Genomic DNA, 57,671 nt, shown 5'->3' with positions numbered 1-57,671 from the left:
GCAAGCCGGTACTCGGGACCAGCAACGAGCCTGTCCTGAAGCGTATTGTCGACGACCAGATAGCTCTGCTCTACGGGGTAATGTTGCGCTCGGTGCCGTCATTTTTCCTCAGTGATGACCACGACATGTTTGAGAATGACGAAGCGCACGAAGACTTCTTCACGCTGCCACCGGATCGGCACATGTTGAACGCGGCGCGGGCAACGCAACGCCTCTACTATCCCGAATTCCTGCCGGATCAAACCCGCGACAACTGGCTCCCGGGCGCGTTGACCTGCCGGGCCGACGATCTCTCCGAGTCCTTTGGCACATTGCGCTACGGCAAGCTGTTCGAAGCCCTTCTTTACGATACCAAGCGTTACGTGTCGCTCCAGGGACCGGTAGCAACCATGGTGCCTCCGGAAGTCGAGGCTTGGCTTGCCCGCAGGACCACGGCGACAGACACTGCGCATCTCGCCCATATTCCCTCCACGCCGCTCGGCTGGTCTGCGGGGAAATGGGGCGAATGGTATCCCGATGTGCTGCAGTCAAATGGTTCGTTGGGCACGACTACGCCGAAGCCGTATTGGCCGGGCGGCTGGTGGCATCAGCATCAGCGCATCGTGGAGATGCTGGCGAAGCAGCACTCGCGGCCGGCGCTCATCATGTCGGGCGACATTCATGCGTTGGCCTGCGGTCAGATCACTGCGAGCGGCGAGTTGAAGTTCAGCGAAAATCCGGTCCATGCGCTATGTGTCGGACCGATTGGCGCCACGGGACCGGGGTTCCCAAGCCGTTTTCGCGGCACCGGCGCGACCGTACCAGGCGCCCTGCGTGTCGAGGAATTACTTGCGCCGCTCGAGAAGAACGGATTCTCGATCATCGACGTCACGCGCCGGAGCATGAAGGTTCGCTTCTTCGGCTGGTTACGCGAAGAATCCGTTGCGCGAATTCAAACCATGCAGCCGCTGTTCGAACACGAGATAGCGCTGTCGTGACCCTGCGTTGGGCGAGTGGACGTCGACCGGACAAATGCTTTACACCCAAAACTTTGCTGTATAGCGTATCCTGAGGGTGCGAAGACAGCCGCAACCACAAGGAGCTGCCCGTGGATCGCAGAAGATTTGTCGGCTCGGCCGCGCTTGTCGCTCTGGGACCCCTCGCGAACTCACTGCTGTCGGGGTGTTCGACGAAGGATGCAGCCTCAGTCGAGCCCACGTACAAGTCATTGTCGGCACGCCAGGCGAAAACACTGTTTGGGGTATCCCGGGCCTTGTTTCCCCACGCCGATGCACCCGATACGCCCTACCTCGATGTGATCGCAACCCTGGATGGAATGGCGTCGGGCAACGACGACACGAGGAAGCTACTCGTCGCGGCGGTCGACGATCTCGATGCACGGTCCGCGGCTGGATGGTTGGACGAATCCGCTGCGACGAAAGTCGCCATTCTTGAGAATCTTCAGGACAAACCGTGGTTCGATCCGCTGCTGCAAACATCGCTCAACACGATCTACAGGCATCCGGACATCTGGGCGATGATCGGTTATGAGGGTTCATCGCTGGAGTTCGGCGGTTACCTGAAGCGGGGGTTTGACGATATCGATTGGCTTCCGAACGCTGCAGTCGAGGCAGTCTGATGAGGCAATTCGATACGCGGGATGCATCGGTCATCGTGGTCATCGGCTCCGGGGCAAGTGGTGGAGTCATCAGCAACGAGCTTGCACAGCGAGGCATGCCCGTGGTTTGCCTGGAAGCCGGACGTCGACTCGAACCTGGCGAAATTGTCACTGATGAAGCGAAGATGTTCGAGCGCATTACCTGGCAGGACCGGCGACTGGGCGAGGGGGATGCGGTGCCACCGTTTCCCGTCTGGCACTGCAAGACCGTCGGCGGAACGACGATGCACTGGACAGGCACCAGTCTTCGCCTGCAGCCGCACGAACTGAAGGCGCGCTCCACCTACGGTGACGTCGATGGCACGACAATCGAAGACTGGCCGTTGCGTTACGACGAACTGACGCCCTGGTATGCGCTTGCCGAGAATCGAATGGGCGTCACGGGTACGGGCGATATCGGATTCCTGCCCGGAAACAACAACTACAGGGTTCTCGAAGCGGGCGCGCGCAAAATCGGCTACAGGCAAATTTCGACAAACCATGTCGCGATCAACCCGGCTCCGCGCGACGGCCGCCCAGGCTGTCAGCAGCTGGGCTTCTGCACCAGCGGTTGCGCGATTGGCGCCAAGTGGTCGACCTATGCGTCGGAAATTCCCAAGGCCGAGGCGACGGACAGTTTCGAACTTCGTGAGCAGTGCATGGTCACCCGCATCGTTCACGACGACAAGGGCCGCGCAACCGGCGTCGAGTACCTGGATCGCGAAGGCACGAGCATTTTTCAGGCGGCCAAGGCAGTCTGTGTCGCCGGCAATGCGGTTGAGACGACGCGACTATTGTTGAACTCGACGAGCAGCCGGTTCCCGAACGGTATTGCGAACTCGAGCGACCAGGTAGGCCGGAACTACATGCATCATGTGGTTGCGGCGGCTGTCGGCGTCATGCCGGGCAAGGTGCATTTGCACCGCGGCACGCACCAGGCCGGGCTGGTTGCAGATGAGGCACACAGCGACCCGAAACGGGGCTTTCTCGGCGGTGTGTTGTTCGAGACAGTACCGTTTACCCCCGAGATATTCGCGCGACTCCTCATGCCGGGAGTGTGGGGCGAGCGAATCACTTCGGTCCTCGAACGGTATGACAGTCTCGCCGCCATGCTGATTCACGGTGAAGATTTTCCGGCGGCGACCAACCGCATTACGCTGCACGCTACGTTGAAGGATGGCTACGGACTACCGGTGCCCGTCGTCCGCTACGACAATCACCCCAATTCGGTTGCCCTGCGGTCGTTCGCACTTCAAAAGGCACGTGCCATCTATCAGTCCCTGGGTGCCATCGACGTCTTTGACATGATCGGTGTGTTTCCGGCTACCCACAATATGGGCACGGCGCGCATGGGCAGGAATCCGAGAACAAGCGTGTGCAACCATTGGGGACAAACGCACGATATCGAAAATCTCTACGTCTGCGACGGCAGCCTGTTCCCGACGGCTGGTTGCGAAAACCCTACTCTCACGATAGTCGCGTTGGCATTGCGGCAGGCCGAACACCTCGCCAGGCAGTTCGGCTGAATCGGATCCTTCCGTATCCCGGAAACACCCGTCAGCGCCTTGGAAGACCGTTCACCGCAAGCTGGCTAGTTTCGGGCACCTGCGTGACCCCTGGAATCATTTGATTCGATCGAATGGCGCACTTTGACCAATAACGCCTGCAATTGCTGCAGATCCTTCTGGCTCAGAGCGGCGAGCAGCTTGTCGACCCATTCAGCATGGCGACTCGCCATGCGCCGAAATTCCTTCGTACCCTTCGACGTCAGAACGATCTGTTGAATACGACGATCGTGATCCGGTCGGCTGCGTTCGACCAAACCCATTCGCACCAGGCGGTCGATCACGCCCGTGATGTTGCCGTTCGAGAGTTTGAGTTCGCGCGACAGCTCCGACATGGTCGGCGGGTGATCCGCGCGATCGAGTTCCGACAGTACGTCGAATTGGGGCAAGGTCACAGTGAAGTTGTCACGGAACAGCGATCGCAGCTTCTGCTCCATGACACTTTCACAGGACAGCAGGCGCAGCCAGGTTCGCAATGCGTCCTTGCGGCGCGATCGGGTCGAATCGGCGGGCATCGGTATGCAAGCCTCCATGGGCAAGCAGGCAAACAGCCCCCAGAATAACACCCTGTTGCGTTGGCAGCACTCCAAAATAACTCAGCCTTAATACTTTGTATATAAAATATTTGCGCATGAAACACGATGTACCTACCATGTGGACGTGTCGGCAGCCTTCGGCCGCCGCTCGGAGAATCGATGCCGGGACAACGAGAGAGCCAGAAAGTGCGCTTTGCCCATGTCGACCGGGCTGGAATCGTTTTCTATCCGCGTTACATCGAGATGCTCGCCGGAGCATTTCCAGGGTTTGCCGAGGAGGCAGTCGGCCGGTCAGTCGAGTTGGTATTTCGGGCGCCGGCGCGTCTCGGCGAGCGGCTTGAATTTCGCATTAGGGACGGCACAGACGACGCCGCTCCAGGAATTGACGCCTTCCACGACGAGCGGTTGATATTCGAATGCCGGCTATGCGGGCTGACCCGCCCGCCCGGGCGGCTCAGCGAAACAGGGGTGTTTCGGCAGGAACGCGAAATCGCCGGCTGGATGGTCGGTCCGGATCGGCGCTTGCACCTGTCCCGCTACTATGAGTTTCTGAGCGACATGGTCGAGGACTGGTTTGCCGATCGGGTCGGCGTCCCGTTCGCCACGATGTTCGCAACAGGAGGGGTATCGACTCCGACGGTGCGGTTGGCGAGCGAGATCCGCCAGTTGCCGGCCGTCGGTGAAAGAGTCACCATGATTCTCGACACCGCGCGCATTGGCACGAGTTCGATCACGCTCGATGTTCGTTTGTACCGCGGGGATCGCGAACTGCTGCGCACCGAACAGGTTCTGGTCACGGCACTTCGCGATCCGATGCGCGCAGTGCCGATTCCCGAGGATATCGCGGCCGGCATTCGCATGTCGGCGCAAGGGTCGGGGGACGATCTTCAGGAACGCGGAGCGCGCAGTTGAGCTATCGAGCGGCATCCTGCTGCATGAGACCGCAGGCAGAGGAAATTCGCCGGCAAGCCTCTTTCAACTTCGATGCGGGTATTCCAGTCAGATTGTCGTCGAAACTGTTTATTCGCCCCATCATCGTCAGTGCGCCCACCACCGTCCTGGAAAAGTCGAATATGGGTACGGAAAGTGCGGTGTAGTCCGACAGCAGTCCCTTGCGGCAGCGACTGATGCCGTCGGTGCGAATCCTGGCCATGGCTTTCTCGAAAGTCACCATGGTCTGCGGATCTTCGATCGTGTCGGAATCGAAATCGCCAGGTTTCACCTGCTCGATTTCCGCGACGGCGATCGGGCGAACAATGCTCCACGGCAGGTGTGCGGCAAGATTTCTGCCCACCGCCGAGCGCAGTATGGGCAGGACGGAACCTACGCGAATGTCGAGAACCGCCTGGCTGAGCGGGCCGTCGACCCGGTAGATGATGGTCGGTCCATGATTGCCCCAGACGCCGAGGAAAACGGTCACGCCGATGTCCTCGGCAAGCCGGCTCATCTCGGGGCGGGTTGCGGAGAAAAGGTCGAACTGCTCCAGGAAACTGAGCCCGAGTTTCAATGCAAAAGGGCCGAGCGAATACAGGCCGCTCTGGCGGTCCTGTGCAACGATATCGAGCGCACAGAAACTCACAAGATAGGAATGCACCTTGCTCGGCGACAGGCCGCTCTTGCTGGCAATGCTCTTCAGTGGCAGCGGACGTGTCGATTCCATCAGGACGGAAAGAATTGAAAATCCGATTTCGATCGACTGGATGCCCTTGCGGGTGGATTTGCTCGCTCGGGTACTGCGCACACGTAGCTCCGGGGACGGCGGCGCCGTTTCCGGCGGTAGTATAGCTTTCATGTCCATGCGGTCACGCGCAGCAAGCTGCGGTCAAGGCGCTCCGCGTTGAGGGCAATGCGCGTCGAAATACGTCTCATTGCGCCCAACAGCAACCTGCACATTAATAAGAAGGCACCAGCCGTTCGCTGCCTCGATGTCCCGTCGAATCGCCCGACAATCGTGTCGGGATGGTCGACACGTCGTTTTGGGGCAACCCAGGGTGCCGGTTTAGGAATATGCATGTCGTTTATCTATATCAAATATACTTGAATTGGGCGTCTGTTCGCCCCGCAATTTCGCTTGCTTTTTTGTTGATGTAGACTAATGTAGCGAATGCATTCAGCTAAAATGAATGTCGGCAACTAGGGGGAGAGGTTCCGACGGCAGCCGGATCGCCGCGGCCTCCGCAAGTATTAGGGATGCTGAGGAGAATGCCATGCTAACCAGTAGATGGATCAGGCCGTGCCAAGGCGCGGTCATCGCCTTCCTTTCCGGCTGCGTAGTCGCCGGCCCTGCCTTTGCGCAGGAACTCGAGGAGATCACCGTCACCGCCCGCAAGCGTGCAGAAGGCCTGCAGGACGTGTCGGTCTCAATCCAGGTCGTCTCTGGCGAGCAGTTGCTCGAGAAGGGCACTGTCGACATGAACGACCTGTCACAAACCCTGCCGGCTGTCACGGTGGTCAAGGGCGGCGCATCGGATCAACTCTATATTCGAGGAATCGGCTCCGGGTTCAATGGCGGTTTTGAGCAGGCAGTCGGTACCTACATCGACGGTGTCTACCTGGGACGCTCACGCGGATCGCGCGCCATGATGTTCGATCTCGACCGAGTTGAATTGCTGAAAGGCCCGCAGACGACGTTCTTTGGCAATAGTTCGATCGCCGGTGCCTTCAACATCACGACAGCGACGCCGACCGTCGGCGAAAAATTCAATGGCCACATAAGCGCCATGGGCGATTTCAATCATGGCGAGAAGAATCTCGAAGCTGCGTTGAATATCCCGCTGGGTGATCGATTCGCTGTCCGTCTGGCTGCCCGCAAGTACGACATGGACGGGTATATCGACAACACCTGGTTTGGCGGCCAGGAAGGCGGTCACGATGACAAATTCGGCCGCATTACCGCCGTGTGGGAGCCGACCGAGTCGTTCAAAGCCGTACTGAAGCACTCTTTCGGCGACATGGAGCAGACGGCGCCATTTGCGAAGGAAGTCATCCAGTGCAATGCCCCGCCGCCAGCCAATCCGAATGGTCGGCCGGGATCATCCTGCGCGGTTCATGCGGGTCTGTTCGACAACCAGCTCAACTATGCGGTGCAACACAGCAGGTTCGAGATGAGCTGGGCGGATTTCTCCAATACGTCACTGCAGCTGGACTGGGACGCCGGCGGCGCGACGGTCACCTCGGTAACGGGCTGGATCAAAAACGAAAACCGGGACCTCATGGACCTCGATTCCGGTCCATACACCAACTTCAATACCAACCAGTACGACGAGATCGACCAGTTCAGCCAGGAGTTGCGCCTCACTTCGAACACCGAAGGAAAACTCGACTGGATGTTCGGCTTCTACTTCCAGGATGGTGACGTCACCCTCGACGGCAACAACAACCCGTATTTCGTCGCCGCGCCGCCGTGGCAGGCGGCCATCACCGCAACGCAGGCCGCCGGCCGCGAGGCCGGCACGATGTCACTGCGCAAGCAGAATGAGAAGACCAAGTCTGCATTTACGGCAATGACCCTGCATGTCAACGACGCCAATCGTCTGCTATTCGGCCTGCGCTGGATCGAGATCGAGAAGTCGATGTCCCAGCTCGCAAGCTGGGCGACCTTTTCGGACGTCACTCTGACGCGCGAATCACGGCAGCTGATCCCGCCGCCATTCGGAGGTTTCATCACCGCCGGCTCGTCGAATTCGTCGGCGAGCTGGGATGACCTGCTTCCGAGCGTCATCTACGAACACGATTTCAGCACCGATAACATGGCCTATCTGAGCTTCTCGCAGGGTTTCAAGGGCGGAGGTTTCGATTTCTCGAATCGCGACGGCAACGTCAATCCGATCTTCGACGAGGAAACCGTCAATGCCTACGAGCTTGGTTTCAAGACGCGGGCCTTCAACAATCGACTCATTCTCAATGGCGCCGTATTCTTCTCGGATTACAAAGGCGTCCAGCAAAGTGTGCTGAATCCCGCGAACTTCACGTTCTCGGTCTCGAACGCCGCCGGGTCCTCCACTCGCGGCGTCGAGCTGGACACGACATTTTCCGCAACCGACAATCTGACATTGTTCGCCAACCTGACCTTCATGGATGCCCAGTTCGATGAATTCCTCGGCGCCTGCAACCAGGTGCAGATCGACGCGGGGCAGTGCGCCACCGGATTCCAGGACCTGGCCGGAAAGGAGACGACGTTCGCGCCCAACTTCTCCGGCTCCATCAGGGCGGAGTGGGCTTTCGATGCGGGGTCCTTGCTCGTCAGGTTCAGTCCTTCGGCATTCATAACAGACTCCTACTACCTGCAAAGCGACCTCGACCCGTTCAACCGTCAGGATGGCTATATCCGCTGGGACGCGAGACTCGCCGTCGGCGACCACGATGGCAGATGGGAAGTCGCTTTGATCGGCAAGAATCTCTCGGACGAAAAGGTCATGTTCTTCGCCAACGATCTGCCCGGGTCCCCGGGCAGCTACATGATCGGTCTGGAGCGCTCGCGGAGTGTCGGGCTACAGGCAAGGTTCAATTTCTAGGCGGCCTCGCTGCCCGAGTCGCTGACGCGGCCCGGGCAGCGCCCGTTCGTCGCTTGCCGCGCCGTGGCGCTCATTTATTTTACATATAAAATAATCTAATATAAAATAATCGCGCATACAGATCCTGTCCGCTCAGGGGTTACTTTGTTCCGCCAATGAAGATGCCTGCCCTTGCGTTCCGTACAACGAGATCGGCGAAAATGCAATACGCCGGTTCGCTGACATATCTGCCGATCCTTCTCGCGACGGCCGGTGCCTGCATCGCCGGGACACCGCAGGAAGTGGCACCACGTATCCATCCCGAACTCGCACGCCACACCGATCTATTTGCGAAAAAGATCTACAAGGTTGCCGACAATGTGTACTGCGCTGTCGGCTGGAACGTCGCCAACATCGTAATGATCGTCGGTGACGATGGCATCATTCTCGTCGATGCGCAGCTGAGTCCCGTCACGAGCCATGCGGTCCTGGAAGAGTTCCGCAAGATCACCGACAAGCCGCTCAAGGCCATCATCTACAGCCATTTCCATCATGATCACATCGACGGCGTGAAAGGCCTCGTGTCTGCCGGCGAAGTCGAAAGCGGCAAGGTCGCGATCTACGCACATTCGAGCATGATGGCCAATCTCGTGGACGAAAGTGCAACCCTGGGTCCGATCCTGGGTGTGCGCGCTGGATACTCCTTCGGTTTCTTCCTTGGCGACAAGGACAAGGAGGGCATGAACGCCGGCACCGGTCCGCTGCCGACCGGCGGTGGTGGTTCGTTCATTGCGCCGACGCATACGGTTGACGACTACCTGAAAACGACGATTGCCGGGGTCGAGCTCGAGATCATCCATGTCCCCAGCGAAGCGCCGGACGAGCTGGCCATATTCCTGCCGTCGAGCGGGGTGTTGATCGATACGGAGGTCATACAGGGCCCGGCCTTCCCCAATATGCACACACTCAGGGGTACGAAGTATCGCGATCCGGTTGCCTGGGTCGCCAGTATCGACAAGCTCCGCCGGCTGAAACCGCAATACCTTGTACCGACACACGGCCAGCCGGTTTATGGTCCCGAACGCGCCGAGGAAGTCCTGCGCATGACGCGCGATGGCATCCAGTACGTCCATGATCAGACGGTGCGCCAGATGAACAAGGGGCTGACGCCGGACGAGCTGGTTGAAGTGGTGAGGCTGCCGCCGCACCTGGCCGAATACACGCCCTATCTTCGCGAATACTACGGGACCGTCAAACAGGCCGTTCGCCAGATCTACAACGGCTACCTGGGCTGGTTCCAGGGCGACCCTGTTGACCTGGACCCAGTTCCGCCGACGAGCCGCGCGCAACGTCTGGTCGAGCTGATGGGTGGCCGGGACCCGGTACTGAAGGCAGCGCGAAAGGCTTACGAGGATGGCGAATATCAATGGACTGCGGAACTCGCGACGTACCTGATACGCATCGACCATGGTGATTCCGATGCACGCCATCTGAAAGCGAACGCATTTCGCCAGCTCGGCTATTCCAGCATCAACATCAACTGGCGTAACTGGTATCTCACCTCGGCAATGGAGCTGGATGGTGCGCTGGGCGACGGCGTCAACGCCGCTCGAATGGCCAGCATTTTCACTCCCGCCGACATCGTCACGGAAACCCCTGCGGCCATCAGTATCGCTGGCTGGACCAGCCGCCTGCGTGCCGAGGATGCGCTCGATACCCGGATGTCACTCGGTTTCGTTTTCACGGATCTTGAAGAGAGCTACACGCTGACGATCCGCCGCGGCGTATGCCAGTTCGATGTCGGGCTCACCGATCCGGACATCGTCATTACGCTGACCAAAGCCGCTTACAACCGATTCCTGCTGGGCACGACAGGCCTGCTGGACGCAGTCAGGGGCGGCGACGCGGGCCTGCATGGCGAACCGGCGGACCTGCAGAAATTCCTGAACCATTTCGAACCGGCCGGCAACAGCCGAATATCGCTCACCGTGCACTGAGCCGCAGACTGTCTTCGGCAGGCTGGCACGCGGCCGGGACCGGCCTATCCAGGAGGGGTGCAATCGATGCGCATATCCGTACTCGGCGGAGGACATGGCTGTTACGCTGCGGCAGCTGATCTAAGCGATCAGGGCCACGAGGTCACCCTGTGGCGCCGAGATGCCGCGGCGTTGATCGAGGTTATCACGCATGGCTCGATCACCCTCAAAGACGCGCGTGGACGACGCGACGTTCCGATTTCAGCGGCTACTGACGACATCGGAACGGCCGTGCGCGGCGCAGAACTGCTCCTGGTGCCTTTGCCGGCTTTCGCACAGGTCGACATCGCCCGGGCCATTGCACCGCATGTCCGCGACGGTCAGGTCATTTTTCTTCCCCCGGGAACATTTGGTAGCTATGTCATGGCGAAGGCCTTGCACGATGCCGGTCAAGGGGCGAACGTCAGCTTCGCCGAAACCGGCACGCTTCCCTACCTTGCGCGCAAACATGGCCCGCGCGAAGTGGCGATTACCACCCGGGCATCGGATCTGCCCACAGGCGTTTTTCCATCGCGCAACCGCGACGCTGCTTTCGAGGTGCTGCGCAAGGCATATCCGTCCGTGCAGCCTGTCGAAGACGCACTGTCCGGCGCGCTGATGAATGCCGGGCCTATCATTCACCCTCCACTCATCGTCATGAACGCGGGTCCACTCGAGCACTTCCCGGAATGGGACATCCACAACGAGGGAACGCAACCGGCGATTCGCCGTGTCACCGATGCGCTCGACCGGGAGAGAATTGCAGTGCGGGAGGCGCTTGGCTACGCGCCGCCCCATTTCCCGCTCAGCGACCATTATGAGAAGGACGAGTGGATGTACAGCAATACGCGCAAGGCTCTTGTCGACAGCGGCGACTGGCGGGAGAAGATCGACCTTTGCACGCACCGCTACATGCGCGAGGACCTGGAACTGGGCCTGTCGTTCCTCGTTTCGCTGGCGCAATGGGCGGGCGTAGCCGTGCCCATCGCGCAAGGACTGCTCGCGATGGGATCGGCGATTTGTGGGGAGAATTTCCGCAGCAGCCCGCGCACCTGGGAATCACTCGGGCTCGCAGGCCTCGACCGGGCAGCAATCCGGGTACTACTCGCCGAGGGCATTTCATGAAAAACAAGTGGACGATTTGCTCCATAGGCGCCGGCCGGATGGGGCGGGGCATCGCCCATGCATTTGCCTATGCCGGGTTTCCGGTGCAACTCGTCGATCTCAAAGCGCGCGAGAAAGACGCCACGCGCGCGCTCGAGGAGCAGGCGTTCGGTGAAATTCGCTCCAACCTTGCGGTTCTGGCCGCACTCGGCATGTTCAGTGAGTCGCAAATCGAGCATGTTCTTGCGCGTATCTCCTTCGTGCCCGCGGAGCGAATCGCCGAAGAATTGCCAAAGGCCGATTTCGTGTTCGAAGGCGTGCCTGAGCGAATCGATGCCAAACGCGAGGCATTCTCGGCGACAGTCCCGCATCTGCGTGACGATGTCGTTATCGCATCAACGACTTCGACGATCCTGTCCACCGAGCTGGCCAAGCACGTTGATCACCCCGAGCGGTTCCTCAACGCGCACTGGCTGAATCCTGCATTCCTGATCCCGCTGGTGGAGCTTTCCCCGCACGCAGGCACCGACGAGCGAACCGTGAAGCGCCTTTACGATCTGTTGAGAGGCATTGGCAAGGTTCCGGTCCGCTGCGCAGCGGAACCCGGCTATATCATTCCGCGGTTCCAGACCCTGATCATGCTCGAGGCGGCGCGGATGATCGAGCAGGGTACTGCGACGGCGGAGGATATCGACAAAGCCACGCGTTTCGGTTTCGGCATCCGATACGCAGGGATGGGCGTGGTGGAGTTCATCGATTTCGGCGGAAACGACACGCTCTACAACGCAAGCAATTATCTGGCCGATTCACTGCAGGCCGACCGCTACCGGCCACCCGAAATAGTATCGACGCTGATGAAGGAAGGCCGCAATGGTCTTCGCGACGGGCGGGGGTTCTACGATTGGGCCGGGCGCGACATTGATCGCTACCGCCATGACGTGATGCAGCGCTTGGTGAACCTCCTCCGCCTTCAGGATTGCCTGCCAGTACCGGCCGACGACGAAGTTGATCAATGATTCATCGGGCGGATCGGATCGTCGAGCCCGTGCGGGAACCGAGCCAGGTCAGCGCGACGACGGAGATGAGCAGCGGCGTCGACAGCGCGAAGAAGTAGGTCGAGCGTTCCCACCCGGCTCCGATCACGATGCCCGCAACATACGGTCCAATCACGGCGCCCAGTCGCCCGATTCCGAGCGCCCAGCCCGTGCCGGTATTCCTGACACGGGCAGGGTAGAGTTCCGGCACGGTTGCGTACAGACTGATCATCGATGCGGCGAGGCAGAATCCGATCAGGAAGGTCGTCGCCAGCATTGCTGTCAGATCGACCTCGAGCTGGCCGAACGCCGTCATTGATACGACCGCGAGGAACATGAAAATCGCGCCGAGCAGGCTCACACGCACACGCGTGGACAACCAGCCGAGGGCAAGGCCGCCAAGCATTCCACCCACGCTGATCAGCATGCCGCCGGAAATGGCCGCATCGCGGGACAAGCCGGAGTCCACAAGAATCTTCGGCGTCCAGTTCACGACGAAATACCACGACGACATCACCATCAGGAAGCATATCCAGATGGCAAAGGTCCGGCTGCGAAAGCCGGTGTCGAATATCTCGATTACCGATGCTCGCGCCCTGCGTCCGGCCGTCGTGGGCGGCAATTCGGTGACGGTCGCCATGTTCATTCGCCGTAGCAGCTGGTTGATTCGATCCAGTGCATCGGCTCGCCTGCGGTTCATCAGGAAGTCGATGGACTCGGGCAGTCGCCAGAACACGGCGGGAATCATGGCGAGGGAAATCAGGCCGCCAGCAATGAAGATGGAGCGCCAGCCATACATGTCGAGGAGGAACGCCGACGACAGCGCGGCGATGATACCGCCAGCCGGATAGCCGGTCTGCAGGATGCTGATGGCGAATTGCCGTCGACGATCGTTACTGTACTCGGCCACCATCGTCGTGAGGCTCGACAACATCCCGCCGACGCCGAGACCGGTCGCAAACCGTGCGGCAACAAGGGCGCTGACGCCGCCGGCGACTGCAGACGCGAGCATTCCCGCACCTATCACGAACAGGCACGAGAGGATGAGCGGTCGGCGGCCATACCGGTCCGCGAGCGGTGACAGGAACAAGGCGCCGAGAACCATGCCGGCAAGCCCTGAGCTGAAGACCGCGCCAAGCATGGTGGGTTCAAGGGCCCAGTCGCGTGCGATCTCAGGTGCGGCAAAGGACACGGCGATGACATCGAAGCCATCGATTAGGTTGATGACGATACAGATCGCGATGGCTGCGTACTGCAGGGCCGACATCGCATTGGATCGAATCCGTTCGGTTATCGGATTCGACTCGCTGGGTGTTGCTTCAAACAATGTATTTTTTCCCCTGCCAGTGCATCACCGGGTTCGGTACTGCCGCGTTCCGGCATGGGACGCCGACTGCATCGTCAATAGCGCCCCGAAAGCAACGCCCCTGCGCCGGGAACCTTCGTCGGCAGGCCAAGCGCCCGCAGCATGCCGAAGGTCGTGCAGACCGCTGCGGAAACTACCGAAATCCCGCAGGCATCCTCGACCCTTTCGATGGCAGGCAGAGACGGCATCTGCACACAGGCCGACAGGACGAGTGTATCCACGTTACCGAGGTCGAGCCGTCGATAGTGCTGCAGCAAATTCTGCGGATTCTGCGCCGCGACCTCGAGATTGTCGGGGATTTCGAGTGCCAGCGAGTCACATACTTCGAATCCTTCCGAAGTGATATACGAGACGACCATTTCGGTCAGTGGCTTCATGTAGGGTGCGATCACTGCGACACGCCTGGCTCCGAGAGCCTGTAGTCCTTCTATCAGCGCCCCGGCGCTGGTGACGACCGGGGCCGGCTTGCCGTTTTCGACGGTACGTTGGTGCAGCCTTTGTTGCGACTTGCGGTGATACCCATGACCCATGCTCATGATCGCCACGAGACATGCATAGCCAAGAACGTCGACCGCGGCATCCGACAATTCGAGGGCGCACCGATCGGAGTCCTTGTCCATTGCGGCCAGCTCCGCAGCCGTCACGGTCTTCATGCGCATGCGGCTCGAGTGAAATGTAAATCGTTCCGGCAGCAATTGCTCTCGTGCGCGCAACATCGCCGGAATCTCCGTCTCCATGGTGACGTTGGAGCTCGGTACGATCTGGCCTATTCGAAAGCTGGATTTGGTCACGTCGTTGCGATCCTGCATCAGGCGGCTACGATTGGATTCCGCAGGGTTCCGATGGGCTCGACCGCGGATTCCAGCACATCGCCGGGCCACATGAATTCCGGGGGTGTTCTGCCTGCGCCCACACCATCGGGAGTGCCGGTGGCGATGATGTCACCGGGCTCCAGCGTCATGACCGAACTGATGTCCGCAATGAGTTCGTCGATTCGAAACAGCATGTGGCGCGTGTTCGAATCCTGTTTGACGACGCCGTTGACCTTGGTATACAGGCGCAGGTCGTGCGGATCGGGTATTTCGTCGCTTGTGACGATACATGGTCCCATAGGCGCAAAGCTGTCCTGACCTTTGGAGACGATCCATTGGCCACTGCGTCGGCAATCGCGAGCGCTGATGTCATTGATGACCGAGTAGCCGAACACGAAATCCATGGCTGCACTTCGATCGATCCGTGACGCCCTGCGACCGATGATGACCGCGAGCTCGGTCTCCCAGTCGAGTTGTTCGGTGACGGCGCGATTGTGGATGATGGGATCACACCAGGAAACGACGCTAGTCGGTGGTTTCGAGAAGATGACCGGTTTGTCGGGGCGTTGCGCTGCAGTGTCCAGCGAGCGCGCCGACTCCTCGACATGCTTTGCATAGTTCAACCCAATCCCGAATATGTTCTTGCGGGGTCTGGGAATTGGGGCCAGCAGGGTGACGTTACCCGCAAACGTACTGGCGCCGGCCAGTTCCCTTGGGCCGCTGTCCTGCAGCAACGCCTGCAAGAGCAGCGTTCCCTGCTGGCCCAGGTCGATGAATTCGAGCATGCCCGCCGGCAATTCACACTGTTGCTGCCGGGCGAGCCGTGACGCGTCGACGACCAGGTCACGATGCAATACACCGAGACGTGCCTCTCGTTCACCAAGACGATATGTTACCAAGCGCACATCCGACCCCTTTCTCTTCTATTCGACGAAATCATAGACGACGACCTTCTTGACGCGACCGACGGTTTGCTCACGCAGGAACTGCTGGTGCACGGGATGTTGCAGGTACGCGTTCATGGCGGCCGTGCTGCAGAAGGTGAAGTGAGACGCGACGTCGAAGCTCGAGTCGACGATCGCGCGATCACTTGGCAGCACGCGACCAACGGACAATGACACGAGTCCAGGGATTTCCCGCAGGACCTCGTGCGCAGCCACCAGTCGTGCGACGCCAGCGTCATTTCGAAACTCATCGTTCAACCATACGACAACGACATGATTGACGGTCTTCTGTTCAGTGCATTTCCGGGCGATCCCGGATGCGCAACCCATGGCGCCGAGCGTGGCGATCAGTACCGGAATGATTCGAATTGTTCTCACGTCAGGCCTCCACGTATTTCGTAACGAGCGAATGGCTCGAGGACATCGATTTGCTCCTCCTGCTGGGGCGGTCGCCAGGCATGGAACGCGAAATGCATGGAATCGCGCCGCACTTCGATCATTGTGAATCCGTTCTTCTCAACGGGTCCGACTGCTTCCGCTACGTGCATCGCCAACGGCGGTCGCGGCAGAGTCCCGCGGTGGGTTGACGGAAATGCCGGATCTCCGGTACCGATCGGGCCGACAACGATGCTGTGCAGGGGGTTGGCAAACTCGAGGTCGCCGCTGCGCGAAATGCTGCCGGCCGAGAACATGTGCAGATCGCCGGAAATGATCGCACCGGGGCGACGTGTCTGGCCATCGAGCGCCTTGAGCAGACGCTGATGCTGGCTCCACCATCCGGCCGGCCAGTATGGCTTCGGTTTGCTGACGCTGAGCGCACCGGCTTGATCGAGCATATCCGGATACCACTCGCCCCACTTGCCCGCGGTCCAGCCAATTGGCGTCGATGGGCAGTGCAGGAGCTGCGCGCTGGACCTGTCGAGCGTACGCTCGGTCAGCCAGCGCTCGACGCTTGCCGGCACCATGCCGGCTGCCGGGTCGTCGACGGCGGCGTAGCGTTTCGTGTCGTAGCAGAGGACTTCGAGCAGGTTGCCAATTCGAACGCTGCCGAACGCACGATTGCGTTGATGGCCTGCCGCATCACGGAAACTACCTGGCAGTGGCGGTGTTTCCGCTCCGGCGGGCAGGAATTCCGGGTAATAGAGTCTTTGCAGGGTCTGCGCTGCTTCGAGTCGCAGTGACGTCGGCGGCAAGGTCGCACCAGCGGCCGTCGCCTCGTCGTTTTCGAACAGATCGTGGTCGTCATTGACCCAGAACGAAGGGATCGACCGCAGGCTGACGCCATAGAGCGCGGCGATCTGGCGGTCACCAACCGTCGTCAGCAATGCTTCGTTCGCACTGCCGAGCAGCGGCAGGCCAGGCTGAAGCCTGCCGAGTCGATCCAGCAGGCTGCGCCATGCGTCGATTACGAGCGGCGGCTTGTTATGAAGCATCGACTCCTGGTCGTAGTAGATGTGATCGCCGTTTGCAATCAGCACATCCGGTTGCAGCGCGAGCGCGCGTGCCAACAAGCGGCGGCGAACCGCGAGAGGCAATACGATTCTCACGCCATCGGACTGGACGAGCGCCTCGTCGCCGCCCGCGCAGGTGTAGGTCAGTACGCGCAGTGATCGTGGCGATCGCGCTTGATCCGGCAGAGTCGACAACGGCCACCAGTCGCATATCGGCCGTCCGTCGCGCTCGATCAAACGCAGATCATATGTTGTGCCCGGCGCGAGTCCATCGCAGCACACTTCCCAGAATCGCCCTGCGGTATCGTTGCGCAATGCGACGATCCGGCGCCGGCCGATCTGCAGGCGGGGCGCATGTCGCCGACGCCTGGTGAATGAAAATTTCAGCAGGAATTGCTGTTGCGTGGCAGTCGGAATCAGGTGCGCCAGGTCGCCGCGATGCCATTGCGTCGGCGCAGGCGCCGCTGTCGCGCGCAGGCCGGATACCGCGGCGGAGGCTGCCGCAAACCGTAGAAACTGACGTCTGCCTGGCACAGCCCTATCTGCCCGGCAGGCCGTCCAGCCAATTCAGCATCCGCATGGCGATCTCGCGGCTGTTGTTTTCCATCATCATCAGGTGGGAATTGCCACGAATTCCAAGCGCCGGCAGATCGAGCAACTGCGCCGGCATGCCGGCGGCCTGTGTCGCGGCAACCAGCTGCCGGCACTCCTCCCTGCGCGCTGGCATCTGTGGCCGCACTTCCATGTGATCACCGAAGATGGAAAGCGTCGGCAAGGCAGTGGTCCCGTTGACGGCGAGCAGACAGCCGAGCGGTTCGACGCTGATGACAGCCCGCAATAGTTTTGGATTTCGCGCTGCAATCGTGTACGCGGCTACGCCCGACGCAGAGTGCGCGACCAGGATCGCCGGCCCGATGCGCTGCAGCAGGGCGACCAGGCCGGCCACATTGCTCTCCAGCTGATAATCGATCTGGTGAGCGCCTGCAATTCTGTCGGTCTCGATTGCAGTGAACGCAGCGACGATCCGGGGATAGTCTTCCAGCCGCCAACGGCTGTCGTCGAATTGCTCGCCGTATCGCGGTCCGAGTCCCCAGCGCGGCCAAACGGACTTCGCGCCCCAGCTGAATAATTGCGGCGTGTCGCCATTGGCGTCCTTGCGCATGTAGAAGCCGGAATCAATTCCCGATCGCGCGGTATGCGAGGGTTCGACGACATAGACTGGATGTCCGTCGCGAACAAAATCCATCGCCCAACCCTCGCGTCCGTCCGGTGTCTGGAGGTACGTGTCCGCGACGATTCCGAAGCCGGGAAGCAGCACGATGGGCCAACTCGGTTTCGCGACAGCGGGGTGCAGCGATAACACCGCGATCTGATGCGCGCGAATCTCGTCGGGCGTATCACCCAGTATTCCCGTGGCCGGTCTCGCCACGGTTTCGCCGCCAACAAACTCGAAACCGACCCGATCGATGTTTGCAACATTGCCGGTCGTTGCGCAGGCGCCGAGGAGGCACGAGCCGAGCAGACACGCGACGGTGACGCCCGCGTCGCGGCGATTTCGCGACGGTCGCGCTTCGATCGCGGTATCAGAAGTGGAATCGATGTCGCCTGCATAGCCCATTGGAGCCCTGGTGCTGCCTTCGACTGGAGGATTCAACAGTGCTGGACGCATTCAGCATTATCAACTAACATCGACCTGTGTCAAGCTGACACGTTTTCCCGACCGGTCAAGCAGGAATACATCATGACGATCGAGGTACGCAGTCGCGTCGACAACGGTGTCGAAACGTTTGAGGCGACCATCAACGGCGAGCGTATTCACTGGGATCGCGGTTTGACCTATAGCCGCCATATCCAGACTGATCAGCTCCTCGGCGCGCAAATCCCGGTTTCACCGGAGCCCGATGAAATGCTGTTCATCATCATGCACCAGTCGATGGAATTGTGGCTGAAGCTGGTGCTGCATGAAGGAAAGATCGCACACGAGCAGATTCGCGCGGATCGGCTGCCGCAGGCGTTCAAGACGCTCGATCGGATCGCCACCGTCATGCGCCACATGATCCACTCCTGGGAGGTGCTCGCAACACTGACGCCCCATGACTTCCTGACCTTCCGTGGCTATCTTCGCAAGGCATCGGGCTTCCAGTCATGGCAGTACCGCATCCTGGAGTTCATGCTCGGTAACAAGAACGCCGATCTGATCATCGTGCATCGCGACAGCCCGGAGCACACCGCGGCTTTGAATGCCGCGTTGCAAAATCCGTCGATCTATGACGTTAGCCTGCAGCTGCTGGCCCGGCGCGGATTCGCCGTGCCGAAAGAATTGCTGGAACGCGATTGGACGCAACCGTATCAACCGCATGCAGCCGTCGAGAAGATCTGGATGGACATCTATCGCGACGTCGAGCCCAACTGGGACCTTTATCAGCTCGGCGAGCGCCTGGCGGCGCTCGAGTACTACCTGCAGGAATGGCGCTTCAAGCACATGAAGACCGTATCACGCGTGATTGGCGACAAGCGCGGGACAGGAGGGTCATCCGGCGTGAGCTACCTCGTCAAGGCGTTGGACCAGAAGATGTTTCCGGAGCTCTGGTCGATGCGAACGGACATGCAGGCGCCGGTCATGGGTACGCCGTCCGGCTGTCCTGTATAGGCCCGAAGTGGCGCGCCTCATCGACATAACGCAGCGTGTGGATCGTCGCTTGCCGGTCTGGCCGGGCGAGCAGGCCTACGAATGTCGCCGCACCGCAGACATCTCGCCCGCTTGCCCGGTGAACCTGTCGGTCGTGAGTTTCTCGAGCCACGTCGGAACTCATGCCGACGCGCCTTTGCATTATGCCGCTGATGCGCCCGACAGCGCTGCCTGCGAGCTCACTCCTTATATCGGACCCTGCCAGGTCGTCGACGTACGCAATGCCCGTGGCCAGGTCAACGTCGGTGACTTCGATGTCGCCGCGCTCGGCAAGGATCTGCGCCGTGTGTTGTTTCGCACCTACGACCGGTTTCCCGGCGATCGTTGGGACCAATCCTTCACCGCAATCGCCGCAGCCACGGTCTCGATGCTGGCGCAGCGCGGGGTCATCCTGATCGGCACGGATGCCGCGTCGCTCGATCCACAGAATTCGAAATCCATGGATGCACACCGTGTGGTTCTGGCGAACGACATGCGAATACTCGAAGGGCTCGTGCTCGATGACGTTCCGGCCGGAAATTACGAACTCATCGCCCTGCCATTGCCTCTGGCGGGCGCGGATGCCAGCCCAGTGAGGGCCATACTGCGACCGATCTGAAACGACCTGTCATGGCAGATTCCGAATCCATAGAAAATCTCGATCGCTGCGACCCGCTGGCGCCATTGCGCGGCGAGTTCGCGCTGCGCGACGGACTCATCTACCTGGACGGCAATTCGTTGGGGCCGCCGCCACGGACCGCGGCGCAGCGCATTGCCAGGATGGTCGATGTGGAGTGGAAGGACGGGCTGATTACTTCGTGGCTGGCGGCTGACTGGTCTTCGTCGCCGCGGCGCGTCGGCGACAAGATCGCGCCGTTGATCGGGGCCGCGCCCGGCGAGGTGATCGCTGCCGATTCGACGTCCATCAACCTGTTCAAATGCATGGCCGCGGCGCTCTCGTTGCGTCCCGGGCGCCGGGCAATCCTGTCGGAAGCCGGCAATTTCCCGACCGATCTTTACATGATGCAGGGCCTGGAGAACTTCACGGACGGCCGGATCGCCGCAAGAATCGTTGCCGCCGACCAGGTGCTGGAGAGTCTTGATGACGACGTGGCCGCGGTCGTGCTGACCCAGGTGCATTACAAGAGCGCCTCGATCCGCGATCTAGCTGCCGTGACCCGCCGCGTACACGACGCCGGTGCGTTGATGATCTGGGATCTGAGCCATAGCGCTGGATCGATTCCGGTGGATTTGAATGCCGCCGGTGCGGACTTCGCGACCGGCTGTGGCTACAAGTTCCTGAACGGGGGGCCCGGCGCACCGGCGTTCATGTTCGTTGCGGCGAGGCACCAGGGACAGTCGCAGGCCGTACTGAGTGGTTGGTTCGGTCACCGCGATCCATTCGCGTTCACGGATGACTATCAACCGGCCGCAGATATCCAGCGCTTTCTTTGCGGAACACCCACGGTGCTCGGCTTGATCGCACTCGAATGCGGGGTCGAAGTATTCCACCAAACCGACATGCAGGCGCTGCGCCGCAAAGCGCAACGGCTCGGTCGCTTGTTCATCGACCTGATGAGCGAACGATGTAGTGGATACGGATTCGACTTGGCCAGCCCCGACGATGATGAGTTGCGCGGCGGTCACGTGTCGTTTCGGCATCCGCATGGCTACGAGATCATGCAGGCGCTGAAGGCGAACGACGTAATCGGCGACTTTCGCGCGCCGGACATTCTGCGCTTCGGAGTCACACCGCTGTATCTACGCTACATGGATATATCCAATGCAGTTGACATCATTCATGACACGATGGCGAAGAGTCTCTGGGATCGCGATGCCTACAGGATCCGCACCGGATTCACCTGAGACGAAACCGTTGAGGAGTGCAGCCTGATGCTCAGTTTCCCAAAGGTCCGTGTAGCAGCCATACAGGCGGCACCGGTCTATCTGCAGGTCGATGCCACCGTCGACAAGGTTTGCGAACTGATACGTGAAGCCGCTACCAACGGCGCTCAGCTGATAGCATTTCCCGAGGTCTTCATTCCTGGCTATCCCTATTGGAACTGGCTGCTCAATCCAATCCAGGGGAGCCCATGGTTCGACCGGCTTTATCGAAACAGCATCGAAGTACCCGGCCCGGAGACCGAGCGCATCGCAGAGACTGCGCGCGAATGCGGGTGTTTCGTCGTGATTGGCTGCAACGAGCGCATTGCGCGCAGCATCGGCACGCTCTACAACACCAATCTAATTTTTGGAGCAGACGGAAAATTGCTCGGGCGACACCGCAAGCTGGTGCCAACCTGGGCCGAGAAGCTGACCTGGACGGGCGGCGACGGATCCAGCCTGCGAATCTACGATACGCCGGTCGGCAAGCTCGGCACTCTGGCCTGCGGGGAGAACACCAATACACTGGCGCGATTCGCGCTCCTGTCTCAAGGAGAGCAGATTCACGTCGCCAACTATATTTCGCTGCCGGTCGCGCCGGAGAGTTACAACATGCTCGAGGCGATCAAGATCCGCGCCGCGGCGCATTCCTTCGAGGGCAAGATCTTCACAATCGTCTCCTGTTCGACCATTTCGCAGGAAATAATCGACATGATGTGCGACGCGAATTCCGAGGCACGCAGCCTGCTTGGCAGGCGCAACAGTGCCTTCAGCGGCATCATTGGCCCGGATGGTTGCCTGATTGGTGATTCACTCGCCGACGATGAAGGAATCTGTTACGCGGACATCGCGCTCGATGCATGCATACAGCCGAAGCAGATGCACGATATCGTCGGCAGCTACAACCGATTCGATATTTTCAACCTCACCGTCAATCGCGCGCGACTTGATCCGGTGTCCTTCGTTCAGGGTTCGCAACAGGACGAGCCTGCCTTGCCCCTGAATGCCACGGATTCAAGCACCTGACGCGACAACTGCGCGGAGCGATCCCACAATGATCCAGGCAGACAAACGACCCGACAATCCCGGCGCGGATCCACGCGATGACGTACTCGGAAGATCGCGGGTAAAGGATACGGCCGAGCTCAAGCATTATTACCAGGAGCTGGCGAAGTATTCGACCGTCGCTTTCTGGACGCGCGCAAACGATATCGAACCCTGGGAGCCGGTCACGCGCTACCGGCCGACCATCTGGCGCTATGCAGACATGCGCAAGCTGGTGCTCAAGTCAGCAGACCTGGTTCGCCCCGAAGAGGCGGGCCGCAGGGTCGTTGTACTGGTCAATGACTCGGATGCGGGCCGGCAACATACGGCCGCCGTAGGGTGGTTGTTCAGTGGGTTGCAGGTCATGCGGCCTGGGGAGATTACACCCGCACATCGTCACACGGCATCCGCACATCGATTCATCATGGAAGGCGGTGGGGCCTATACCGTCGTTGACGGTCATGAAATCACGCTCGGCGCGCGCGACTACGTGCTGACGCCGAACGGCTGCTGGCATGACCACGGCGTTCGAGCCGATGGCAAAACCTCGATATGGCAGGATGGGCTCGACATACCGTTGATGAACAGTCTCGAGACCAATTTCTACGCTGTCTATCCCAAGCCGGCCCAGACGCCTGCGCACGTTTGCAACGACTCACCGCTTACATTCGGCGCGCCCGGCGTGCTGCCAATTGCAGCGGCGGCCTGGGACAGACCCTACTCGCCGCTGATGGTTTATCGCTGGGAGCACACATGCGCTGCGCTGCACAACACCGCAAAGGCACAACCGGCTGATCCCTATGATGGCCACATCGTGCGATTCACCAATCCGGCCACAGGTGGCTGGGCCATGTCGACCATGGGCGCGCATATGCAGATGCTGGCGCCGGGCATGCACACAAAGAGCCATCGCCACACCGGCAACGTCGTGTACAACGTAGCCGAAGGCGAGGGTTATTCGATCATCGGTGGCGAGCGCATCGAATGGCAGCAGCACGACATATTCTGTGTCCCCTCCTGGGTGTATCACGAGCATGTGAATACCGCCAAGGACTCGCCGGCCTATCTATTCTCATTCAACGACTTTCCTGTCATGGAGGCGCTCGGCGTGTTCATGGTGCAAGGCGCCGGAGAAAAAGGCGCCTACCAGGCAGGCTGACGACGCGCCACGCGCACCGGCCGCGGCAACTTGTGTCATCATCGGTCGGGTGCCTGTCACCGGAGCCGAGATGGCTGAACTGACCGACAAGCAGGTTGCCTGTATCACCGAGTGCGTCCGTCGATTCGATGGTCATCGCGGTGCGCTGCTGGAAATCCTGCGCGCCGTACAGGCCGAGCTTGGGTGCATTCCGCCGGCTGCGGTGCCAACGATTGCCACGGCGCTCAACCTGTCGCGTGCCGACGTGCATGGTGTCATCAGCTTCTACGATTACCTCCGCAGTTCGCCCGCGGGGAGACATACCGTCCGAATCTGTGTGGCCGAGGCCTGTCAGTCGATGCAAGGCGCCGCGCTTGCGAGCTCAGCGCAAGCCGAGCTCGGCGTACCTTTCGGCGGTACCACGGCCGATGGCCGTATCACACTCGAGCATGTGTACTGCCTGGGCAATTGCGCCTGCTCACCCGCCGTACTGATCGACGACGAGCTGTATGGACGGGTCGACGCCTCGCGCTTGCGGGAGTTGCTCGCGGGACTCGCCGGCCCGTGAGCGTAAAGGCCTATCTCGCCTCGGATGCCGCCGCGGTGTCGCTTGGAGCGGACCGCCTTGCATTACGCCTGCAGCAACTGGCCGATGAGCACGGACTCAAACTCGATCTGCGGCGCACCGGCAGCCGCGGCATGATCTGGCTCGAGCCGCTGCTCGAAATTGAAATCGGCGCCGGTCGCCTCGGTTTCGGGCCGCTCGCAGAGGCGGATCTGCCCGGTCTGATTGCGAGTCGCTTCGAGACGTCGCATGCGCGCTGCGTCGGCTTGATCGACGAACTCGACTGGATGAAGCGCCAGCAACGCGTGACTTTCGTGCGCTGCGGCATCATCGAGCCCACCGACTTCGCGCAGTACCGCGCCGCTCGCGGCCTCATTGGCCTGCAACAAGCGCTCGCCATGAAGGCGACGGAGATCGTCACGCTGATCACCGAGTCCGGTCTTCGCGGCCGGGGCGGCGCGGCTTTTCCAACCGGCAGGAAATGGGAGACGGTACTCGCCCAGGACACGACCGAAAAATTCATCGCCTGCAACGCCGATGAGGGCGATTCGGGAACCTTTGCCGATCGCATGATGATCGAAGGCGATCCGTTCGCACTCATCGAAGGCATGGTGATCGCCGGTCTCGCAACCGGCGCGCAGCGAGGCTACATCTATCTGCGCGCCGAATATCCTCGAGCAGCCCGGGTCATGCAGCGTGCGCTCCTCGAAGCACGGCGCAATCAACTCATCGGCGGCAATATCCTGGGCAGCCGGCATGCTTTCGACATCGAGCTACGCGTTGGTGCTGGCGCCTATATCTGCGGTGAGGAGACTTCGATGCTGGAGAGCCTCGAGGGGCGCCGAGGCGAGGTGAGGGTGCGGCCGCCCATGCCCGCCGTGAGAGGGCTCCATGGCCAGCCCACCGTCGTCAACAATGTGCTGACACTGGCGACCGTGCCCGCCATCCTGGCCGATGGCGCCGCGAGCTACCGAGGCCTCGGCCGCGGTGAGTCGCGTGGCACGCTCGCGTTGCAGCTCGGCGGCAATGTCGCTCGTGGCGGCCTGCTCGAGCTGCCTTTCGGCCTGACGCTCGAGGACGCGCTGTTCAGTCTCGGCGGCGGCAGCGCAACCGGCAGGCCGTTGCGCGCTGCGCAGGTGGGCGGGCCACTCGGCGCCTATCTTGGCAGGGAGGAGTTCGACGTGACGCTCGACTACGAATCGCTGGCAGCGCGCGGCGCCATGCTCGGTCACGGCGGTGTCGTGGCTTTCGACGATCGTGCCAATCTCGGTCTCATGGCACGTCATGCGATGCAGTTCTGCGCCGACGAGTCCTGCGGCAAATGCACGCCCTGCCGCGTCGGCTCGACGCGCGCCGTCGCCTTGCTGGATGCCCTGCGTGCCGGCACGGCAGGCCCTGATGGCCTTGCCGAACTCGAGGAGCTCTGCCAGATCATGTTGCAAGGCTCCCTGTGCGGCCTCGGCGGGATGGCGCCGATCCCGGTGCAAAGCATCATCAAACGATTCCCCGCCGCGCTGGGTCCAAACCAGACCGAGGGACACTGAATGCACGCCATCGACCATCGGGATCTGGGTACACCGGCCGCCCTTGGGCAAGCGACGATCGAGTTGTGGATCGACGATCGCAAGGTCGCAGTTCCCGCCGGCACGTCCATCATGCGCGCGGCCGCACTCGCGGACCTCGCTGTGCCGAAACTCTGCGCGACCGATACGCTCAAGGCATTCGGCTCCTGCCGCCTGTGCATGGTCGAAATCGAAGGACGCAAATCGCTCGCCGCCGCGTGTACGACGGCTGCAGAGTCCGGCATGCGGGTGCGCACCCGGAGCACGGCCCTGCATCGATTGCGCCGCGGCATCGTCGAGCTATACGTGTCAGAGCACCCGCTCGACTGCGATCGCTGCCGGGCGAATGGCCATTGCGAGCTGCAGGACGTGGCGCGCGAGCACGGAATCACGACATCCCGCTGGGCGCCCAAGGTGCCGGCGTCGGCGCAGGCGATCGACACCAGCAATCCGTATTTCGATTTCACGCCAGATCTTTGCATCACCTGCTCGCGTTGCGTGCGGGCCTGTGACGAGATCCAGGGTACGTTTGCGTTGACGATTGCCGGCCGCGGTATGAATTCCCGTGTTACCGCCAGCCAGGCCGAAACATTTCTCGGCTCCGAGTGCGTTTCCTGCGGTGCCTGTGTCGAATCCTGTCCGACGGGCGCGCTGCACGAGAAGTCTCTCGGTTCCGGCAGCGCGCCGACTCGCGCCGTTACGACCACCTGCGGCTATTGTGGCGTGGGGTGCTCGTTGCAGGCGGAAGTGCGCGAGGGTGACGCGGGCCCGGAGGTAGCACGTATCGTGCCGAATCGTGATGGTGCGGCGAACCATGGCCACGCCTGTGTCAAGGGCCGTTTTGCCTACGGTTATGTCTCGCATCCGGAGCGGATATTGCATCCCATGATCCGCGCAAGCCGCACCGACCGCTGGCAGGAAGTGAGCTGGGATCAGGCATTCGCGCACGCGGCGCAGGAGTTCCGCCGGATCCAGAATCGTTACGGCGCTGGCGCGGTCGGTGGCATCACCTCATCGCGCTGCACCAACGAAGAGACTTTTCTTGTTCAGAAACTGGTTCGCGCCGCGCTTGGCAACAACAACGTCGACACCTGCGCGCGCGTCTGCCATTCGCCCACCGGCTATGGCCTGAAGCACACGCTCGGCGAATCGGCCGGGACCCAGGCTTTTGATTCGGTGCAGGTGGCCGATGTGATCATGATCATCGGTGCGAACCCGACCGATGGTCACCCGGTATTCGCCTCGCAGCTGATACGTCGCCTGCGCCAGGGCGCACGATTGATCGTGGCCGATCCGCGGGCGATCGGACTTGTCAGGTCCGCCCATATCGCGGCGGACTATCACCTGCAACTTCGCCCCGGCAGCAACGTTGCACTGATCAACGCCCTGGCCCATGTCATCGTGACCGAAGGATTGTTCTCGCGGGAATTCGTGGCCGACAGATGTGAGCCGGATTCCTTCGAGCGCTGGTGCGAGTTCATCCGGCGCTCCGAGAATTCGCCCGAGGCGGTCGAAGTCCATACGTCGGTTCCGGCCGGCCTGGTGCGGGGCGCGGCCAGGCTCTATGCGCGCGGGGGCCGCGCCGCCATCTACTACGGACTCGGTGTCACCGAGCACAGCCAGGGCAGCACGATGGTGATGGGCATAGCCAATCTTGCCATGTTGACCGGCAATCTTGGTCGCGAAGGCGCCGGCGTCAACCCGCTGCGCGGCCAGAACAACGTGCAGGGCTCCTGCGACATGGGTTCGTTCCCGCATGAATTCAGCGGCTATCGACACGTCGGCGACGATGCGGTGCGCGGGGCGTTCGAGCGTGACTGGCAGGTGCAGCTCGCGAGCGAGCCGGGCCTGCGCATTCCGAACATGTTCGATGCGGCGCTCGACGGGAGTTTTCGCGCCCTGTACGTGCAGGGCGAGGATCTCGCGCAATCGGATCCGAATACCGCGCATGTCACGGCAGCACTCAGCGCGCTCGAGTGTCTCGTCGTGCATGACCTGTTCATGAACGAAACCGCGAAGTTCGCCCATGTGTTCTTCCCGGGCTCGTCGTTTCTCGAAAAGGACGGAACCTTTACCAACGCCGAGCGGCGCATTTCGCCGGTGCGACGCGTACTCGAGCCGCGCGCCGGACTGCAGGACTGGCAGATCACAATGCGATTTGCCAACGCGCTCGGGCTTCCGATGCATTACGATCATCCGTCGCAGATCATGGCTGAAATTGCGCGGCTCACCCCGACCTTCGCCGGTGTCGATTACGAGAAGATCGACCGTCTCGGGAGCCTCCAGTGGCCCTGCAACGATGCGGCGCCGGAGGGAACACGGACGATGCACGTCGAGCAGTTCGTGCGCGGCAAAGGGCGGTTCTATGTAACGGCATTCGTACCCACGGCCGAGCGCAGCTCGAGCCGCTATCCGTTGCTGCTCACGACCGGGCGGGTCCTCAGTCAATACAATGTCGGCGCACAGACGCGGCGCACGGCGAACCTGCGTTGGCATGACGAAGACCGGCTCGAGATCCACCCGGACGATGCCAATGATCGCGGCATCGCGAGCGGCGACTGGGTCGGTGTATCAAGCCGCGTTGGCGCGACCGTGTTGCGCGCCGAAGTAACCGAGCGGGTGTTGCGTGGAGTGGTGTACACGACTTTCCATTTCCCGGAGTCGGGTGCCAACATCGTGACCACCGAGAACTCCGATTGGGCGACCAATTGTCCCGAGTACAAGGTGACTGCCGTTCAGGTGGTGCGCGTCGAGCAGCCGGAGCAATGGCGCGCACGCGCGACGGGCGCGCGCGGCCATGACCTGAAGGCACGCGGCCAAAGTGAACACGCCTGAACGGCGCCCAACCGGCGAGGTGACCGCACAGCCCGTGAGCGTTGCGGTCCAGCGCTGGGGGCGCGACGGCACGCGGTCCGGGCGCGACATGATCGCAAGCGAGTTGCCTGTCGCGCTGGAATTCAACGGTGTTGCCTACGCCGTGATGATGGTGACACCGGTGGATCTCGAGGACTTCGCGGTCGGATTCTGCATGACCGAAGGGTTGGTCGAGCATCCAGCCGACATCCGCAGCATCGAGATCGAAACGCAGGCGCTCTCGGCCAGGTTGCGCCTGACGATCAACGCGCGCCAGTTTGCCGCGCTGCTGCGGCGCCGCCGCGCCATGGCTGGTTTTTCGAGTTGCGGCATCTGCGGAGTCGAGAGCCTGGACGATGCGTTGCGCAAGGTACCGCGTGCCGGGTCGACGCTGCGAGTGTCGGCGGCGCAGGTGCAGCAGTGGCTCGCTGATCTGGCCGCATGGCAGCCCGTCAACGCAGTCACAGGCGGCATGCATGCCGCCGCGTGGATCCATGATGGCCGTTTGCGGCAGGTGCGAGAGGATATTGGCAGGCACAATGCGCTCGACAAGGTGTTGGGCGCGGTAATGCGCAAAGAGGCCGCGGATTGTGCAACGGGACTGTTACTGGTGACCAGTCGCGCGAGCTATGAAATGGTGCTGAAGGCTGCGCAATGCCGGATCGAAATCCTCATTGCAATGTCGGCTCCAACATCCCTCGCCGTGCAGAGCGCCGAGAATTGCGGGATGACCCTGGTCGCGTTCGCACGGCCTGGTCAACACGTCGTCTACACACATGCGGAGCGCATCGGTGGATAAGCGGCACCTGGCGGCCATGGTCGAGGACATCGCGAGCTTCTTTCGTTCCGCGTCGGTGTCCGACCAGATAAGCGCCGATATCGGCAGCCACCTGCGGCGGTTCTGGGAACCACGCATGCGCAGCGAACTCATTGCAGCCTGGCGCAGTGGCGAAATCAAGCTGAGCGACGCAGCGGCCGCTGCGGTTGCGCGCCTTGCCGAGACTCACGACGCCTGCGGCTGACGCATCGCCGCGATCCAGGTATCTATCTTGCGCTCGAGGATAGGCAGCGGCAGGGCGCCGGTGTTGAGAACCTGGCGGTGAAATTCGCGCAGGTCGAACTTTGAGCCGAGTTCCTTCTCGGCCTTGCGGCGCAATCGTTGAATCGTGAGCGCGCCGATCTTGTACGCCAGTGCCTGGCCGGGAATAGCAATGTAGCGTTCGACCTCGGCTGTCGCATCGGTCTCACCCATGGATGAGTTGTCGAGCATGTAACGGATGGCTTGCTCGCGCGTCCAGCCCTTGGTGTGCAAACCGGTATCGACGACGAGGCGCATGGCGCGCAGCATTTCAGAATCGAGATGGCCGAAACGCTGGTAGGGATCGTCGTACAAACCCATCTCATAGCCCAGTGTTTCCACGTAGAGGGCCCAGCCTTCCACATAGGCGGTGTTGCCGCCAAAGCGCATGAAATTCGGCAACGCCGTATTCTCCTGCGCCAGGCTGATCTGGAAATGATGACCGGGAGCGCCTTCGTGCAGATAAAGCGAAGTCATGCCCGGCGAGGTTCGCGAGGGCAGGTCGTAGGCGTTGAAATAGAAGATGCCGGGCCGCGACCCGTCCGGGGTACCACGCTGGTACGATCCTCCGGCCTGGAATTTCTCACGGAACGGCTCGTAGGGGCGGATCTCCAGGGCCGCTTTGGGAAGATCCGTGAAAAACCTTCCGATCTGCTGATCGACGCGCCGACCGAGCGCGTAATACGCTTCGGTCAGGCTTTCACGCGATGAGGGTTTGAATTGCGGGTCATTGCGAATGAATTCGAAGAACTGTGGCAGCGTTCCCTCGAATCCGACGGCCTCGCGCACCTTCATCATCTGCTCGCGTATACGCGCAACTTCCGTCAAACCCAGTTCGTGCACTTCCGCCGCCGTCAGTGGCAAGGTCGTGCGCGCCTCGATCAGGCGGGCATAGAGCTCGGTGCCACGGGGCATGGCCGCGAGGCCAACGACCTCGCGCGTCTTCGGCAGGTATTCGTCACGCAGGAAATCGCGCAATCGCGTCAATGCCGGATAGATCTGCAGCCGGATGGCGTCGCGATAACGCTGCGTGTAGCGCTCGCGGTCCGCGTCCGTGAATTCGGCGGGAAAATCACCGACAGGCCCGAAATAGGTCGACTCATCGACCGGCGCCGCCAACTGCGTGTCGAGTTGGGCGATGACATTGTTGATGGTCAGGCGTGTCTCGACGATGCCGCTCGCCATGCCCTCGCGGAAACGCCCGATGGCCCGATCGATCAGGTCGGCGTACTGCGCATGTCGCAGGAGCGCATTGTCGTAATCGGTGGCGGTCTTGAAGGGCGCCGCTCCCTTGCCGGATGAGATAACCGGATAGAAAACATGGATACCGTAGAAATGATTGAGTGGGCGCACCTCCGTCAACTCGAGCATGTCCGGTCTCAAGTCGATCAGGGATTGCTCCTGCTCATACTCGAAGACATCGTAGGCGATGCGGTCGGTGGCATCGAGTTGCGCGCGATCGATGGCATGCAATCGGGCAAGTTCGCGCATTGCGGCTTCGCGCTCGGCGTCATTGTGCGCATCGGTGAAGATGTCGCCGAGCTGGTCGGCGTACCGCAGGTCGCCACGAAACAGCGCCGACAGCGGATTTCGCCGGAGGCTGTCTTCATCGCTCGACGCAAAGAGTGCGCGCAGCTCGGCCGGTGCGTCGGCTGGCCGGGTGGTAGCGGATGTTTCGGGTGCAGTGGGCTTCGCCGCGGGTGCACCGGCACAGGCGCAGAGCGTGGCGCAAAGCACCACCAGAATCGTTCTCGATATCACTTATTGGCTCCGTTCTGTCGGCGTTGTTTACAACGCTCAATGGCCGCGAAGGCTACAAGGCTGAGACGCGCATCACAACCGCAATCCGTTTTGTGACGTCGTGCACAACGTTAAGTCAGGTCAGGGTCGTGCTGTCGGCCGAAGTCGCTGGCCGCGGCCCGCAATCGTCGCCGCGCATGACAATGCCGGTGCCCTGGGCAGCCCGGTTGGGTCCCGGAGCCGGCGTGCAGAACCTAACTAATTGAAAACAAAAAATTAAATTCGAGTTGGCCCGGATCCTGCTTTGGCAGGGGGACTCGCAGGATCACTGCGTGGACGGAGTGAGCTGGATCGTGAGACGTAACTACACACAGACAGATCGCCCAATCGGCAATGGCCCGTCACGGATAGGCAAGACGCTTGCCGGCGCCTGCCTGGTCGCAGCCATGCTGGGCGGTGTCGCAAACGCCGGACCGCTCATGGTCGGCGAGCAGGTCGAGGTTGGCAACCAGAATGGCAATGCCTTCACGCCGAGCCCGGTCAATGGCGACACCAATGGGCTTTATAGCAATATTTCCTTCCTCCTCGATGGCGAGCGCGGCGTCAATGCCGCCGCCGGGGCATTCGTGCTCGATTACCGCCAGAGCGGTGGCGAGTGGGAACAATTCGTCAGCTTCTGCCTGCAGCCTGACGTCTATCTGATGCCGTTTTCGAATCCCTATGAAGTGACCGGCCTTTCGGCTTCGCCTTACCAGAACGATGCCTGGATCGCCGAACTCTGGGGCCGTCACAGGAACGACGTGACCAACGATATCGGCGCAGCCGCCTTTCAGGTGGCGCTCTGGGAGCTCGCCTACGGCGTGAGTGACCGAAACCTCGGCAGCGGCGCGTTTCGGCTCACGAGCTCCGGCGCCGTGTTCGATCTGGCGCAGAGCTGGCTCACGGAAATCGATGGCAGCGGCCCCATGGCCGAGGGTCTGATGGTGCTCGTCAACAATCCGCAGCTGACCGATCGGCAGGATCTGCTCACCGCGAATCCGACTGTGCCTGAGCCCGGAACCCTTGCGTTGCTCGGGATCGGCCTGGTTGGCATTGCCGCCGTGCGCCATCGCCGCAGACGCGCAGTCGCCTGAGCCGAATCAGCGAAGGAAGTCGCCAACAAGAAATGCGGGCGCGATAACCCGGCGCAAGATCGGGGTCGCGTACTGCAGCGCCGCCATCAGGCAGCGGCGGTGGCCAACTGGACCTGGTTGCGGCCACCATGCTTGGCGGCATACACCGCCGCGTCGGCTCGCGCCACGAGCTGCTCGCCCCAGATACCCAGCATGTCGCTGCTCGCGATACCAATGCTGCAGGTGAGCTCGATGGGTTCGCCAAAGCCTCCGACCCGCATCTGCGCGACACGCGCACGAATGCGCTCCGCGATCAATTGTGCTGCGGCGACATCGGCGCTGCTCAGCACCACGATGAACTCCTCGCCGCCATAGCGACCGATGACATCCGACTGGCGCAGTTCGGACTGGATCGGCGCGGTAATTGCGCGCAGGCAGGCATCGCCCGCCGCGTGGCCGTATCGGTCATTGATCTGCTTGAAGTGGTCGAGGTCGATGAACAGCAGCGCAATGGGCAGGCCGCGGGCCTGTGCGCGAAGGCAGGCGGCGTCGAGACGTTCCATGAGCGAGCGCCGGTTGAGCATGCCGGTCAATGGATCGGTCTGCGCGCGTCGCTCGGCGTCGGTCAGCGCCAGCCGCTGCTCGCGCAGACGGTCGGCCACGCCGAGCGCGACCAGGATGGCAGCAGCGACCATCGCCAGGGGCAGTCCCAGGTAGGGCAGGTTGCTGCCATCGAATTGACGGTCGACGAGCAGCCGCGCGGCGGTCGCGATCGTGAAGACTTCGAGCAGGCCCCAGGCCAGCAGAAACCAACCGGCGCCCCGGCTGCCACGGCGCCAGGCGAGGAAACACACGATGAGCGTGAAGATCGCGGTGCCGAGAAAGATGATATTGCCAACTGCCGCGACCTTGGTGCCAAGGCCGATCAGCTGTCCGACATTCGCGACGGCAAGCACCAGGAAGACCAGGGCCAGGACGCCAAAGATGCGGTGTACCCGCGGCCAGTAGCGCTTGAGATCGGCGATTTCACGCACGAACAGTGCCGCGGCTGCGCCGCTCAATGCGGCCGGTATGTTCCATGCATTCGCGTTCAGGGGCGTTGCGATGCGCAGCAGTGGCCAGTCAAAACCCTGTCCCGACAGATAGGCGATATAAAGCGCCTGCAGGCTGAACAGGACCGCATATAAAAGGAATATCGAGCTCTTCAGGATGGCCCAGATGAGCAACGACGCGGTGGCCATCGCCATCAGCGCGCCGAAACTGAGCGCAATGACCCGGCTGTTGTTGTTGGCCTCGGCGAGCTTGTGCGCAAGCGGCGCGAGCTCGAAGCCGAGGGACTCGGAGCCGCTGCCCTCGGGTGTTATCTCGGCGTAGAAGGTTTGGCCGCCGACAAGGGTCCGGTCGAGTGCGAATACTGATTCGTGCATGGCGCGAAATCCGCCGGCGGAAAATGCCGGCGCGATGGCAGAGTCGGCCGATGCCGCGGCGGCGAACAATCGCAGCTGCAAATGCCGGCCTTTGCGAATGATCAACGCATCGTGATTGAGATGACGGTCGCCGATTTCGATACGCACCCAGAATGCTGCACGGGTCGAGCGCAACGCCGCGAAGTCGAACGGGCGGAAGCGCTGATCCAGGCGGCCACTGGCGACCTCGGCAGGCGCCGCCTCGCCTGCAAGTGCGGTCAGCTGCAGGCCCTCTTCGGCGAACGCCGGAACCATGCACGCGAGAAAAAGGAGTAACGCAAGCAGGAGTTTTCGCGGCGCGGTCATGCTGGCAATCATCGTAGACAGTCCCTGCGGCAGTGTCACTGCCGTGAACAAAAAAGGCCCGACTTTCGGTCGGGCCCTTGTGGGAGCGGATCCACGTGTGTCAGCGCACGGGTTAGTCCATACCGCTCTACCGCTGATAACGATAGCGTTGCCGGCCGCGGCTTGCAAGTGACACGTCTCCTGTGTCAGCGCTACTCCACGGGTTCGATAGAATGCAACGCATGAGATTTTGCATCGTGGGTGCAGGAGCACTTGGCAGCATACTTGCCGCGGCGCTCATTCGATCGGGTCACCAGGTGGCGGTGGTGGCGCGGGGACGGCGGGCGGATCAACTGCGCTCGCTTGGACTGTCGGTGCGCGGCCTCATCACAATCGACCTACCCTGCCATGTGGTCGAATTGCCGTCGCAACCTTCCGCCTGCGACGTGCTCATACTCGCGACCAAGGCGATCGACACAGAGGCCAGTCTGCAGCCGTTTGCCGGTATCGGCGTCGATTGCGCCTTTTCGGTGCAAAACGGCATCTTGAAGGACGATCTGCTCGCCGGTGTGCTTGGACAGGGTCGCGTCCTGGGCGCGATGGCGGATTTCAGCGGCGAGTTGACGGGATCCGGCGAGGTGTTGTTCACGCGCAATGTCTGCCTGCACCTCGGTGAACTGTCTGGCCAGTCGAGCCCGCGCCTCACATCCATTGCCGCGGCGATCGACCAGGCCGGCGTCCGTACGGCGGCGGTAACCGACATACGAACCCGCGAGTGGTCCAAGTTCGTTGGCTGGCTGGCGTTGGTGCCGGTTGCCGTGCTCACGCGCCTGCCAACCGCACAGCTCCTGTGCGATGCCGGTTGCGCGGAGGTACTCGTTCGCCTGGCACGCGAAGCGGGCGCGCTGGCGCGAGCTGAGGGCGTCGAAATCATCGACCTCTCGCCGCTCCCCTCGGCCTGCCTGCAGGACGGGGACATCGCGCCGGCGATCGAACGCGTGCAGGATGTGGGCCGCCGGATGCGCTCGAGCGTGCCGGGGCACCGCATGTCCTGCCTGCAGGATATCGAGCGCGGCACGCCGCTCGAGATCGAAGAAACGCTGGGCGATGCACTCGAGCGCGGCCAGCGGCTTGGCATCGACATGCCGACCCTGCGCAGTTGCCTGCAATTGCTGCGGGCCTGCGATCCGGGCAGGGACCTCAGGCGCGCGAGCAGTACGCCAGTGCCGCGATGATCGCTCGCGCCCAGGCGTCGGGTTCATCGAAGGCCATGTTGGATGACTGCCCGACCAGCCGCTGAAACCTGAAATCCGGCCGCAGCGCTTTCACGCGCTCGAACGTGAAATCGAGCAGGTCATCGGAATTCGACAGGACCACGACCGGGCCGGCGAGTGTCGCAAGGCTGCCCGCCATGTCGTACTTGAATACGGCGTGGTGTCCATACCATTCCATCGGACCCGCGAGATACATGGCCAGCACGGACCAATGCAGCGCCTGCGGACTGCCCACAACCCGTTCACGCAGGTAACGGTACCGGTTTGCCAGGTACTCGCCCTGCGGGTCAGGCGTCTGCTCCCAATGCGGCACCGCCAAGCGCTTGTCGCGCTCCTCGTCGCTGTACAAAGGTACCCCGTGCAACACGAGGCACGCAGTGCGCGCTGGCGCGATGCGCGTCATTTCCGTGGCTACGGTCGCGCCGGTGTGGTGGCCGACGATGGCGATGCGCTCGATGCCAAGTCCGTCGAGCCCGCCATGCAAAGCGCGCGCATAGTCATTGATGCCGGGCGGCGATGCCGGCCTGTCGGAAAATCCATACCCAGGCAGGTCGATCGCGATCGAACCGACTCCGAGGCGGGCCAGCGCCTCCTGCGCGCGAGTAAAATAGATATGAAACCAAGGCACCTGATGGATCAGCAGTACACGCGCTTCGCCGCCCATGCGCTGGTAGTGCAATTGACCAAGCGTGCTGTCGACATAGCCGCGGCGCGCGGCGAGCGCAGCATCGAGGGGTCCGGCCGGCGTGATCGGCAGGTCTCGCGGTTGCCCGGCGTCCGTTGCCATGCCCATCGGCAGCATCGCGAGCGCAAACCAGCACGCGCCGACGCAGAGGCGCCTCATGCGTTCATCGCAGCGAGCGGTAATTGGCGCCCCAGGTAGCGGCCGAAACTCAGCGCCGGCGTGACCATCATCCCGCCTACGAAGGCGTTGCCCATGGTCTGTCCGGCGCCGAGCAGTTCGCCGGCGGCATACAGATTGCGGATCGGCGCGCCACCGGGGCGTATCACGCGCAGCTGCCCATCGACAGCGACGCCAACCGTGGAGGTGACCGAGTGGCCCTGGTGGCGAATGGCATAGAAAGGAGGCTGCACGATCGGCCGCGGCAGATGTTTGCGGCCGAGCGCGTCGCGGCCCCTGCGCACGCCCTCGTTGTAACCTGCTACGGTGGCCAGGAGCCCGTCGCGGTCGATGCCGCAGGCGTCGGCGAGCTTCGCAATGCTGTCGGCGCGGGTGAACATCATCTGTGTCGCGAAGGCTTCACGGATATCGTCGCGTGACCAGTTGCGCACCCCTGGGGGTGCACCGGCAAGTATCGCTTCGTCGAAGATGATCCAGCAGCGCAGGTCGGGCTGGGCGAGCAGTGCGTGTTCGCGCCGGTCGACACTGGGTTCATCCTCGCAGATGAAGCGTTTGCCATCGACGTTGACATAGATTTCCCAGGGTGGCCGGTCCTGGGGCACGGTGTTGAACCGGCCAAGAATCTTCGCAGGATACAGGTCGTTGACCAGAATCGAACCGAAGTTGCACAGATAGTTCTCGCGACCACGCACGTAACCACCTACCGCGAGCGCGAGCTCGATTCCCGCGCCCTTCGAGTAGCCATAGGCCATGTCACCGTAGTGCCGATACCCCGAGAGCGCCTCGAACAGCTGCGCATTGGCGGCATAGCCACCGCAGGTGAGTACGGTGCTGCGGCCGCGATGGATGGTCTCGCGGTCGGCGGATTTGACTCGCACCCCGCTCACCGCACCGTCGCGATCGGTCAGCAGCGCCGTTACCGATGTGTCGAGGGCAAGGTCGATGCGTCCCGCGGCGACCTGCGCGGCAAGCGGCGCCGTCAGGACGCCCAGAATGTCGCGCCCGCCGTTGGCACCCCATGCGTAACGCGCAACGCTGTAGGGTTCATGGGCCGCTCCGAGGATGGGATGCTCGGGCAGGGGTTTCAGGCCGAGGTCCATCAGCCAGTCGAAAGTGGCCGCAGCCTCGTTGACCGCAAGACGTACCAGCACCGGATCGGCCGTGTTGCGGCTGATGCGCATGACATCGTCGTAGTGCTGCTGGGGACTATCCTCGATGCCTTTGCTGCGTTGCAGCCGCGTGCCTGCCGCGCTCATCTGTCCCGTCGACAGGAACAGCGTGCCACCAACGGCGGGCGCGGCCTCCAGCAGCAGGACCCGCGCGCCGCGCTCGGCCGCCACAATGGCCGCCGGCAATCCGGCCGTTCCGGCGCCGACGATGATGACGTCGTAACGGGTGCCCGGGGCGATCTTTGCGCGCAAGCGCGTTGCGAAAGCGGCCAGTGCGCCACCGGCCAGATAGTGCAGGAAACTGCGGCGACGCATCGTCAGTGCCTGCGCTTGGCTGTCTTGCGGTAGGCGTGCAGCAGCGGCTCAGTATAGCCGTTTGGCTGAGCGGCTCCTTGGAACACGAGGTCCGACGCGGCGCGAAACGCGAAGCCGTCGAAGCCGGGCGCCATCGGCCGATAGGCCGGGTCGCCCCGGTTCTGGCGGTCGACCACGGCCGCCATGCGCCGAAGCGTCTCGCGGACCTCCTCTGCGCTGCACACACCATGTCGCAGCCAGTTGGCGATGTGTTGACTCGATATTCTCAAAGTCGCTCGATCCTCCATCAGCCCGATATCGTGAATGTCGGGAACCTTCGAACAGCCGATACCCTGATCGACCCAGCGAACGACATAGCCGAGTATGCCTTGCGCGTTGTTGTCGAGCTCGGCACGAATCTCTGCTTGCGACCAGTCGCGTGCCGTCGCGACCGGCACGGTCAGGATGTCGCGAAGTTTCGCTGGCGCACGCCTGGCAAGTTGCTGCTGCACAGCGAGCACATCCACTTCGTGATAGTGCATGGCGTGCAGGGTCGCCGCCGTGGGTGAGGGCACCCAGGCGCAGTTCGCGCCGGCGCGTGGATGGGCGATCTTGCTGGCCATCATGTCGGCCATGCGATCCGGCATGGCCCACATGCCCTTGCCAATCTGCGCACGCCGATGAAAACCGCAGCGCAACGCGACGTCGACGTTGTTGTTCTCATAAGCCGTCAACCAAGTCGCCGATTTCATCTCGCCCTTGCGCAGCATCGGTCCCGCCTGCATCGCGGTGTGGATCTCATCGCCCGTGCGATCGAGGAAGCCGGTATTGACGAATACAACCCTCGCGCTGGCGGCACGGATACACTCCTTGAGGTTGACGGTCGTACGTCGTTCCTCGTCCATGATGCCGACCTTGATGGTGTTGGGTTGCAATCGCAGCAGTTTCTCGACCTGGGCGAACAGATCGTTGGTGAATGCCACTTCCTCGGGTCCGTGCATCTTGGGCTTGACGATGTAGACCGAGCCGGCGCGCGAATTGCGATAGGGGCCCTGGCCCTTGAGATCGTGCAAGGCGATCAACGAAGTGATCAGCGCGTCGATGATGCCTTCCGGTACTTCGCCACCGTTGGTCTGCAGGATCATCCCGCTGTACATCAGGTGGCCGACATTGCGGATGAAAAGCAGGCTGCGGCCGGGAAGACGCTTTAGCCGGCCATCCGGATCAAGGTAGTCGCGATCGGCGGCCAGGCGACGCGTGAGCGGCTTGCCTCCCTTGTCGAATTCCGCGCTCAGATCTCCGCGCAACAATTGCAGCCAGTTGCGATAGATTTGCACTTTGTCGGTGCTGTCTACCGCGGCGACGGAGTCCTCGCAATCGACAATCGTCGTCAATGCCGACTCGAGCACCACGTCGGCGATGCCGGCAGCATCGCTTGCGCCGATCGGGTGACTGCGGTCGATGCGCAATTCGATGTGCAAGCCGTTGTTGAGAAGCAATATGGCCTCTGGCGCGCGGGCCTCACCGCGGTAACCTGCGAACTGGGTCGCGATACGCAATGTCGTTTTCCCGCCGTCGGCGAGCGTCACCTGCAGCCGGCCATCCTGCACGGCATAGCCCTGCGCCGTGTGATGGGATCCTGCCGCCAGCGGTGCGCAGCGATCGAGAAAATCACGTGCGTAGGCAATGACCCGCGCACCGCGCAGAGGGTTATACCCGCCGGCGCGCGTCGCGCCCTGCGTTTCGTCGATGACGTCATTGCCGTAGAGCGCATCGTAGAGACTGCCCCAGCGCGCATTCGCGGCGTTCAGGGTGTAGCGTGCATTCGACAGCGGCACGACGAGCTGCGGTCCACACAAGGAGGCGATTTCGGCATCGACCCCGGTGGTCGTAATCGTGAAATCCTCGCCTTCCGGAACCAGGTAGCCGATCTCGCGCAACATCGCCTCGTGCGCCGCGACATCGAAACCGGCATCGGCACGGCCCTCGAACCAGCGATCGATGGCGGCCTGAAGCTCATCACGCCGTGCGAGCAGGGTCGCATTGCGAGGTGTCATGGTCGCAATGATCGCGCCGGCACCCGACCAGAATGATCCGGCGTCGATTCCCGTGCCCGGCAGGACTTCATCATCGACGAATTGCGCGAGCTCACGCGCGACGCGCAGTCCCTCGTACTCGACATAATCGGTCATGCGGCGCGAATCCCCTGCGGCCTGTGCTGACGAGCCTGAAGTCTAGCGGACTTGGTCGCGCTGCGCAGGCGGAGCGGGTCAGGGGGCGACTGCGACGCGATGCATCACCCGGCGCTGCGGGTAGTAGTCGGCGGCTGCATAGTGCTGAGTCAATAGATTGTCCCAGATCACCAATGAGCCTTGCTGCCACCGGTATCGCATCTGGAAGTCCGGACAGGCGACGTGCTCGAACAGCATGGCCAGCAGGTGGCGGCTCTCATTGCGGCTGAGGCCGACGATCTCGCGCGTGTAGACGCTGTTGACATACAAGCAGGCACAGCCTGAGACGGGATGGCGACGCACCACCGGATGAATACTCTCGCGGTCCGGCATGGCCATGACCGCCTCGAGCGGATAGCCGTCGACCGGGAGTCGATGCACAGCCTGCAACGGTTCGATCAACCGCTTGATCGCCGGGGATAGCGCATCGTAGGCCGCCGCCATGCTCGACCACAGCGTATCGCCGCCGGTTGCTGGCAGTTCGATGCAATGCAGGACGCAGGCGAGTCCAGGCTGCGCCCGAAATGTCAGATCGGCGTGCCAGACATTGATCTCCGGCGGATTCTTCTCGTCGTTGATCACGATCGATACCTGCGGATATCCGTCGACATGACCGAATTTCGGATGCGGATCTGCGACCGGACGGCCGAACAATGCAGCGATCTCGACTTGGCGCCCGGGTGACAATGACTGGCCACGCAGGCTGAGCACGCCAAAGCGCGCCAGTGATTCGCGCAGGAATGCGGCGATCGACTCATCGAGCGGTGCCGCCAGATCGAGTCCGGACACCTCGGCACCGATCGCAGGCGTGATTGGACGGGCAATATGCGTCACCTGGGATATTATGCGGTTTTCGGGGAGGCTCTGTGGCGGCGAACAGCTCGACCATCGCCATGATGGTCCTTTATATGGGCTTTTGTCTGGTGCTCGGCTTCATTGCCTACCGGCGTACGCAGAATCTCGGCGACTTCATCCTCGGGGGCCGCAGTCTCAACAGCTGGGTGACGGCGTTCAGTGCCCAGGCGACCGACATGAGTGGCTGGCTGTTGATGGGACTGCCCGGACTCGCCTATGCCTCGGGTTTCGACTCGGTGTGGTTGCTCGGCGGCCTGGTGATCGGCACCTGGCTCAACTGGCGTTTCGTCGCGGCGCGACTGCGCACGGCGACCGAGAAACTCGACGATGCCCTGACGCTGCCGGATTATTTTGCGCGCCGCTTTGGCGACCGGCGGCTGCTGCGCTCGATCGCGGCCTTGTTCATCCTGGTGTTCTTCGTTTTCTACACGAGCTCCGGATTCGTGGCCGCGGGCAAGCTGTTCGCCACCCTGTTCGCCCTGCCGCATGCACAGGCGATGTTCTGGGGTACGGTCGTGATGCTCAGCTACACCTTTTTCGGCGGATTCCTCGCGGTCAGCTGGTCCGACGTGTTGCAGGGCACGCTGATGTTCTTCGCATTGATCGTGGTGGCGGCGCTCGGCGTGTCGCTGACGGGTGGACCTGACATGCTCCTCGCCCGGCTCAACGTGCTCGACCCGGTGTTGCTGAACCCGTTCATTGCCAATGATGGCGAGCGTCTCGGCCTCATTGGCATCCTGTCACTTGCCGGCTGGGGTCTGGGCTATGCCGGCCAACCGCATATTCTCGCTCGTTTCATGGCGGCACGCAGTGCCGCGCACCTTACGCCGGCGCGTCGGATCGCCATGATCTGGGTGATCATCGTGCTGGTCGCGGCGGTACTGGTCGGCCTCGCGGGCCGATTATTGCTCGATCCGCCGCTCGCCGGTGCCGACAGCGAAAAAGTATTCATCGTCATGGCGACGACGCTTTTTCATCCGGCCATTGCCGGCGTCTGTCTCGCCGGTGTCATGGCGGCGATCATGAGCACGGCATCGGCCCAGCTGCTGGTCGCGTCGTCCGCATTCGCCGAAGACATCTACAAGGGCCTGTTGCGCCAGGCCGCGCAGCCGCGCGAGCTCCTGTGGGTCGGTCGCGGTGCAGTACTCGGTATCGCCATCATTGCCTATCTGATCGGGCTCGACCCGACAAGCCGCGTGCTGGAACTGGTCGGCTGGGCCTGGGCGGGTTTCGGCGCCGCATTCGGACCGGCCATCCTGTTGTCCTTGTACTGGCAAGGCATGACCCGCCGCGGTGCATTGGCGGGCATCGTGGTGGGCGGGCTGACTGTCATTCTCTGGAAGCAGGGCCATGGCGAGCTGTTTGCCCTCTACGAACTCGTGCCAGGATTCCTGCTGTCGATGCTCGCCATCGTGCTGGTGAGCCGCCTCGACGGCCCGCAACGCCCGCATGGCTGAACGCCGACCCATCGCGACTCGCAATACCGCCTGGGCGGCGGCATTGGCGCGGCGCGTGGCAGCGACGGGCCTTACTGCCAACATGATCTCGACGCTTGGCCTCGTCATCGCGCTCGCAGGCGGTTGGCAGCTCGCGAGCTTCGCCGACGCGGCCGGCCACTGGCGTTGGTCCCTGTTTCTTGGAGCGCTATGCATCCAGTTGCGACTGCTGTGCAACATGCTCGACGGCATGGTCGCCGTCCTGCATGGCCGGGCTACGGCGCTGGGTGCGCTCTACAACGATGTCCCTGATCGCATGGCCGATGTAGCGCTGCTGGTCGGCGCAGGCCTGGCGCTCGGCGAAGACGCCCACGGGCCGGCACTCGGCGCCGCGGCCGCTATGGCCGCACTGCTCACTGCCTATGTGCGGGTACTCGGCGGATCGCTCGGTACGAAGCAGCATTTCTTCGGCCCGCAGTCGAAGTCGCAGCGCATGGCGGTGCTCACCGGAGCGACGCTCCTGGGCGCGCTCGGGCCAGACCGTGCCTCGGCGAAGTGGTTGCTGCTCGCAGCGCTCGTCATCATCCTGACAGGATCGCTCCTGACATCGATACTGCGCCTGCGCGCCATCGCCGGTGAGCTGCGAGGCCGCGGATGATCGCCGCCGGCGTGGGCGGCGCATTGCGACTGCTTTGTCGATTACTGACCGGTGCCGCGCCCGTCTGGCATTGCGATCCAGCGGCGGTCGGCGCGCGCATTTTTTTCGCCAACCATGGTTCACACCTGGACACGCTCGTGATCTGGAGCACGCTTCCGCCCCAATTGCGCGCGCGAACCCGGGCCGTTGCGGCACGCGATTACTGGGAGCGCGGCGCCTTGCGCCGCTACCTCGCAACGCGTGTGTTTCGCGCGCTCCTGATCGATCGCAAACCACCGGCGAATCCGCAGTTTCAGAATCAGCAACGCGAGGCCGGTATGCGTGCCATGACCGACGTGCTGGATGCCAACGAGAACATCATCATCTTTCCGGAAGGCACGCGCGGCGACGGCGCGGATCTGCTGCCCTTCCGATCTGGCCTGTTTCACCTGGCGAAGAACAGGCCAGACGTGCCGCTGGTGCCGGTGTGGCTCGGCAACCTCGCGCGCATACTGCCGAAGGGCGAGGCCTTGCCGGTGCCCGTCCAGGGCCGCGTGATTTTCGGTGAGGAATTGCGGCTCGCCGCAGATGAGGACAAGGACGGCTTCCTGGCACGCTGCCGCGAGGCGCTGCAGGCACTCGAGCCGCGACGGTCATGAAGCCATCGGTCGATCTCGAACTCCTCTGGCTCGTGGCGGGCATCGTCGCCGTACTGGCCGCGGCGTCGCTGATCGGCTGGCTGATGCAGCGGCGTCAGCCAGACAGCGCCACGGTATCCAATCTCAATGCCAGGATTCGTGCCTGGTGGGCGATGGTGGTGGTATTCACCGTTGCGATCGCCACCGCGCCCTATGGTTCGCTCGTGATGTTCGCCCTGGTGTCGTTCATGGCGATGCGCGAATTCGCGGCCCTGTTGCCGGCACGGCGCGCGGACCATCGGGCCATGTTCCTGGCATTCTTCGTATTCCTGCCATTGCAGTACCTATTGGTTGGTATCAACTGGTATGGCTTGTTCGCACTGCTGATCCCTGTCTACGCCTATCTGCTCCTGCCGCTGCGCCAGGCGCTGTCCGGTGATACCCAGGACTTCCTTGCACGCACTTCGATGTTGCAGTGGATGCTGATGATCACCGTCTTTTGCGTGAGCCACGCACCTGCGCTGCTGATGCTCGACATCGAGGGCTACGCCGGTCAGAACGCCAAGCTGCTGCTGTTCCTGGTTCTGGTGACCGAGATGTCGGACGTATTGCAGTATGTGTTCGGCAAGCTCTTCGGCAAGCGGCACATTGTGGCGAAATTGAGCCCCGGCAAGACGCTGGAAGGTTATGCGGGCGGTGGGTTATCGGCGGTTGCACTGGGGGCAGCGCTATGGTGGGCGACACCGTTTTCGCCCTGGCAGGCAGCGGCCTTTGCGCTGCTGATCGTGATAGCCGGTATCTCGGGCGGGTTGGTGATGTCGGCGGTCAAGCGGGATCGTGGAGTGAAGGACTTCGGTACCGCCATCGAAGGTCATGGCGGCGTGCTCGATCGCATCGACTCACTGTGCTTCGCAGCGCCGTTGTTCTTTCACGTGACGCGCTTCTTTTTCGCCTAATTTCCTTGCGGGCGGTCGAGGCCCAACTGCCGTCCAATGCTCGCGACCATGTTGTCCCCGGGATAGAGTTCGCGCAGCTGTGCCAGGAGCTTCCGCGCCGGCTCGGGTTGCTTGAGCGCACGCGCGAGCAGATCGACGACCAGGAGCGCAGCACTCAAGTGCATGGGGTGCGATCGCTTCTCCTTGACGAACGGTTGCAGGATGCGCAGCGCAAGTTCCGGTCGCCGCTCCTGCGCCAGTCGCTTGGCAAGCGCGACGGTCTGGTCTTCACGTTCGAGGAAAAAACGCGGATCGAGTGCGAGGCCCTGTTCGACGGCTGCGGCCACCGGTGCCTTGCGATCTGACAGCATGACTTCCGCAACCTGTGCAGCGGCTTCGACAGTGCTCGTGGGTGACGCGGCCGCATCGGCCGCTGGCGCTGGCGCTGGCGCAGGCGCAGGGGTGGGCGCTGGCGCAGACGCGCGCATCGGTGTCGAAGGCCGCGGATCGGCAGCTGCGTCGTAGTCCTCGTCCATGCCGAGCTCGGGTGCGTAACAGCGTTCAATGACGAATGTGAGCGCGACGCCGAAGCCGACGAAGGCGCTGCTGAACAGGAGTCCCCAGGCCGTGCCGGGGCCCACGATGCTGATCAGGCGCAGCTTCATGAGTGCGAAAAGCACTACCGCCATGATCGCCGCGATCAGATAGGAGGGCAGGAGAATGCGCCATTTCTGGCCCCATACCCGCGCGAGCGAACGCAGCACGGCATCGACGCCCGATTCGCTTGCGCGTGCAACCCGGGCATGGGACAGCAGTGCCGCAACGGCAAAGAAGACCCACAGGGGTGCCAGCAGGAACGTAAGGATGGGCAGGGCAATCAAGCCGTATACGGCGACGAGTATCAATACGCCGACACCCTTGGCACCGATGGCAGGAATCATGGCGACGACCAGTTTCACGAGCAGAATAAGGAGCGACGTGAACACGGCAGCGAAAATCGTCCAGAACATGCAGATCTCGAGGCTGCGACCCACCATGGCGGGTCGTTCGTTGACCCGTCCACAGCCATGTAACGCTCCTTCGCGCCCAGCCAGCATGGCGTAGGCCAGCACCGCGACGATCGTGAGCGCCGCATACTCGAGCGCCCAGGGCAGGATGAGGCTCCAGACGCTGCGGGTGAGGACGTTGTCGGGCATCATCAGCGACGCCAGCCACTGTGCCAGGAAAGCCAGCGCGGTGGCGGCGAGCACGATTGGCCAGTGCTGCAACGCAAGCCGCGACGCCGGCGCGAACCAGGCGAGCAGGTTGCGTTGGCTCAAATTGCGATCGAGTGGATGAACCGCAAGGTCCTGCATGGCGCGGCCAGTGTAGCCGCTCTGGTGACGCCGCCCAAGCGACGCCGCAAACAGGTAGAATCAGGTCTCATTTCAATGATTGCCAGAGGGAGAGGCGTCGCGGATGAACCTCATCGAATCAGTATTGGCAGCGGGCGGCGGTTCGCTCGTTTCGCAAATGGCACGGCAGTTCGGTACGCAACCTGGGCAGACCCAGGATGCCATCGCGCAGATCACCCAGGTGCTGGGCCAGGGGCTTGCGCGCAATAGCCAGTCCTCGGGTGGTCTCGAGGCATTACTCGGAGCGCTGGCCGGCGGCAATCACCAGCGCTATCTCGACGATCTGTCGTCCCTGGGATCGGCTGCAGGCATTGCGGACGGCAATGGCATTCTCGGGCACATTCTCGGTAGCAAGGATGTCAGTCGCTCGCTTGCAGATCGCGTTGGCAGCAACACCGGTGTCGGCGCTGCGGTCGTCAAGCAGATGCTGCCCATGATCGCGGGCCTCGTGCTGGGTTCGCTCGGCAAGCAGCACTCGCAGGGTGCGCTGGCTGGCCTGACTCGAAACGCACCCGCCGCGGGCCGCTCGCCCTTGGGCGCGCTGCTCGACGCCGACGGCGATGGTTCCATTGCCGATGATCTGCTCGATCTTGCCGGGAAATTCCTGCGACGCTGAATGGCGAGGGTCGTCACCCGCTTTGCGCCGAGTCCGACCGGCATGCTGCACATCGGCGGCGTGCGCACGGCGCTCTTCAGCTGGCTGTACGCGCGCCATTGTGGCGGCGAGTTCATCCTGCGCGTGGAGGATACGGACCGCGAACGATCCACCGACGAGGCGGTCAGGGTCATCCTCGATGGCATGCGTTGGCTCGGCCTCGATCACGACAAGGGACCGTATTTTCAGAGCCAGCGCTTCGATCGCTACCGTGAGGTCATCGCCGGCATGTTGCGTGACGGCCATGCCTACCATTGCTATTGCACACGTGAGGAACTCGACCAGTTGCGTGCGCAGCAGCAGGCACTCAAGCAAAAGCCCCGCTATGACGGGCGCTGCCGCGACCGTACCGAACCGCGCCCCGGGGTCGATCCGGTGGTCAGATTTCGCAACCCCCTCGAGGGCAGCACGGTGGTCGACGACCTGGTACATGGTCCGGTCAATTTCGACAACAACGAGCTCGATGATCTGATCATTGCGCGTTCCGACGGCACACCGACCTACAATTTCTGCGTGGTGGTCGATGACCTCGACATGAACGTAACCCATGTCATCCGCGGCGACGACCACCTCAACAACACGCCGCGACAGCTGAACATGCTGCGCGCACTTGGCGCGACTCCGCCGGCCTACGCACATGTGCCGATGATCCTGGGGCCGGACGGGGCGAAGCTGTCCAAGCGTCACGGCGCAGTGAGCGTCCTGCAATATGAAGAGCAGGGCTATCTTCCCGAAGCCCTGCTCAACTACCTCGTCCGGCTCGGCTGGTCGCATGGCGACCAGGAGGTGTTCACCATGTCGGAGTTGATCGACGCTTTCGACATCGCTGCCGTCAACAAGTCTGCGGCGGCTTTCAACCCCGAGAAGCTACAGTGGTTGAACCAGCAGCACATCATGCGCGCAGGCAGCGAGCGACTCGGCGCGGCACTCATCCTGCAGCTGGCGCGCATCGGCGTGTCGGTGACGGATCGCGACTATGCGGCGGCCGTCGCGGATGCGCAGCGGGAAAGGGCGAAGACGCTGGTCGACATGGCCGATGCCAGCCGCTTCTTCTTCGTCGAGCAGGTGGACTACGACCCGAAGGCACTGGCCAAGCATGTCGATCAATCCGGTCGCGAAGTGCTGGCAGGGCTCCTCGGGCGTTTCCGGGCACTGGCCTCCTGGTCGAAGGCCTCGATACACGACTGCCTGGCCGCTCTCGCAGCAGAGCGCGGTGCAGGTCTTGGCAAGATTGCGCAGCCATTGCGGGTGGCGCTTGCGGGTGTGGCTGTCTCGCCACCGATCGACGTCACCGTGGAGCTGCTGGGCCGAGAGCGCACGGTGGCGCGAATCGAAGCTTTGCTCGCGCGCTACTGATCGGACTGCGGCAGCTCGGCGACGCCGGGCGCGGCCGCCTTGACGAGGCCATGTTGCACGGCAAACATCGTGATCGCCGCCGTGTTGTGCAGCGAGAGCTTTCGCATCAGGTTCGAACGGTGCTTTTCGACCGTTTTCGTGGAAAGATCCAGTTGCCGCGCAATCTGCTTGTTGGACATGCCACTCGCGACCAGCGTCAGCACTTCCTTCTCGCGATCCGTGATGTGGCGCAATGGATCGACGGCCTTGGCGTGGCCGCGAACGAAAGAGCCAAGCACGCGTTCTTCGATCGCAGAGCACAGGTAGCGCTCACCACGGGCGACTTTGCGTATGCCTACGAGCAATTCGGCGCGGCTCGAATCCTTGAGTATGTAACCATCGGCCTGGGCGGCGAAGGAGGCGCGAATGTATTCTTCGCTGCAGTGCGCGCTCAGCATGAGAATGCGCAGCTGTGGCAACACTCGGCGCAGCTGTGCGATCAGGTCGATGCCGGAGGATTCGGTCAGGCCGATGTCCGAGATGACGAGGTCGGGCTCGGTGCGGCCAACGACATTGCAGGCCTCTTCGGCGTCGCCCGCTTCGCCAACGACCACGATATCCGCTTCCAGCTCGAGGAGTGCGCGCAGTCCCTGGCGCAGAATGGGATGATCATCCACCAGCACGAGGCGTATCTTGCCCTCGCCCATGACGGATACCTGCCCGGTTGACGAATTCTCTGGCGTTTGTTTATTCAACGCTACGCGCGTAGCCCTTCACCGGCTCGCGAAAATTATTGATTATTAGTAACAAATGATACTCCCTTGGCGCCTGCCTGGACCAACGACTGCACCGCAGTTCCGGCTGTCGGATCTCGCGGATGACTTCGCGTCATAATGCAGAGCGTACGGCCGCATAAGTGAACACCCAGTCGCAATAGCAGTCGGCACCCTCCAGATTTTCCATGCCGGGCGGAAATCCCTTCTGTTTGAATGGCTTAGCGCGGGACGAGCTGCGCAGGCCGATGATCGACCCATCGGGCAGTCGCTCGAGCTGCAACGGCGTGCCTGGCAGCATCGGGTCATCGTAGGCGCGGCGCAGATGGCGCATCAGAATGGGGCCACGACGGTCCTCGAGGAGGTCGCTGATGCTTCGCGGATAGCCACGTGCGCCGCCGGGTCCGTTCAGGTGATAGCTTTCGATGGCGCGCAGATACTGTCGCGCGACCCACAGGAGCTGCTGTTCGCGCTCGCGCTGCACGGTCGCCGACCATACTGTGCCGGCCGCCGCCGCGGTCATGCCGAGTACGGCGACCAGCACGAGCACGAACAGGTAGCTGAAGCCACGGCTGTTGCGCTTGCCGCCGCCGCGCGAGCGCGCGCCAGCTAGGTCAGAGCTCGGCAAAAGGCGTACCTGATGGCCCGACACCTTCAGCTCCACTGCGTACGTCGCGAATACCGGGCATTTCCGGGTCATCGCTATCCACGATGACCCAGGTGTCGGCTGCACCGGTAACCGGGTCCTTGGGCAGGATCTTCAGATAGCGTTCGGCAACGAGTGCCTGCAGGTTCTCGGGAAATCGTCCCTTGTCACCTGCATAGTGATCAATGGCATCACGCATGGCGACGAGATCCTGCTGCAGAACGGTTTCGCGAGTCTTCTCGAGATTGCGAAAATATCGAGGTGTCGCAATCATCAGCAACGTGGCGACGATGGCGACGACGACCAGCAGCTCGATCAGCGTGAACCCCGGAATGCGTCTTGCGGACATCAGATCACCAGTCGCTGTAGTGGCTGCCATCGAGCGCCGTTCGGCCGCTCAGCGCATACACATCGTAGACATCATCGCCCGGCGCCGGATCCTGCGGAGGACTCTCATAGCTGCGCAGGCCCCAGGTGTCAGCCGCGTCGGCCGATGCGTCGGGAAAGAACGGATTGCGGGGCATGCGCCTCAGGAAATACATGGGCCTGAGGTTCGGATCGAGCAGGTCTTCCGTCCCCTCGACCAGTACGTCGAGGGAAGGCGGATAGCCGCTTGCGTCGACGGCGCGAGTCACGTGCCCCTGCTCGACCGCCAGCTTGTAGGCATCGATGGCATTGCGAATGTCGCGTAGCGCCACGCGCAGCTGCTGCTCCTTGATCCGCTGGCTCACCATCTGGGCCAACGGGAAGGCGGCGCTTGCGAGCAAGCCGATGATGGCGACCGTGATGATCAGCTCGATCAGCGTGAAGCCTCGTGCTTCGCGCCGAAGTATCACGGAGCGACCACCACGATCAGCGGACGCGGTGCCATGGCGCCAACCAGGCTGCCACCCGCATCGTTGGCCGTAAATTGCTGCACGGCAATCATGGTCTGCGGCCGCGGCTGCAAGGCCTTGAACTGCACCGTGAAGAGCGAGCCGTCGCCCGACAGTTCCACGCCGTCCACCTGGAAGACGGCGCGCCCACCACCGGCTGCACCCTGGGGTTCGGCGCCTTTTTCGGCGGGTATCAGGTCGCCGGCAGTTCCGCCTTGCAACTCGAGGACCTGTGGATCGAATCGCAGCATCGCATTGACCGATGCCACACTACGCAGATTGCTCACGGCGAACTGAACCTCGAAACTCTGGCCGACGCTCACCTGTCCGGGGCCGTTCAATTGCAGCGTTGGCCGGGTCGGCGGTTCCGGTGCCGTTGCCGTGTCGTCGCTGTTGCCGCCATCGCCCGTGGCATCGTCAGGCGTACCGCTACCACTACCCGGTGGCGCAACCGTTGCCGGCACCGACGAGCTGCTGGCACTTCCGCCGCCGACCTGGATTGCCGGCGCAGCAAGGGGCGCCGACCGCAACGACGATTCCGTGCCATACCAGAACTCGGTGTTCTCACTGCCCGCGCGCGGCTGTGCGCGGATGATGCGCGGGGTGATGGACAGCACGATTTCCTTCTTGTCGGCGCTGGTCGTGTTGGAGCCGAACAGGCGTCCCAGCACCGGCAGATCGCCGATGCCCGGGATATGGCTCGAGTCACGGCGATCCTGGTCGCTGATCAGGCCACCGAGGATCTGCGTTTCGCCGTCGCGCAGCCTGAGCACGGTCGATGCGGTGCGCGTACCAATCTGGTAGGCGAGGGTTCCGGAGTTGGTGTTGCTGATCTCGCGGACGATATTGCTGACCTCCAACTCCACCTTGATGGCTACGTCATTGTCGGGATAAATCGTCGGCTGTACTTCCAGCTTCAAGCCCACGTCGACATATTGGACGTTACCCGTGACAACGGCGGTGCCCCCCGCGGTGGGTGTCACGGAGTTCGTGATCACGGGCACGCGGTCGCCGATCAACACCTTGGCTTCCTGGCCATTGCGCGCACGGATGCGGGGGCTCGCGAGAATGTTCGTGATGCCCGTTTCCTTGCGCAGATCGATCGTCACGGGGACATTGCTGACCGTAATCGTCGTATCGTCCTGGTCCGCCAGGTCGCGCAACACGAGCGGATTGCCCGCGAGCGGTGTTGGATTCAATGTCACCTGATTCGGATAGCGCACACCGAGCTGCTGCAGCTTGCTGCGGGTGATCTCGAGCACCTCCACTTCCATCATGACTTCGGCTTCGGGCACGTCGATGGAGGCGAGCAGGCGCTCGGCCATGCGAATCGCCTCGGGCGTATCGCGCATGATCACCGCATTGGCGCGATCGTCGACGAACAGCGTGCGCGCGTTCAGCATGGTCTTCAGCATTTCCATGGCGCGCTTCGGATCACTGTTGGCGATGTAGAAGGTCTTGATGATCTGGTCCTGGTATTCCTTCTGCTTGTTCGCGACATTTGGGTAGATGATCACCATGTTGTCCGACAACACCTGTTGCGCAAGTGCGTTCTGCCCGAGGATGAGCGAGATGGCCTGCTCGACCGGTACGTTCTGCACGAAGATGGTGGTCTTGCCATCGCTCTTGACGTCCTTGTCGAAGATGAAGTTGATACCGGTCTGGCGCGCCAGGACTTCGAATACCATCTTGGTGCTCGCGTCGCGGAACTGCAGTGTCACCGGGCGGTTGTCCCGACTCTGCAGCTTCGGGGTCACGGTCCGGGGGCCGCGCAGGCGGTCGATTTCAGCGCGCAAGGCATTGGCGGCCGCAGCACCCGGGTTCTCGGCGAGCACGGTGCGCAGCCGCGCTTCGGCCTGGTCGTAGTCGCGACGCTCCACGTCGATGCGGGCCTTGGCAATCATGTCGGCGTGGCGGCGGTCGTCCTTGACCAGCTGTCGACCACGCTGGGCGCGATCGTTGCCGGCGTCGATCGCAAGTACCCGGGCATAGGTCTGCTCGGCCAGATCGTACTTGCCATCGGCCCTTGCCTTGTCGGCGATCGCGATGAGCTTCTGTATGACGTTCTCGCGGCGACCGTGCAGATCGAGCTTGTAGGTGAGGTTGCCCGGGTTCTGCGCAACCGCATCTTCGAGTTTGCGCAGGCCCTCTTCATACTGCCCGGATTCGATTGCGTCCAGACCGTCGCGGTGCAACTTCTCGCTGGCACAGCCGGCGAGTCCGCAGGTGGCCAGAATCGCGATGGTTGTTATTGTTATAAGTCGCGAAAACATCGCGTTCATCTCCCAATGTTGAGCCACTGCTTCTCGTCGAGCGGCAGGTAGGTGATTGCAAGGCGCCCGTTCTGCACGCCATCAATTCGATAATTGGTCTCGAGCGTCTGGCCATCGCGCACGTCGAAGACGCGATCGCCTTTGACCAGAAAGTAAACCGTAGGCTGGCCCGCTTGCTCATAGCTGCCCATCAGTTCATAGGGCAGGGGTGGCGCCGTTGGCTTGGCGGGTTTGACGACCACGGGCGGTGGTGGCGGCGGCGCAACGTACCAGCTGTGATTGGCGAAGAGATTCAACAGGCTGGCCGCGGCCGATTTTCGTTCCGGCAGTTCGAGGCGGGTCGCGGCGGAATCGCGCGCCCTGGCAGTGCGCGGCATGGACCGAGCCGGGCGATCGGGCGCGGCGCTCACGGTCGTGTCATCGTCGGGCGCATTGATGTAAAGGACGAGCGCGGTCAGCGCGACGGCAACCAACAACATCGGGCGACGGCTGGTTGGTTTGGGGCCTGTGAGTGCTTTCATGGGCTAGTCCCTTACGAAAACCACGAATTGCAGGTCCACCTGCACGTTCGCCTCGGCAACGTCATCGCGACGCAGCTTCATGCTCTCGAGCGAGATGGCGGGCAGCGATACCAGCACGTCGTCCACGAATCGCTTGACCTTTGGATAGTCCCCAACCACCGGCAGCGTGATCACATAGCGCGCGAGGGCATCGTCCTTGCGGGTCTTGATGGCGTAGTCGCCACGAATGAGTTCGAGTCCCGCACCGTCGGCTTTGCTCGCGATGGTCGCGACCATTGCCGGCAGGTCATCGCGCCTCGGCAACTGGCGCAGCACCTTGGCCGCATCCGTTGCCCGTGCCGGACCCGCAGCGGCGCCACCTGGCTGGCTGGCAAGCGCTGACAGCTGGCTGCCGAGTTCGGTGACACGTTGCTGGAGGGGTCTGACGGCGCCCAGCAGCAATCCGATGGTCGCCACGACCAATGCGAATGCAACCAACGCCGATCGGTCCATTTTCAGGATGAGTTGCGGATCGCGCAGCCGTACGGCGAGCCGGTTGAAGCGACTGGCGAGCGACCGGGTGGTGAGCGCGGAGCCGCCATGGCGTACAGCCATCAGGCGTCGGATATTCGCGACGATCGCGTTCATCGCGCGGCGCTCCAGCGCGCGGTCACCTGGAATCTGACCGGGCGTTCGCGCTCCTTCACCTGGATCTCGTGGTGATCGAGCACCGGCATCCGCAGGGTCGCGCAATGCTGCAGGCGCTGCACATAGGCGAGCGCGGCCGGAAGACTGCGCGCTTCTGCGGCGAGCCTGAGATTGCCGTGTTCACGGTCCGGTTCGATGGCGAGCAGCGCGATGTCGTCGTGGCTGTCCTTGGTCGCAGCCTCGAGATCGCCGAGCAGCTCGGACCAGGGCGTATTGAGCTCACCGATGGCAGCCTGCAGCGCCGCGCTGACGCGACCCTGCCGCTCGGCGCTGGCACCGTCCTTCGTCGCGGCCGGTTGCAAGGCTGCGAGGCGCAGCTCGAGCCCTTGCGCCTCGTCGCCAAGCGATTGCGCCCAATACGCCGTGGCAAGGAGGCAGGCCAGCGCAGTGACGCTCGCCAACAACCCGGCGACACTGCGGCGTCGCGGCTGCTCGATGAAATCGAGGTGTACCGGTCGCGCGCTCATGCCAGCAACTCCCGTTGCTGCGACAGCTGCTCGAGGGAGGTCGGCGCTCTTCCAGCCTGCGGCTCCAGCCACTCGAGCCCGTCGGTGAATGCCGTGCCCACATTGCGCAACCACAGCGGCGCGTCGACCAGGACCCTGGTCGCGGCCTGTTGGCCATTGAGCAGTCGGCCGAACGCCTGCAGCCGTTTGATTTCGTCAGCCCAGTTCTTGCCGATTCGAACGGATCGGACCTCGGCCCAGCAGCGCGCCTCGATGCGCACGGCACTCAGCGTGCTGTCGTAGATGGATACGAACCAGGCCGAGTCGTCAGGAATGCGATCGTGCACGCGATTGAAGGCGTAGACCAGGTGTGGCTGCAACGACAGGAGCTTCAGGCGTGCCGCCGAGGAGATTTCCAGGATTTCTTCGAGCATGGCGCGCGGCAGGGCGCAGGCGATGGCCGGCCTATCGTCGGCCGTGCGCGCCAGCTGACTTGCCCAGTCCTTCATGGATTCGCCGAAGATCTCGCGCAGCGAATGTTCGCCAAAGCGCAGCCGCTCCTCGTCGGTCGCAAGTTCAGGGTGCGGCGGGATGATGCAATAGCGTGCCCACATGTCGGCGACGACGATGCGCAGATTCGCGTTCTGCCAGCGGGTATCCTGCAACGCCTGGCGCAGCCGCACGACAGCCGTGGTCCAGCTGCCGCTGCCGGTTTCGTGTATCTCGAGGGTCTCGCTCGCGACAACCTTGGGGTGCAGTCCCCGTGCGACGCGATTCAGCAGCACCGAATGCGGCGTCAGGCAGATGCCCACTTCGTCACGCCATAGAGGTGACACGATTCGCCTCCTCGAGTGTAGTGATTCCGCGCCGCACCAGCTCGACGGCGGAGCGGCGGATCAGGCGCACGCCCGCGCGCACGGCCATCTCCTTCAGCTGCCGGACCGGCACGCGCGAGACGATGGCTTCGCGCAGTTCGTCATTCAGCACCAGCAGCTCGCCGATGGCGACGCGACCACGGTAGCCGCTGCCGCGGCAATGACGGCAGCCGCGGCCGCGGCGAAATGCGAAGGACGCTGCGGCCACGCCCGAGATGCCAGACTGGTCAATCAGGTGGCGGGCCGGCGGCACGGCCTCCGAGCACTGTTCGCAGATCACCCGGATCAGCCGTTGCGCAAGAATGCCATTCAGCGCGGCGACGAAACTATGGGCATCGACGTTCATATGCACGAACCGGCTCAGTACGTCGAAGACATTGTTTGCGTGCACCGTGGTGAACACGAGGTGACCGGTCAACGCCGATTGGATCGCGATCTGCGCCGTCTCGGTGTCGCGAATCTCACCGACCATGATCTTGTCCGGGTCATGACGCAGTATCGAGCGCAGGCCGCGGGCGAAGGTGAGGCCCTTCTTTTCGTTGACGGGAATCTGCAGCACGCCCGCCAATTGATACTCGACCGGATCTTCGATGGTGACGATCTTGTCCTGGCCGTTGTTGGTCTCGGAAATGGCCGCATAGAGCGTCGTCGTCTTGCCGCTGCCCGTTGGTCCCGTGACCAGCAGCATGCCGTGCGGGCGCGCGGCGAGTACACGCAGCTCGTGAACGATCCGGGGCTCGAAACCCAGCCCGTCGAGCCTAAGGCCCTGCATGCGATTGGTAATCGCCTGCTTGTCGAGGATACGCACCACCGCGTCCTCGCCGAAGATGCTGGGTATGATCGATACGCGAAAATCGATCGGTCGGCTGTCGATGGCGATCTTGAAGCGGCCATCCTGCGGGATGCGGCGTTCCGCGATGTCGAGTTCCGACATCACCTTGATCCTGGAAATGACCTGCTCGGCAACATCGGCGCCCGATACCTCGGTCGCGGACATGAGCACGCCGTCTAACCGGTAGCGTATGACCAGGCCGGCTGCGGTCGTTTCGATATGGATGTCGCTCGCGCCGCTGCGAAGCGCGTCGTACAACGTAGAGTGAACCAGCTTGACGATCGGGCTCGCGTCCTGGCTGATCGAAACCAGTGACAGGTCATCGAGCTTGATCTGCTTATCGCGTTGCAGCGCTCCCGAGATGTCCTTCGCCGCCGAGTCGACCGCGCGCACCGAGCGCCCGTGGCGACCGATATAGGCAGACAGCTCGCCGCGTCCGGCGAGCACCCACTCGAGCGGCGCATCGATCCGGGCTTCGAGCCAGGGACGCAGCTTGTCATCGAAGGGATTGCAGAACACCGCGCGGAGCATCGTGTTGCCGTCGACCACGACGCAAAGGCGTCGCGCCGATTCGGCGGGAGACAGCTGCGTGAAATTCGGCGTCAGCTCGCCGAGCTTGTCGCCTCCGATGAATTCGTATTGGAACATCGCGGCAAGGGCCGTGCCGAGATCATGCGAATCGAGCCCGGAGCTGCGCTGCAGGACGTCCAGCACGGGCTCGCCGCTGCGGCGCGCCTCGGCGATGGCTGCGCCGACGATGAGCTCGTCGAGGCCGCGTTGTTGCGCCACGGCGCTCACTGGATCGCCCCCGCGAGTTCGAATATCGGGAAATACATCAGCATCACGACCAGGCCGATGATGAGGCCGATGAACGCCATCAGTATCGGTTCGATCAGGCGGGTGAGGATGTCGACGAGGCGCGCGAGCTGGTCGTCATAGAAGGCAGCGATGCGCTCCATCATCTCGCCCATGTTGCCGGTGCGCTCACCCACTCTCAGCATCCGCACCGCGACCGGTGTCGTGAGGCCGTGATCCTGCATCGCCTGCGCCAACGAGCGTCCTTCGCGCACCGCCTGCAGCGCAGACTGCAGGGCCGGGCGAAGCGCGGCGCTCAGCAGACCCTCCGACATGGTGATGGCGGTCACCGCGGGCATGCCACCGCGCAGCAGCATGCCGACCGTGCGGTAGAGGCGCGCCAGCTGATACACCTGCAGGTGCTGTCCAACGCTCGGAATGCGTGCGATGCGATTGACTACCGCGGCACGCACCGAGCTGCGGGTGACGAGATAGCCGATCGCCGCTATCGCAGCGGCGGCAACGAGCCCGATGAGGGCGGCATGACCATCGACCAGCCGGCCCCATTGCATCAGCAGTCGCGAGGCCAAGGGCAGGTTGCCGCCCATGTCCTCGTAAATTGCGCTGAACCGCGGCACCACGTAGCCGATGAGGAAAACGATGACCAGCAGGCCCGCCGTGCAAAGCACCAGGGGATAGATCGAAGCGCTGATGATTTTTTTCTTGAGTACGTCGATTTGCTGCTGATAGGCGATAAAGCGGGTCAGCGCCTCGCGAATATCACCGGTGCGTTCGCTGGCCCGTATGGTCGCCACATACAGTGGCGGGAAATTCCGCGGCTGCTCCTCGAGGGCGAGCGACAGCGGCCGACCCTCGAACAAT

52 protein-coding genes (2 of these 52 cut by a window edge) are annotated in these 57,671 nt (G+C 62.4%); 26 read left to right on the top strand and 26 right to left on the bottom strand.

The features are described 5' to 3' along the window. The 3 genes from R3E77_14930 to R3E77_14920 form a co-directional block, all read left to right on the top strand. A protein-coding gene (locus tag R3E77_14930; GenBank protein MEZ5500705.1) for a hypothetical protein crosses the window boundary here: on the top strand, nt 1-977 show its 3' portion. Its footprint begins 637 nt before the window's first position; the window shows 977 of its 1,614 coding nt (coding positions 638-1,614); its start codon lies beyond the left edge, outside the window; it ends in the stop codon at nt 975-977. A 110-nt stretch (nt 978-1,087) separates the two neighbouring features. Further along, nucleotides 1,088-1,618 (top strand): hypothetical protein, encoded by a 531-nt coding sequence (locus R3E77_14925; protein ID MEZ5500704.1) that lies wholly within the window; start codon nt 1,088-1,090, stop codon nt 1,616-1,618. Next, nucleotides 1,618-3,162, top strand: coding sequence for a GMC family oxidoreductase (locus R3E77_14920; protein ID MEZ5500703.1), 1,545 nt, complete (start codon nt 1,618-1,620; stop codon nt 3,160-3,162). Before R3E77_14925 ends, R3E77_14920 begins: the two co-directional genes overlap by 1 nt. A gap of 65 nt (nt 3,163-3,227) precedes the next feature. On the opposite strand, the gene R3E77_14915 is transcribed toward R3E77_14920, so the two are convergent. Further along, a complete protein-coding gene (locus tag R3E77_14915) occupies nt 3,228-3,716 on the bottom strand; it encodes a MarR family transcriptional regulator (GenBank protein MEZ5500702.1) in 489 nt (162 codons plus the stop codon). A 180-nt stretch (nt 3,717-3,896) separates the two neighbouring features. On the opposite strand from R3E77_14915, the gene R3E77_14910 reads away from it, so the two are divergent. Next, complete coding sequence (locus tag R3E77_14910; GenBank protein MEZ5500701.1) at nt 3,897-4,649, top strand: hypothetical protein; 753 nt, start codon at nt 3,897-3,899, stop codon at nt 4,647-4,649. Nucleotide 4,650: 1 nt separating this feature from the next. Here the strand turns inward: R3E77_14910 and R3E77_14905 are convergent, their stop codons facing one another. Continuing rightward, nucleotides 4,651-5,529, bottom strand: coding sequence for an IclR family transcriptional regulator (locus R3E77_14905; GenBank protein ID MEZ5500700.1), 879 nt, complete (start codon nt 5,527-5,529; stop codon nt 4,651-4,653). 415 nt (nt 5,530-5,944) lie between these two features. Here R3E77_14905 and R3E77_14900 point away from each other — a divergent pair, with 415 nt between their 5' ends. The 4 genes from R3E77_14900 to R3E77_14885 all read left to right on the top strand — a co-directional run bounded on the left by R3E77_14900 (nt 5,945) and on the right by R3E77_14885 (nt 12,365). Then, nucleotides 5,945-8,251, top strand: a complete 2,307-nt coding sequence (locus R3E77_14900; protein MEZ5500699.1) for a TonB-dependent receptor — start codon at nt 5,945-5,947, stop codon at nt 8,249-8,251. A 200-nt stretch (nt 8,252-8,451) separates the two neighbouring features. Next, nucleotides 8,452-10,227: an alkyl sulfatase dimerization domain-containing protein gene (locus R3E77_14895; GenBank protein MEZ5500698.1), complete on the top strand. Its 1,776-nt coding sequence runs from the start codon at nt 8,452-8,454 to the stop codon at nt 10,225-10,227. A 66-nt stretch (nt 10,228-10,293) separates the two neighbouring features. After that, complete coding sequence (locus R3E77_14890; GenBank protein ID MEZ5500697.1) at nt 10,294-11,370, top strand: NAD/NADP octopine/nopaline dehydrogenase family protein; 1,077 nt, start codon at nt 10,294-10,296, stop codon at nt 11,368-11,370. Next, nucleotides 11,367-12,365, top strand: coding sequence for a 3-hydroxybutyryl-CoA dehydrogenase (locus R3E77_14885; protein MEZ5500696.1), 999 nt, complete (start codon nt 11,367-11,369; stop codon nt 12,363-12,365). Before R3E77_14890 ends, R3E77_14885 begins: the two co-directional genes overlap by 4 nt. Nucleotide 12,366: 1 nt before the next feature. Here the strand turns inward: R3E77_14885 and R3E77_14880 are convergent, their stop codons facing one another. The 6 genes from R3E77_14880 to R3E77_14855 form a co-directional block, all read right to left on the bottom strand. Further along, on the bottom strand, nt 12,367-13,650 hold the full coding sequence (locus R3E77_14880) for an MFS transporter (GenBank protein MEZ5500695.1): 1,284 nt from the start codon (nt 13,648-13,650) through the stop codon (nt 12,367-12,369). Between the two features lie 134 nt (nt 13,651-13,784). Next, the gene (locus R3E77_14875) at nt 13,785-14,540 is read right to left on the bottom strand and encodes a hypothetical protein (GenBank protein MEZ5500694.1); all 756 of its coding nucleotides are present in this window, start codon (nt 14,538-14,540) and stop codon (nt 13,785-13,787) included. A 17-nt stretch (nt 14,541-14,557) separates the two neighbouring features. Then, complete coding sequence (locus R3E77_14870; GenBank protein ID MEZ5500693.1) at nt 14,558-15,460, bottom strand: fumarylacetoacetate hydrolase family protein; 903 nt, start codon at nt 15,458-15,460, stop codon at nt 14,558-14,560. A gap of 24 nt (nt 15,461-15,484) precedes the next feature. Continuing rightward, entirely contained in the window at nt 15,485-15,883 is a 399-nt protein-coding gene (locus R3E77_14865; GenBank protein MEZ5500692.1) for a Dabb family protein, read from the bottom strand. Continuing rightward, a complete protein-coding gene (locus R3E77_14860; protein MEZ5500691.1) occupies nt 15,880-17,490 on the bottom strand; it encodes a hypothetical protein in 1,611 nt (536 codons plus the stop codon). The genes R3E77_14865 and R3E77_14860 overlap by 4 nt, the downstream gene beginning before the upstream one ends. Before the next feature lie 4 nt (nt 17,491-17,494). Continuing rightward, nucleotides 17,495-18,625, bottom strand: a complete 1,131-nt coding sequence (locus tag R3E77_14855; protein MEZ5500690.1) for a hypothetical protein — start codon at nt 18,623-18,625, stop codon at nt 17,495-17,497. Nucleotides 18,626-18,697: 72 nt separating this feature from the next. Between R3E77_14855 and R3E77_14850 the strand changes: the two genes are divergently transcribed. From R3E77_14850 to R3E77_14805, 10 genes are all read left to right on the top strand, one after another. Beyond that, nucleotides 18,698-19,606 carry a tryptophan 2,3-dioxygenase family protein gene (locus R3E77_14850; protein MEZ5500689.1) on the top strand — a complete coding sequence of 303 codons (909 nt, stop codon included), beginning with the start codon at nt 18,698-18,700 and terminating at the stop codon, nt 19,604-19,606. Nucleotides 19,607-19,613: 7 nt separating this feature from the next. Continuing rightward, nucleotides 19,614-20,243: an arylformamidase gene (kynB, locus tag R3E77_14845; GenBank protein ID MEZ5500688.1), complete on the top strand. Its 630-nt coding sequence runs from the start codon at nt 19,614-19,616 to the stop codon at nt 20,241-20,243. An 11-nt stretch (nt 20,244-20,254) separates the two neighbouring features. Then, on the top strand, nt 20,255-21,490 hold the full coding sequence (gene kynU / locus R3E77_14840; GenBank protein MEZ5500687.1) for a kynureninase: 1,236 nt from the start codon (nt 20,255-20,257) through the stop codon (nt 21,488-21,490). 27 nt (nt 21,491-21,517) lie between these two features. Beyond that, the gene (locus R3E77_14835) at nt 21,518-22,534 is read left to right on the top strand and encodes a carbon-nitrogen hydrolase family protein (GenBank protein ID MEZ5500686.1); all 1,017 of its coding nucleotides are present in this window, start codon (nt 21,518-21,520) and stop codon (nt 22,532-22,534) included. A 28-nt stretch (nt 22,535-22,562) separates the two neighbouring features. Then, entirely contained in the window at nt 22,563-23,711 is a 1,149-nt protein-coding gene (locus R3E77_14830; protein MEZ5500685.1) for a cupin domain-containing protein, read from the top strand. Between the two features lie 70 nt (nt 23,712-23,781). Continuing rightward, nucleotides 23,782-24,258, top strand: a complete 477-nt coding sequence (locus R3E77_14825) for a formate dehydrogenase subunit gamma (GenBank protein MEZ5500684.1) — start codon at nt 23,782-23,784, stop codon at nt 24,256-24,258. Further along, nucleotides 24,255-25,799, top strand: coding sequence for an NADH-ubiquinone oxidoreductase-F iron-sulfur binding region domain-containing protein (locus R3E77_14820; GenBank protein ID MEZ5500683.1), 1,545 nt, complete (start codon nt 24,255-24,257; stop codon nt 25,797-25,799). Before R3E77_14825 ends, R3E77_14820 begins: the two co-directional genes overlap by 4 nt. Next, nucleotides 25,800-28,652 (top strand): formate dehydrogenase subunit alpha, encoded by a 2,853-nt coding sequence (fdhF, locus tag R3E77_14815; protein ID MEZ5500682.1) that lies wholly within the window; start codon nt 25,800-25,802, stop codon nt 28,650-28,652. A 34-nt stretch (nt 28,653-28,686) separates the two neighbouring features. After that, entirely contained in the window at nt 28,687-29,469 is a 783-nt protein-coding gene (fdhD, locus tag R3E77_14810; protein ID MEZ5500681.1) for a formate dehydrogenase accessory sulfurtransferase FdhD, read from the top strand. Continuing rightward, nucleotides 29,462-29,692 (top strand): formate dehydrogenase subunit delta, encoded by a 231-nt coding sequence (locus tag R3E77_14805; protein MEZ5500680.1) that lies wholly within the window; start codon nt 29,462-29,464, stop codon nt 29,690-29,692. Before fdhD ends, R3E77_14805 begins: the two co-directional genes overlap by 8 nt. Here R3E77_14805 and R3E77_14800 read toward each other — a convergent pair. After that, nucleotides 29,674-31,509 (bottom strand): DUF885 domain-containing protein, encoded by a 1,836-nt coding sequence (locus R3E77_14800; protein ID MEZ5500679.1) that lies wholly within the window; start codon nt 31,507-31,509, stop codon nt 29,674-29,676. The two genes, R3E77_14805 and R3E77_14800, sit on opposite strands and share 19 nt — an antisense overlap. 332 nt (nt 31,510-31,841) lie before the next feature. Here R3E77_14800 and R3E77_14795 point away from each other — a divergent pair, with 332 nt between their 5' ends. Beyond that, nucleotides 31,842-32,621 carry a PEP-CTERM sorting domain-containing protein gene (locus R3E77_14795; GenBank protein MEZ5500678.1) on the top strand — a complete coding sequence of 260 codons (780 nt, stop codon included), beginning with the start codon at nt 31,842-31,844 and terminating at the stop codon, nt 32,619-32,621. A gap of 86 nt (nt 32,622-32,707) precedes the next feature. Here the strand turns inward: R3E77_14795 and R3E77_14790 are convergent, their stop codons facing one another. After that, nucleotides 32,708-34,372, bottom strand: coding sequence for a diguanylate cyclase (locus tag R3E77_14790; GenBank protein MEZ5500677.1), 1,665 nt, complete (start codon nt 34,370-34,372; stop codon nt 32,708-32,710). A 221-nt stretch (nt 34,373-34,593) separates the two neighbouring features. On the opposite strand from R3E77_14790, the gene R3E77_14785 reads away from it, so the two are divergent. Then, entirely contained in the window at nt 34,594-35,586 is a 993-nt protein-coding gene (locus tag R3E77_14785) for a ketopantoate reductase family protein (protein MEZ5500676.1), read from the top strand. Here R3E77_14785 and R3E77_14780 read toward each other — a convergent pair. The 4 genes from R3E77_14780 to R3E77_14765 all read right to left on the bottom strand — a co-directional run bounded on the left by R3E77_14780 (nt 35,552) and on the right by R3E77_14765 (nt 41,015). Continuing rightward, on the bottom strand, nt 35,552-36,469 hold the full coding sequence (locus R3E77_14780; protein MEZ5500675.1) for an alpha/beta hydrolase: 918 nt from the start codon (nt 36,467-36,469) through the stop codon (nt 35,552-35,554). The genes R3E77_14785 and R3E77_14780 overlap by 35 nt on opposite strands. Beyond that, the gene (locus tag R3E77_14775; protein MEZ5500674.1) at nt 36,466-37,971 is read right to left on the bottom strand and encodes an FAD-dependent oxidoreductase; all 1,506 of its coding nucleotides are present in this window, start codon (nt 37,969-37,971) and stop codon (nt 36,466-36,468) included. Before R3E77_14775 ends, R3E77_14780 begins: the two co-directional genes overlap by 4 nt. A gap of 2 nt (nt 37,972-37,973) precedes the next feature. Further along, nucleotides 37,974-40,142, bottom strand: coding sequence for a malate synthase G (locus R3E77_14770; GenBank protein MEZ5500673.1), 2,169 nt, complete (start codon nt 40,140-40,142; stop codon nt 37,974-37,976). 78 nt (nt 40,143-40,220) lie between these two features. After that, complete coding sequence (locus R3E77_14765; protein ID MEZ5500672.1) at nt 40,221-41,015, bottom strand: TauD/TfdA family dioxygenase; 795 nt, start codon at nt 41,013-41,015, stop codon at nt 40,221-40,223. Nucleotides 41,016-41,047: 32 nt separating this feature from the next. On the opposite strand from R3E77_14765, the gene putP reads away from it, so the two are divergent. Genes putP through R3E77_14745 form a run of 4 tightly spaced genes read left to right on the top strand, consistent with a single transcriptional unit; the run spans nt 41,048 to nt 44,703 of the window. After that, on the top strand, nt 41,048-42,493 hold the full coding sequence (putP, locus tag R3E77_14760) for a sodium/proline symporter PutP (protein MEZ5500671.1): 1,446 nt from the start codon (nt 41,048-41,050) through the stop codon (nt 42,491-42,493). Next, nucleotides 42,486-43,130: a CDP-alcohol phosphatidyltransferase family protein gene (locus tag R3E77_14755; protein ID MEZ5500670.1), complete on the top strand. Its 645-nt coding sequence runs from the start codon at nt 42,486-42,488 to the stop codon at nt 43,128-43,130. Before putP ends, R3E77_14755 begins: the two co-directional genes overlap by 8 nt. Continuing rightward, nucleotides 43,127-43,768 carry a lysophospholipid acyltransferase family protein gene (locus R3E77_14750; GenBank protein MEZ5500669.1) on the top strand — a complete coding sequence of 214 codons (642 nt, stop codon included), beginning with the start codon at nt 43,127-43,129 and terminating at the stop codon, nt 43,766-43,768. The genes R3E77_14755 and R3E77_14750 overlap by 4 nt, the downstream gene beginning before the upstream one ends. Continuing rightward, nucleotides 43,765-44,703: a phosphatidate cytidylyltransferase gene (locus R3E77_14745; protein ID MEZ5500668.1), complete on the top strand. Its 939-nt coding sequence runs from the start codon at nt 43,765-43,767 to the stop codon at nt 44,701-44,703. Before R3E77_14750 ends, R3E77_14745 begins: the two co-directional genes overlap by 4 nt. Here R3E77_14745 and R3E77_14740 read toward each other — a convergent pair. Beyond that, nucleotides 44,700-46,037 carry a hypothetical protein gene (locus R3E77_14740; protein ID MEZ5500667.1) on the bottom strand — a complete coding sequence of 446 codons (1,338 nt, stop codon included), beginning with the start codon at nt 46,035-46,037 and terminating at the stop codon, nt 44,700-44,702. The two genes, R3E77_14745 and R3E77_14740, sit on opposite strands and share 4 nt — an antisense overlap. A gap of 103 nt (nt 46,038-46,140) precedes the next feature. Here R3E77_14740 and R3E77_14735 point away from each other — a divergent pair, with 103 nt between their 5' ends. Continuing rightward, nucleotides 46,141-46,692 carry a DUF937 domain-containing protein gene (locus R3E77_14735; GenBank protein ID MEZ5500666.1) on the top strand — a complete coding sequence of 184 codons (552 nt, stop codon included), beginning with the start codon at nt 46,141-46,143 and terminating at the stop codon, nt 46,690-46,692. Beyond that, entirely contained in the window at nt 46,693-48,087 is a 1,395-nt protein-coding gene (gene gltX, locus R3E77_14730) for a glutamate--tRNA ligase (protein MEZ5500665.1), read from the top strand. On the opposite strand, the gene R3E77_14725 is transcribed toward gltX, so the two are convergent. The 11 genes from R3E77_14725 to R3E77_14675 form a co-directional block, all read right to left on the bottom strand. Further along, nucleotides 48,081-48,773: a response regulator transcription factor gene (locus tag R3E77_14725; GenBank protein MEZ5500664.1), complete on the bottom strand. Its 693-nt coding sequence runs from the start codon at nt 48,771-48,773 to the stop codon at nt 48,081-48,083. The genes gltX and R3E77_14725 overlap by 7 nt on opposite strands. A 181-nt stretch (nt 48,774-48,954) precedes the next feature. Then, on the bottom strand, nt 48,955-49,467 hold the full coding sequence (locus R3E77_14720) for a hypothetical protein (protein MEZ5500663.1): 513 nt from the start codon (nt 49,465-49,467) through the stop codon (nt 48,955-48,957). Further along, on the bottom strand, nt 49,454-49,834 hold the full coding sequence (locus R3E77_14715; protein ID MEZ5500662.1) for a prepilin-type N-terminal cleavage/methylation domain-containing protein: 381 nt from the start codon (nt 49,832-49,834) through the stop codon (nt 49,454-49,456). Before R3E77_14715 ends, R3E77_14720 begins: the two co-directional genes overlap by 14 nt. A gap of 4 nt (nt 49,835-49,838) precedes the next feature. Next, nucleotides 49,839-50,321 carry a type II secretion system protein gene (locus tag R3E77_14710; protein MEZ5500661.1) on the bottom strand — a complete coding sequence of 161 codons (483 nt, stop codon included), beginning with the start codon at nt 50,319-50,321 and terminating at the stop codon, nt 49,839-49,841. Beyond that, the gene (locus R3E77_14705) at nt 50,318-52,642 is read right to left on the bottom strand and encodes a cohesin domain-containing protein (protein MEZ5500660.1); all 2,325 of its coding nucleotides are present in this window, start codon (nt 52,640-52,642) and stop codon (nt 50,318-50,320) included. The genes R3E77_14710 and R3E77_14705 overlap by 4 nt, the downstream gene beginning before the upstream one ends. Continuing rightward, nucleotides 52,639-53,154: a hypothetical protein gene (locus R3E77_14700; GenBank protein MEZ5500659.1), complete on the bottom strand. Its 516-nt coding sequence runs from the start codon at nt 53,152-53,154 to the stop codon at nt 52,639-52,641. The genes R3E77_14705 and R3E77_14700 overlap by 4 nt, the downstream gene beginning before the upstream one ends. Before the next feature lie 3 nt (nt 53,155-53,157). Further along, nucleotides 53,158-53,781, bottom strand: coding sequence for a type 4a pilus biogenesis protein PilO (gene pilO, locus R3E77_14695; protein ID MEZ5500658.1), 624 nt, complete (start codon nt 53,779-53,781; stop codon nt 53,158-53,160). Then, complete coding sequence (locus R3E77_14690; protein MEZ5500657.1) at nt 53,778-54,308, bottom strand: hypothetical protein; 531 nt, start codon at nt 54,306-54,308, stop codon at nt 53,778-53,780. Before R3E77_14690 ends, pilO begins: the two co-directional genes overlap by 4 nt. Continuing rightward, a complete protein-coding gene (locus R3E77_14685) occupies nt 54,305-55,123 on the bottom strand; it encodes a hypothetical protein (GenBank protein MEZ5500656.1) in 819 nt (272 codons plus the stop codon). The genes R3E77_14690 and R3E77_14685 overlap by 4 nt, the downstream gene beginning before the upstream one ends. Then, nucleotides 55,104-56,783 (bottom strand): GspE/PulE family protein, encoded by a 1,680-nt coding sequence (locus R3E77_14680; GenBank protein MEZ5500655.1) that lies wholly within the window; start codon nt 56,781-56,783, stop codon nt 55,104-55,106. Before R3E77_14680 ends, R3E77_14685 begins: the two co-directional genes overlap by 20 nt. 5 nt (nt 56,784-56,788) lie before the next feature. Continuing rightward, nucleotides 56,789-57,671, bottom strand: the 3' portion of a protein-coding gene (locus R3E77_14675) for a type II secretion system F family protein (GenBank protein ID MEZ5500654.1). The gene runs 314 nt beyond the window's last position; the window shows 883 of its 1,197 coding nt (coding positions 315-1,197); the start codon falls outside the window, past its right edge — the gene reads right to left on this strand; it ends in the stop codon at nt 56,789-56,791.

The sequence above is a fragment of the Steroidobacteraceae bacterium genome, from assembly GCA_041395505.1.
Taxonomy (GTDB): Bacteria; Pseudomonadota; Gammaproteobacteria; order Steroidobacterales; family Steroidobacteraceae; genus JAWLAG01.
Note: the sequence above shows the minus strand (reverse complement) of the source record. Positions and strands in the feature narration are given on the sequence as shown.

What these genes read in the sequence shown, in the direction of transcription:
- R3E77_14745 (MEZ5500668.1), top strand. Translation starts at nt 43,765, where the DNA reads ATGAAGCCATCGGTCGATCTCGAACTCCTCTGGCTCGTGGCGGGCATC.
- R3E77_14885 (MEZ5500696.1), top strand. Translation starts at nt 11,367, where the DNA reads ATGAAAAACAAGTGGACGATTTGCTCCATAGGCGCCGGCCGGATGGGG.
- R3E77_14905 (MEZ5500700.1), bottom strand. Translation starts at nt 5,529, where the DNA reads ATGAAAGCTATACTACCGCCGGAAACGGCGCCGCCGTCCCCGGAGCTA.
- kynU (MEZ5500687.1), top strand. Translation starts at nt 20,255, where the DNA reads ATGGCAGATTCCGAATCCATAGAAAATCTCGATCGCTGCGACCCGCTG.
- R3E77_14785 (MEZ5500676.1), top strand. Translation starts at nt 34,594, where the DNA reads ATGAGATTTTGCATCGTGGGTGCAGGAGCACTTGGCAGCATACTTGCC.
- gltX (MEZ5500665.1), top strand. Translation starts at nt 46,693, where the DNA reads ATGGCGAGGGTCGTCACCCGCTTTGCGCCGAGTCCGACCGGCATGCTG.
- R3E77_14825 (MEZ5500684.1), top strand. Translation starts at nt 23,782, where the DNA reads ATGGCTGAACTGACCGACAAGCAGGTTGCCTGTATCACCGAGTGCGTC.
- R3E77_14740 (MEZ5500667.1), bottom strand. Translation starts at nt 46,037, where the DNA reads ATGCAGGACCTTGCGGTTCATCCACTCGATCGCAATTTGAGCCAACGC.
- R3E77_14715 (MEZ5500662.1), bottom strand. Translation starts at nt 49,834, where the DNA reads ATGTCCGCAAGACGCATTCCGGGGTTCACGCTGATCGAGCTGCTGGTC.
- R3E77_14830 (MEZ5500685.1), top strand. Translation starts at nt 22,563, where the DNA reads ATGATCCAGGCAGACAAACGACCCGACAATCCCGGCGCGGATCCACGC.
- R3E77_14775 (MEZ5500674.1), bottom strand. Translation starts at nt 37,971, where the DNA reads ATGCGTCGCCGCAGTTTCCTGCACTATCTGGCCGGTGGCGCACTGGCC.
- R3E77_14725 (MEZ5500664.1), bottom strand. Translation starts at nt 48,773, where the DNA reads ATGGGCGAGGGCAAGATACGCCTCGTGCTGGTGGATGATCATCCCATT.
- R3E77_14780 (MEZ5500675.1), bottom strand. Translation starts at nt 36,469, where the DNA reads ATGAGGCGCCTCTGCGTCGGCGCGTGCTGGTTTGCGCTCGCGATGCTG.
- R3E77_14750 (MEZ5500669.1), top strand. Translation starts at nt 43,127, where the DNA reads ATGATCGCCGCCGGCGTGGGCGGCGCATTGCGACTGCTTTGTCGATTA.
- R3E77_14705 (MEZ5500660.1), bottom strand. Translation starts at nt 52,642, where the DNA reads ATGAACGCGATGTTTTCGCGACTTATAACAATAACAACCATCGCGATT.
- R3E77_14700 (MEZ5500659.1), bottom strand. Translation starts at nt 53,154, where the DNA reads ATGAAAGCACTCACAGGCCCCAAACCAACCAGCCGTCGCCCGATGTTG.
- R3E77_14835 (MEZ5500686.1), top strand. Translation starts at nt 21,518, where the DNA reads ATGCTCAGTTTCCCAAAGGTCCGTGTAGCAGCCATACAGGCGGCACCG.
- R3E77_14890 (MEZ5500697.1), top strand. Translation starts at nt 10,294, where the DNA reads ATGCGCATATCCGTACTCGGCGGAGGACATGGCTGTTACGCTGCGGCA.
- R3E77_14900 (MEZ5500699.1), top strand. Translation starts at nt 5,945, where the DNA reads ATGCTAACCAGTAGATGGATCAGGCCGTGCCAAGGCGCGGTCATCGCC.
- R3E77_14915 (MEZ5500702.1), bottom strand. Translation starts at nt 3,716, where the DNA reads ATGCCCGCCGATTCGACCCGATCGCGCCGCAAGGACGCATTGCGAACC.
- R3E77_14690 (MEZ5500657.1), bottom strand. Translation starts at nt 54,308, where the DNA reads ATGAGCGCGCGACCGGTACACCTCGATTTCATCGAGCAGCCGCGACGC.
- pilO (MEZ5500658.1), bottom strand. Translation starts at nt 53,781, where the DNA reads ATGAACGCGATCGTCGCGAATATCCGACGCCTGATGGCTGTACGCCAT.
- R3E77_14770 (MEZ5500673.1), bottom strand. Translation starts at nt 40,142, where the DNA reads ATGACCGATTATGTCGAGTACGAGGGACTGCGCGTCGCGCGTGAGCTC.
- R3E77_14790 (MEZ5500677.1), bottom strand. Translation starts at nt 34,372, where the DNA reads ATGACCGCGCCGCGAAAACTCCTGCTTGCGTTACTCCTTTTTCTCGCG.
- R3E77_14855 (MEZ5500690.1), bottom strand. Translation starts at nt 18,625, where the DNA reads ATGCGTCCAGCACTGTTGAATCCTCCAGTCGAAGGCAGCACCAGGGCT.
- R3E77_14920 (MEZ5500703.1), top strand. Translation starts at nt 1,618, where the DNA reads ATGAGGCAATTCGATACGCGGGATGCATCGGTCATCGTGGTCATCGGC.
- fdhF (MEZ5500682.1), top strand. Translation starts at nt 25,800, where the DNA reads ATGCACGCCATCGACCATCGGGATCTGGGTACACCGGCCGCCCTTGGG.
- R3E77_14850 (MEZ5500689.1), top strand. Translation starts at nt 18,698, where the DNA reads ATGACGATCGAGGTACGCAGTCGCGTCGACAACGGTGTCGAAACGTTT.
- R3E77_14895 (MEZ5500698.1), top strand. Translation starts at nt 8,452, where the DNA reads ATGCAATACGCCGGTTCGCTGACATATCTGCCGATCCTTCTCGCGACG.
- R3E77_14735 (MEZ5500666.1), top strand. Translation starts at nt 46,141, where the DNA reads ATGAACCTCATCGAATCAGTATTGGCAGCGGGCGGCGGTTCGCTCGTT.
- R3E77_14910 (MEZ5500701.1), top strand. Translation starts at nt 3,897, where the DNA reads ATGCCGGGACAACGAGAGAGCCAGAAAGTGCGCTTTGCCCATGTCGAC.
- R3E77_14880 (MEZ5500695.1), bottom strand. Translation starts at nt 13,650, where the DNA reads ATGTCGGCCCTGCAGTACGCAGCCATCGCGATCTGTATCGTCATCAAC.
- R3E77_14755 (MEZ5500670.1), top strand. Translation starts at nt 42,486, where the DNA reads ATGGCTGAACGCCGACCCATCGCGACTCGCAATACCGCCTGGGCGGCG.